Annotated in this window: 59 protein-coding genes (1 of these 59 cut by a window edge); 15 read left to right on the top strand and 44 right to left on the bottom strand. The window is 71.0% G+C overall.

All coding sequences use genetic code 11. The features are described 5' to 3' along the window. The 3 genes in view from rplT to infC are tightly spaced (at most 47 nt apart) and all read right to left on the bottom strand, a layout consistent with a single transcriptional unit that may run on beyond the window. Positions 1-154 carry the 5' end (the start) of a 50S ribosomal protein L20 gene (gene rplT, locus Q9S36_RS37185; protein ID WP_064003211.1) on the bottom strand. Its footprint begins 227 nt before the window's first position, so 154 of the gene's 381 nt are visible here — the first part of the coding sequence; it begins with the start codon at positions 152-154; its stop codon lies off the left edge, out of view. 32 nt (positions 155-186) lie between these two features. Beyond that, positions 187-381 (bottom strand): 50S ribosomal protein L35, encoded by a 195-nt coding sequence (rpmI, locus tag Q9S36_RS37180; protein ID WP_064003210.1) that lies wholly within the window; start codon positions 379-381, stop codon positions 187-189. A 47-nt stretch (positions 382-428) separates the two neighbouring features. Then, positions 429-1091, bottom strand: coding sequence for a translation initiation factor IF-3 (infC, locus tag Q9S36_RS37175; protein ID WP_082886179.1), 663 nt, complete (start codon positions 1089-1091; stop codon positions 429-431). A 210-nt stretch (positions 1092-1301) separates the two neighbouring features. Between infC and Q9S36_RS37170 the strand changes: the two genes are divergently transcribed. Then, complete coding sequence (locus Q9S36_RS37170) at positions 1302-1700, top strand: DUF1844 domain-containing protein (protein WP_064003209.1); 399 nt, start codon at positions 1302-1304, stop codon at positions 1698-1700. Positions 1701-1703: 3 nt separating this feature from the next. Here the strand turns inward: Q9S36_RS37170 and Q9S36_RS37165 are convergent, their stop codons facing one another. The 6 genes from Q9S36_RS37165 to Q9S36_RS37140 are packed head-to-tail and all read right to left on the bottom strand — an operon-like array spanning position 1704 to position 6079. Further along, the gene (locus Q9S36_RS37165; protein WP_311289791.1) at positions 1704-2480 is read right to left on the bottom strand and encodes an SseB family protein; all 777 of its coding nucleotides are present in this window, start codon (positions 2478-2480) and stop codon (positions 1704-1706) included. Beyond that, positions 2464-3210 carry a bifunctional 1-(5-phosphoribosyl)-5-((5-phosphoribosylamino)methylideneamino)imidazole-4-carboxamide isomerase/phosphoribosylanthranilate isomerase PriA gene (gene priA / locus Q9S36_RS37160; protein WP_311289790.1) on the bottom strand — a complete coding sequence of 249 codons (747 nt, stop codon included), beginning with the start codon at positions 3208-3210 and terminating at the stop codon, positions 2464-2466. Before priA ends, Q9S36_RS37165 begins: the two co-directional genes overlap by 17 nt. Positions 3211-3263: 53 nt before the next feature. After that, positions 3264-3908, bottom strand: coding sequence for an imidazole glycerol phosphate synthase subunit HisH (hisH, locus tag Q9S36_RS37155; RefSeq protein ID WP_311289789.1), 645 nt, complete (start codon positions 3906-3908; stop codon positions 3264-3266). Next, on the bottom strand, positions 3905-4516 hold the full coding sequence (hisB, locus tag Q9S36_RS37150) for an imidazoleglycerol-phosphate dehydratase HisB (RefSeq protein ID WP_064003205.1): 612 nt from the start codon (positions 4514-4516) through the stop codon (positions 3905-3907). Before hisB ends, hisH begins: the two co-directional genes overlap by 4 nt. A 54-nt stretch (positions 4517-4570) precedes the next feature. Then, on the bottom strand, positions 4571-5644 hold the full coding sequence (locus Q9S36_RS37145) for a histidinol-phosphate transaminase (protein ID WP_311289788.1): 1074 nt from the start codon (positions 5642-5644) through the stop codon (positions 4571-4573). 27 nt (positions 5645-5671) lie between these two features. Further along, entirely contained in the window at positions 5672-6079 is a 408-nt protein-coding gene (locus tag Q9S36_RS37140; RefSeq protein WP_396653916.1) for a LysM peptidoglycan-binding domain-containing protein, read from the bottom strand. 277 nt (positions 6080-6356) lie between these two features. Here Q9S36_RS37140 and lexA point away from each other — a divergent pair, with 277 nt between their 5' ends. Beyond that, a complete protein-coding gene (gene lexA, locus Q9S36_RS37135; protein WP_064003202.1) occupies positions 6357-7022 on the top strand; it encodes a transcriptional repressor LexA in 666 nt (221 codons plus the stop codon). A gap of 57 nt (positions 7023-7079) precedes the next feature. On the opposite strand, the gene metE is transcribed toward lexA, so the two are convergent. Both metE and Q9S36_RS37125 read right to left on the bottom strand, forming a co-directional pair. Then, on the bottom strand, positions 7080-9404 hold the full coding sequence (metE, locus tag Q9S36_RS37130; RefSeq protein WP_311289787.1) for a 5-methyltetrahydropteroyltriglutamate--homocysteine S-methyltransferase: 2325 nt from the start codon (positions 9402-9404) through the stop codon (positions 7080-7082). Continuing rightward, positions 9401-10357, bottom strand: coding sequence for a methylenetetrahydrofolate reductase (locus Q9S36_RS37125; protein WP_311289786.1), 957 nt, complete (start codon positions 10355-10357; stop codon positions 9401-9403). The genes metE and Q9S36_RS37125 overlap by 4 nt, the downstream gene beginning before the upstream one ends. A gap of 210 nt (positions 10358-10567) precedes the next feature. Between Q9S36_RS37125 and Q9S36_RS37120 the strand changes: the two genes are divergently transcribed. Further along, positions 10568-12466: a prolyl oligopeptidase family serine peptidase gene (locus Q9S36_RS37120; RefSeq protein WP_311289785.1), complete on the top strand. Its 1899-nt coding sequence runs from the start codon at positions 10568-10570 to the stop codon at positions 12464-12466. A 12-nt stretch (positions 12467-12478) separates the two neighbouring features. Here the strand turns inward: Q9S36_RS37120 and hflX are convergent, their stop codons facing one another. Continuing rightward, positions 12479-13993 (bottom strand): GTPase HflX, encoded by a 1515-nt coding sequence (gene hflX / locus Q9S36_RS37115; protein ID WP_311289784.1) that lies wholly within the window; start codon positions 13991-13993, stop codon positions 12479-12481. 78 nt (positions 13994-14071) lie between these two features. Here hflX and Q9S36_RS37110 point away from each other — a divergent pair, with 78 nt between their 5' ends. Continuing rightward, positions 14072-14713 (top strand): methyltransferase, encoded by a 642-nt coding sequence (locus Q9S36_RS37110; protein WP_311289783.1) that lies wholly within the window; start codon positions 14072-14074, stop codon positions 14711-14713. Positions 14714-14727: 14 nt separating this feature from the next. Here the strand turns inward: Q9S36_RS37110 and dapF are convergent, their stop codons facing one another. From dapF to thyX, 20 genes are all read right to left on the bottom strand, one after another. Continuing rightward, complete coding sequence (gene dapF / locus Q9S36_RS37105) at positions 14728-15594, bottom strand: diaminopimelate epimerase (RefSeq protein ID WP_311289782.1); 867 nt, start codon at positions 15592-15594, stop codon at positions 14728-14730. A gap of 38 nt (positions 15595-15632) precedes the next feature. Next, positions 15633-16211: a WHG domain-containing protein gene (locus Q9S36_RS37100; protein WP_311289781.1), complete on the bottom strand. Its 579-nt coding sequence runs from the start codon at positions 16209-16211 to the stop codon at positions 15633-15635. Next, complete coding sequence (locus Q9S36_RS37095) at positions 16204-17055, bottom strand: alpha/beta hydrolase (protein WP_311289780.1); 852 nt, start codon at positions 17053-17055, stop codon at positions 16204-16206. Before Q9S36_RS37095 ends, Q9S36_RS37100 begins: the two co-directional genes overlap by 8 nt. Positions 17056-17106: 51 nt before the next feature. Continuing rightward, on the bottom strand, positions 17107-18027 hold the full coding sequence (gene miaA, locus Q9S36_RS37090; RefSeq protein WP_311289779.1) for a tRNA (adenosine(37)-N6)-dimethylallyltransferase MiaA: 921 nt from the start codon (positions 18025-18027) through the stop codon (positions 17107-17109). A gap of 4 nt (positions 18028-18031) precedes the next feature. Continuing rightward, complete coding sequence (miaB, locus tag Q9S36_RS37085; protein ID WP_311289778.1) at positions 18032-19588, bottom strand: tRNA (N6-isopentenyl adenosine(37)-C2)-methylthiotransferase MiaB; 1557 nt, start codon at positions 19586-19588, stop codon at positions 18032-18034. Positions 19589-19636: 48 nt separating this feature from the next. Continuing rightward, positions 19637-20515: an ABC transporter permease gene (locus Q9S36_RS37080; protein WP_311289777.1), complete on the bottom strand. Its 879-nt coding sequence runs from the start codon at positions 20513-20515 to the stop codon at positions 19637-19639. Further along, complete coding sequence (locus Q9S36_RS37075; protein ID WP_311289776.1) at positions 20512-21432, bottom strand: ABC transporter ATP-binding protein; 921 nt, start codon at positions 21430-21432, stop codon at positions 20512-20514. Before Q9S36_RS37075 ends, Q9S36_RS37080 begins: the two co-directional genes overlap by 4 nt. A gap of 83 nt (positions 21433-21515) precedes the next feature. After that, a complete protein-coding gene (locus Q9S36_RS37070; protein ID WP_311289775.1) occupies positions 21516-22223 on the bottom strand; it encodes a regulatory protein RecX in 708 nt (235 codons plus the stop codon). Positions 22224-22225: 2 nt separating this feature from the next. Then, entirely contained in the window at positions 22226-23284 is a 1059-nt protein-coding gene (gene recA / locus Q9S36_RS37065) for a recombinase RecA (RefSeq protein WP_253034316.1), read from the bottom strand. A 226-nt stretch (positions 23285-23510) separates the two neighbouring features. After that, entirely contained in the window at positions 23511-23732 is a 222-nt protein-coding gene (locus tag Q9S36_RS37060; protein ID WP_311289774.1) for a DUF3046 domain-containing protein, read from the bottom strand. A gap of 7 nt (positions 23733-23739) precedes the next feature. Continuing rightward, positions 23740-24060, bottom strand: coding sequence for a helix-turn-helix domain-containing protein (locus Q9S36_RS37055; protein ID WP_064003188.1), 321 nt, complete (start codon positions 24058-24060; stop codon positions 23740-23742). Positions 24061-24209: 149 nt separating this feature from the next. After that, positions 24210-24746, bottom strand: a complete 537-nt coding sequence (locus Q9S36_RS37050) for a CinA family protein (RefSeq protein WP_311289773.1) — start codon at positions 24744-24746, stop codon at positions 24210-24212. After that, entirely contained in the window at positions 24746-25312 is a 567-nt protein-coding gene (gene pgsA / locus Q9S36_RS37045; protein ID WP_217531379.1) for a CDP-diacylglycerol--glycerol-3-phosphate 3-phosphatidyltransferase, read from the bottom strand. Before pgsA ends, Q9S36_RS37050 begins: the two co-directional genes overlap by 1 nt. Before the next feature lie 33 nt (positions 25313-25345). Beyond that, on the bottom strand, positions 25346-28042 hold the full coding sequence (locus tag Q9S36_RS37040; protein WP_311289771.1) for a DNA translocase FtsK: 2697 nt from the start codon (positions 28040-28042) through the stop codon (positions 25346-25348). A 68-nt stretch (positions 28043-28110) separates the two neighbouring features. After that, on the bottom strand, positions 28111-28602 hold the full coding sequence (locus Q9S36_RS37035; protein ID WP_311289770.1) for a GNAT family N-acetyltransferase: 492 nt from the start codon (positions 28600-28602) through the stop codon (positions 28111-28113). 21 nt (positions 28603-28623) lie between these two features. Next, a complete protein-coding gene (locus Q9S36_RS37030; RefSeq protein WP_311289769.1) occupies positions 28624-30300 on the bottom strand; it encodes a ribonuclease J in 1677 nt (558 codons plus the stop codon). Further along, a complete protein-coding gene (dapA, locus tag Q9S36_RS37025) occupies positions 30297-31274 on the bottom strand; it encodes a 4-hydroxy-tetrahydrodipicolinate synthase (protein ID WP_311289767.1) in 978 nt (325 codons plus the stop codon). The genes Q9S36_RS37030 and dapA overlap by 4 nt, the downstream gene beginning before the upstream one ends. Positions 31275-31380: 106 nt before the next feature. After that, on the bottom strand, positions 31381-31869 hold the full coding sequence (locus Q9S36_RS37020; RefSeq protein ID WP_311289814.1) for a DUF559 domain-containing protein: 489 nt from the start codon (positions 31867-31869) through the stop codon (positions 31381-31383). Between the two features lie 567 nt (positions 31870-32436). Then, positions 32437-33186 (bottom strand): SDR family NAD(P)-dependent oxidoreductase, encoded by a 750-nt coding sequence (locus Q9S36_RS37010; protein WP_311289766.1) that lies wholly within the window; start codon positions 33184-33186, stop codon positions 32437-32439. A gap of 21 nt (positions 33187-33207) precedes the next feature. Next, positions 33208-33951, bottom strand: a complete 744-nt coding sequence (gene thyX / locus Q9S36_RS37005) for an FAD-dependent thymidylate synthase (RefSeq protein ID WP_217531385.1) — start codon at positions 33949-33951, stop codon at positions 33208-33210. A gap of 83 nt (positions 33952-34034) precedes the next feature. Here thyX and Q9S36_RS37000 point away from each other — a divergent pair, with 83 nt between their 5' ends. From Q9S36_RS37000 to Q9S36_RS36985, 4 genes are all read left to right on the top strand, one after another. Further along, on the top strand, positions 34035-34472 hold the full coding sequence (locus Q9S36_RS37000) for a thioredoxin family protein (protein WP_064003179.1): 438 nt from the start codon (positions 34035-34037) through the stop codon (positions 34470-34472). Then, a complete protein-coding gene (locus Q9S36_RS36995; RefSeq protein ID WP_311289765.1) occupies positions 34465-35031 on the top strand; it encodes a DUF4395 domain-containing protein in 567 nt (188 codons plus the stop codon). The genes Q9S36_RS37000 and Q9S36_RS36995 overlap by 8 nt, the downstream gene beginning before the upstream one ends. A 94-nt stretch (positions 35032-35125) precedes the next feature. Continuing rightward, positions 35126-35551: an OsmC family peroxiredoxin gene (locus tag Q9S36_RS36990; protein WP_311289764.1), complete on the top strand. Its 426-nt coding sequence runs from the start codon at positions 35126-35128 to the stop codon at positions 35549-35551. Continuing rightward, entirely contained in the window at positions 35544-36434 is an 891-nt protein-coding gene (locus Q9S36_RS36985) for a TIGR01777 family oxidoreductase (RefSeq protein WP_311289763.1), read from the top strand. The genes Q9S36_RS36990 and Q9S36_RS36985 overlap by 8 nt, the downstream gene beginning before the upstream one ends. A 4-nt stretch (positions 36435-36438) precedes the next feature. Here the strand turns inward: Q9S36_RS36985 and Q9S36_RS36980 are convergent, their stop codons facing one another. From Q9S36_RS36980 to Q9S36_RS36955, 6 genes are all read right to left on the bottom strand, one after another. Further along, on the bottom strand, positions 36439-36888 hold the full coding sequence (locus Q9S36_RS36980) for a tetratricopeptide repeat protein (RefSeq protein WP_311289762.1): 450 nt from the start codon (positions 36886-36888) through the stop codon (positions 36439-36441). Next, positions 36885-37697, bottom strand: coding sequence for a 4-hydroxy-tetrahydrodipicolinate reductase (gene dapB / locus Q9S36_RS36975; RefSeq protein ID WP_253034303.1), 813 nt, complete (start codon positions 37695-37697; stop codon positions 36885-36887). The genes Q9S36_RS36980 and dapB overlap by 4 nt, the downstream gene beginning before the upstream one ends. Before the next feature lie 9 nt (positions 37698-37706). Further along, entirely contained in the window at positions 37707-38528 is an 822-nt protein-coding gene (locus Q9S36_RS36970) for a TSUP family transporter (RefSeq protein ID WP_311289761.1), read from the bottom strand. Position 38529: 1 nt separating this feature from the next. Then, the gene (locus Q9S36_RS36965; RefSeq protein WP_308210378.1) at positions 38530-39129 is read right to left on the bottom strand and encodes a histidine phosphatase family protein; all 600 of its coding nucleotides are present in this window, start codon (positions 39127-39129) and stop codon (positions 38530-38532) included. A gap of 65 nt (positions 39130-39194) precedes the next feature. Continuing rightward, positions 39195-40214: an aldo/keto reductase gene (locus tag Q9S36_RS36960; protein ID WP_311289760.1), complete on the bottom strand. Its 1020-nt coding sequence runs from the start codon at positions 40212-40214 to the stop codon at positions 39195-39197. 203 nt (positions 40215-40417) lie between these two features. Beyond that, positions 40418-42682 carry a polyribonucleotide nucleotidyltransferase gene (locus Q9S36_RS36955; RefSeq protein ID WP_064003170.1) on the bottom strand — a complete coding sequence of 755 codons (2265 nt, stop codon included), beginning with the start codon at positions 42680-42682 and terminating at the stop codon, positions 40418-40420. A gap of 293 nt (positions 42683-42975) precedes the next feature. On the opposite strand from Q9S36_RS36955, the gene Q9S36_RS36950 reads away from it, so the two are divergent. Beyond that, the gene (locus tag Q9S36_RS36950; protein ID WP_064003169.1) at positions 42976-43158 is read left to right on the top strand and encodes a DUF5302 domain-containing protein; all 183 of its coding nucleotides are present in this window, start codon (positions 42976-42978) and stop codon (positions 43156-43158) included. 72 nt (positions 43159-43230) lie between these two features. On the opposite strand, the gene Q9S36_RS36945 is transcribed toward Q9S36_RS36950, so the two are convergent. Beyond that, entirely contained in the window at positions 43231-44670 is a 1440-nt protein-coding gene (locus tag Q9S36_RS36945; protein ID WP_311289759.1) for a cation:dicarboxylate symporter family transporter, read from the bottom strand. Positions 44671-44797: 127 nt separating this feature from the next. Here Q9S36_RS36945 and Q9S36_RS36940 point away from each other — a divergent pair, with 127 nt between their 5' ends. Together Q9S36_RS36940 and Q9S36_RS36935 are read left to right on the top strand one after the other, a co-directional pair. Beyond that, entirely contained in the window at positions 44798-46063 is a 1266-nt protein-coding gene (locus Q9S36_RS36940) for an ATP-binding protein (protein WP_311289758.1), read from the top strand. Next, positions 46060-46740, top strand: coding sequence for a response regulator (locus Q9S36_RS36935; protein ID WP_311289757.1), 681 nt, complete (start codon positions 46060-46062; stop codon positions 46738-46740). Before Q9S36_RS36940 ends, Q9S36_RS36935 begins: the two co-directional genes overlap by 4 nt. Positions 46741-46750: 10 nt before the next feature. Here the strand turns inward: Q9S36_RS36935 and Q9S36_RS36930 are convergent, their stop codons facing one another. Continuing rightward, the gene (locus Q9S36_RS36930; RefSeq protein WP_311289756.1) at positions 46751-48706 is read right to left on the bottom strand and encodes a glycosyltransferase; all 1956 of its coding nucleotides are present in this window, start codon (positions 48704-48706) and stop codon (positions 46751-46753) included. A gap of 150 nt (positions 48707-48856) precedes the next feature. Here Q9S36_RS36930 and Q9S36_RS36925 point away from each other — a divergent pair, with 150 nt between their 5' ends. Then, positions 48857-49453, top strand: coding sequence for a VTT domain-containing protein (locus tag Q9S36_RS36925; RefSeq protein WP_311289755.1), 597 nt, complete (start codon positions 48857-48859; stop codon positions 49451-49453). Between the two features lie 5 nt (positions 49454-49458). Here Q9S36_RS36925 and Q9S36_RS36920 read toward each other — a convergent pair whose 3' ends face one another. Both Q9S36_RS36920 and Q9S36_RS36915 read right to left on the bottom strand, forming a co-directional pair. Next, a complete protein-coding gene (locus Q9S36_RS36920; RefSeq protein ID WP_064003163.1) occupies positions 49459-50103 on the bottom strand; it encodes an FMN reductase in 645 nt (214 codons plus the stop codon). Next, positions 50100-51296, bottom strand: a complete 1197-nt coding sequence (locus Q9S36_RS36915; protein ID WP_359920866.1) for an LLM class flavin-dependent oxidoreductase — start codon at positions 51294-51296, stop codon at positions 50100-50102. Before Q9S36_RS36915 ends, Q9S36_RS36920 begins: the two co-directional genes overlap by 4 nt. Before the next feature lie 104 nt (positions 51297-51400). Between Q9S36_RS36915 and Q9S36_RS36910 the strand changes: the two genes are divergently transcribed. Next, positions 51401-52480, top strand: a complete 1080-nt coding sequence (locus Q9S36_RS36910; RefSeq protein WP_311289753.1) for an acyltransferase family protein — start codon at positions 51401-51403, stop codon at positions 52478-52480. A 6-nt stretch (positions 52481-52486) separates the two neighbouring features. Here the strand turns inward: Q9S36_RS36910 and ald are convergent, their stop codons facing one another. Further along, positions 52487-53584, bottom strand: coding sequence for an alanine dehydrogenase (gene ald, locus Q9S36_RS36905; protein ID WP_311289752.1), 1098 nt, complete (start codon positions 53582-53584; stop codon positions 52487-52489). Between the two features lie 119 nt (positions 53585-53703). Between ald and Q9S36_RS36900 the strand changes: the two genes are divergently transcribed. Beyond that, positions 53704-54213 carry an Lrp/AsnC family transcriptional regulator gene (locus tag Q9S36_RS36900; protein WP_311289751.1) on the top strand — a complete coding sequence of 170 codons (510 nt, stop codon included), beginning with the start codon at positions 53704-53706 and terminating at the stop codon, positions 54211-54213. Positions 54214-54272: 59 nt separating this feature from the next. Beyond that, positions 54273-55283 (top strand): isopenicillin N synthase family oxygenase, encoded by a 1011-nt coding sequence (locus Q9S36_RS36895; RefSeq protein ID WP_217531399.1) that lies wholly within the window; start codon positions 54273-54275, stop codon positions 55281-55283. An 82-nt stretch (positions 55284-55365) separates the two neighbouring features. Here the strand turns inward: Q9S36_RS36895 and Q9S36_RS36890 are convergent. Further along, on the bottom strand, positions 55366-55471 hold a 106-nt coding region (locus tag Q9S36_RS36890), incomplete at its 5' end, for a 30S ribosomal protein S15 (RefSeq protein ID WP_311289813.1).

The raw sequence follows: 55471 nt of genomic DNA, 5'->3' as shown, positions 1-55471 counted from the left end.
TGCGACGGTCGCGGTACGCGTAGACGAGCGAGTGGGTGACCTGCTCCTTCGCCTTGCGGTACAGACGCGAACGCTGTCCGCGGTAACCGGAGGCGCGCTCGAGGATGACGCGACGCTTCTTGTGGGCGTTGACAGCCCGCTTGACTCTAGCCATTTCTTCTACTTCCTAGGGTGTTGCGTCGGCGCTCAGAGGCCGAGGAGCTTCTTGGCGACCTTGGCGTCGCCGGGAGCCAGGATCTTGTCGGCGGACAGGCGGCGGGTGCGCTTCGTGGGCTTGCCCTCGAAGTTGTGACGGAGGTTCGCCTGCTGCTTCTTGATCTTTCCGCTGCCGGTGACCTTGAAGCGCTTCTTGGCGCCCGAGTGGGTCTTCTGCTTGGGCATATCTCTTCCTTCGTTGTGGTTCCCGCCGGGCGGGGGTCTGGGGCCGCTTACTCCGCCGGAGCGGAGGCGGGGGTCTCGTCGGCCTGACCGGTGCGCGCCTCGCGGGCGGCCTGCTTCGTCGCGGCGCGGGCCGCGTTCTGCTCGGTCTTGACCTCGGACTTGTTCTTGTGGGGAGCCACCACCATCACCATGTTGCGGCCGTCGATCGTGGGGTTGGACTCCACGGTGCCGAACTCGGCGACGTCCTCCGCGAACTTGCGGAGCAGACGCACACCCTGCTCGGGACGCGACTGCTCGCGACCGCGGAACAGGATCATCGCCTTCACCTTGTCACCGGCCTGGAGGAAGCCCTCCGCGCGCTTGAGCTTGGTGATGTAGTCGTGCGCCTCGATCTTCAGACGGAACCGGACCTCCTTGAGGACGGTGTTCGCCTGATTGCGCCGCGCTTCCTTGGCCTTCTGCGCAGCCTCGTACTTGAACTTGCCGTAATCCATGATCTTGACCACGGGGGGCTTCGAGTTCGGGGCTACCTCGACGAGATCGAGGTCGGCCTCCTGGGCCAGGCGCATGGCCACCTCGATGCGGACGACGCCGACCTGCTCACCCGCGGGTCCGACGAGGCGGACCTCGGGGACGCGGATGCGGTCATTGGTGCGGGGATCGCTGATGCGGAACTCCTCTTTCGTGCGGTGGACGGCCTCCGGTGACACGGAAATGTGTCGCCGGGCGGAAGATCGTCACGTCCACCCCGCACGATGCACGCATCGGCGTTCTGTGTTCTGCACCCTGGACAACCTCGCGGAACGAGGCGGAGTGCGGGACCCGGTAGCCTGGAGCGGCAAGCGCGGGTGGGATGTGATCCTCTTTCGACACGGAGCAGAACACTCCGGTGCCCGCAGAAGTCTAGCAGAGAGCAGCACGTGAGCACTATTCCGGCCGACCACAGCGACCACGACCCCGAGCGCCTCTCGCGCTGGGACGAGCAGGAGCGGGTCGCACAGTCCGCCACGCGGGACATCGCGGACGTCCCCGCCGTCGAGGTGATCACGACCACCTCGGTGCACCTCATGAGCGCCGCGGCCGTGAAGCTCGGCCTCGCCGACGACCCCGACACCCAGAAGGACCTCGACGAGGCGCGCAAGCTCATCAACGCCCTCGCCGGCCTCATCACCGCCGCCGCCCCCGAGGTGAGCGACATGCACGCCCGATCCCTCCGCGACGGGCTGCGCACACTGCAGCTCGCCTTCCGCGAGGCATCCAGCATCCCCGACCCGATCGGCAAGGGGCCCGGCGAGAAGTGGACCGGCCCCGTCACCTGACGATCAGGCGCGCACGAGTTTGACCGTCAGCGAGTCCACCAGGACCGCGACGCGGTCATCCGCGGCCCATCGCGAAGCCAGACGCTGCAGGATCGCGTCGAGCGCCGCCTGATCCAGGCCTTCCACGAGGTGGAGACTGACGATCAGTTCCGGCCCGCGCAGCCGCGAGTGCGGGTCGCCCGTCGCGACGGACAGGTCGAGCACACCGAGCTCGGTGCCGATCGACTCCTGCAGGCCGGCGAACACCTCGGGCGAGGTGTGCGGCGGCTCCCAGCCCTGCCCCTGACCGATCGCCCAGACCGCCGGACGACGCAGGACGAACTCGGTCTCACTGCCGGGGTCGATCACGATGAGGTCGGTGTCGTCCGCGGCGGCCGACAGCGCCGTGCGGACGCCGTCGGCGGGGACCGGACGGGCCGCGGCATCCCACCGCGACATCGCCTGCACGGAGGAGAACACCGGCAGGACGCGGCGCCCGTCGGGCGCGGCGACGGTGACGATCGAGAGCTCCTGCGTCTTGTCGACGGTGAGGCCCGTCGGGCCGACACCCTCCTCGCCCTTCTCGGCGACGAGGGGGATCAGCAGGCGTGCCGTGCGATACGCGTCGACGACCGCCGCGGCATCCCCCTCCCCCGCGTGGAACGCGGTGAGCGCGGCCAGCAGCGCGGGGTCGGCGCTGCCGTCGTCGCCGCTGTGGGGGTTGGGCTGAAAGCTCCGCCCCTCCCAGGGCACGCCGGCGGAATCCGCCGAGTGCGCGTGCGGGTCAGTGTCCGGCGACATCCAGCGCCTCGGCCAGCGTGAACGCGCCGGCGTACAGGGCCTTGCCGACGATGGCGCCCTCGACGCCGAGGGGGACGAGTTCGCGCAGCGCCGCGATGTCGTCGAGGCTCGAGATGCCACCGGAGGCGACGACGGGCTTGTCGGTGCGGACGGCGACCTCGCGCAGCAGCTCGATGTTCGGGCCCTGCAGCGTGCCGTCCTTCGTCACGTCGGTGAGGACGTAGCGGCTGCACCCGGCATCCTCGAGGCGGTCCAGCACCTGCCACAGGTCGCCGCCGTCGCGGGTCCATCCGCGCGCCGCGAGCGTGGTGCCCCGGACGTCGAGACCGACGGCGATCGCCTCGCCATAGCGGCGGATGACGTCGGCGGCCCACTCCGGGTTCTCGAGCGCGGCGGTGCCGAGATTGATGCGCGTGGCGCCGGAGTCGAGCGCCGCGTCGAGCGATTCGTCGTCGCGGATGCCGCCCGAGAGCTCGACCTTCACCCCGCGGAGCGACTTGATGACCTTGCGCAGCAGGGCCGCGTTCGACCCGCGACCGAACGCGGCGTCGAGGTCGACGAGGTGGATCCACTCGGCCCCCTGGCGCGCCCACTCCTGGGCTGCGTCGACGGGGTCGCCATAGCTCGTCTCGGTGCCGGCCTCACCCTGCGTCAGTCGGACGGCCTTGCCGTGGGCGACGTCCACAGCGGGCAGCAGGATCAGTTCGGGCGTGGATGCGAATTCGTTCATGGCTCCGGGTGGGACGATGTGCGCACCGGGCGCGCGCACAGAGGGACACGTTACTAGGACGCGGGAAGCGACCCGATCCAGTTCGACAGCAGACGGATGCCGGCAGCGCCCGACTTCTCGGGGTGGAACTGCGTCGCCGACAGCGGGCCGTTCTCGACGGCGGCGAGGAACGGCGCCCCGTAATCGCACCAGGTGAGCACCGGCTCGCGGAACGGCTTGATGACGTCGAGGGTCCAGTCCTGCGCGCCGTAGGAGTGCACGAAGTAGAAGCGTTCGTCCTCGAGTCCGGCGAAGAGGGTCGACCCCTCGCCGGCGCGGACGGTGTTCCAGCCCATGTGGGGCAGCACCGGTGCCTGCAGCTCGGTGACCGCGCCCGGCCACTCCCCGAGCCCCTCGGTGTCGACACCGCGTTCGACGCCCAGCTCGAACATCACCTGCATCCCGACGCAGATGCCGAGGACCGGCGTCCCCCCGGCGAGACGGCGACCGATGAGCTCGTCTCCGCGACTCGCGCGCAGGGCCGACATGACGGCGGAGAAGGCCCCGACGCCCGGGACGAGGAGTCCGGCGGCGTCGGCGATCAGGCCGCGATCCTTCGTCAGCCGCGCATCGGCGCCCGCTTCGCTGAGCGCCTTGACCGCCGAGTGGACGTTGCCGGAGCCGTAGTCGAGGACCGCGACGAGCGGTGAACCCGTCACAGGGCGCCCTTGGTGCTCGGGATGCCGGCGACGAGGGGATCGAGCGCCTTCGCCTGCCGGAACGCGCGGGCGAAGGCCTTGTACTCCGCCTCGGCGATGTGGTGCGGGTCGCGGCCGGCGACGAGGGTCACGTGCATGGTCAGGCCGGCGTGGAAGGCGATCGCCTCGAAGGTGTGGCGCACGAGCGAGCCGGTGAAGTGGCCGCCGATGAGGTGGAACTCGTAACCCGCCGGCTCACCCGAGTGGACGAGGTAGGGGCGGCCGCTGATGTCGACGACCGCCTGCGCCAGCGCCTCGTCGAGCGGGACGAGCGCATCGCCGTACCGCGAGATGCCGGACTTGTCGCCGAGTGCCTGGCGGATCGCCTGGCCGAGCACGATGGCCGTGTCCTCGACGGTGTGGTGCGCGTCGATGTGGGTGTCGCCCGTCGCACGGACCGTCAAGTCTGTGAGCGAGTGCTTCGCGAACGCCGTGAGCAGGTGGTCGAAGAACGGCACGGTGGTGTCGATCGTGCTTCGACCGGTGCCGTCGAGGTCGAGCTCGAGCTCGATGGTCGACTCGCTGGTCGCCCGCCGGACGGAGGCGGTGCGGGGCGCAGGGGTGCTCATGCCCCGAGTCTACCGAGGCATGATGAGCCGACCGCGCCCGTGACGGACGTCGGCTCAGAGGGAGGCGAGCGCCTCGAGGAACGCCGTCGACTCCTCTTCGCTGCCCGCCGTGACGCGGAGGGTGTGCGGCAGGCCGACGTCGCGGATGAGGACGCCGCGGTCGTAGAGACCCTGCCAGGTCGCCGCCGGGTCGTCCACGCCCCCGAAGAGGACGAAATTGGACCAGCTCTCGTACGGCGAGTACCCGAGCGCCGACAGGGTCGCCGAGATGCGGTCGCGCTGCGCGACGATGTCGTCGACCATGCGGAGCATCGTCGGGGCGTGGCGGAGGGCGGCCGTGGCCGCGGCCTGGGTGAGTGCGCTGAGGTGATACGGCAGGCGCACCAGGCGGAGCGCGTCGATGAGCGCGGGATCGGCGGCGAGGTAGCCCACGCGCGCCCCGGCGAACGCGAAGGCCTTGCTCATCGTGCGCGACACGACGAGACGCTCGCGGTCGTGAAGCAGCGTGAGCGCGGACGGCTCGTCGCGCGCGGCGAACTCCTGGTACGCCTCGTCGACGATCACGATGCCCCGGGAGGCCTCGTAGACGGCCTCGATGACCTCGAGCGACAGCGGCGTGCCGGTGGGGTTGTTCGGTGTGCAGAGAAAGACCACGTCCGGCTGAGCGCGTTCGATCTGCTCGGCGGCATCCGCTGCGGACAGGGTGAAGTCGTCGCCGCGCGTACCGCTCACGTAGGTGGCGCCCGTGGCGCCCGTGAGCAGCGGGTACATGGAGTACGTCGGCGCGAACCCGAAGGCCGTGCGCCCCGGCCCACCGAAGGCCTGCAGGATGTGCTGGAGGACCTCGTTCGACCCGTTGGCCGCCCAGATCTGATCCGGTTCGAGACCGTGGCCCAGGTAATCCGCGAACCCCTCGCGCAGAGCCGTGAACTCACGGTCGGGGTAGCGGTTGATGTCCCGCAGCGCCTGCGCGATGCCGTCGAGGATGTCGTCCGCGACCTCTTCGGGAACCGGGTGGGTGTTCTCGTTGACGTTGAGCGTCACGGGCAGCGACGCCTGCGGGGCGCCGTAGGGGATCTTGCCGCGCAGGTCGTCGCGGAGGGGGAGGTCGTCGAGACTGGCACTCACCCCGCCATCGTAGGACGTGCCGCGGCCTTACTCGCCCGCCTGCGCCGAGTAGGTGGCCGGGATCGCGATCGACTGCCCGGGGTCCACCGCCGAGGACGACAGCGCGTTGAGGCGGACGATCTCGTCGATGACGTCGCGCGGGTCGCTGTCGGGCGCGATGTCCTGCGCGATGCTCCACAGCGATTCACCGGGCATCACGGTCACGGTGTCGAAAGACCCCGCGGACGCCCCCGCGTCGCCGCTCGCGAGAGCACCCCCGCTGGAGAGGATGCCGACGCCCAGAGCGACGACCACGGGCAGTGCGGCGAGCGTGGCGAGGACACGGCGGCCCCGCGTGGTCATCCGGAGGCGCGTGCGCACGACAGGCGCAGTCGCGGTGCTGGTGGTCGCGGTGCTGGTTGTCGCGGTGCTGGTTGTCGCGGTGATCGAGTTCATGGTGTCCTCCTCGGGGTGACCCCGGTCAGATGAGATCTTCGCCCCCGCCCGTCGGCCGGGACGGACGGGTGCGAAGTTCTCTTCCGAATCTATCTTCGAAGTTCGTCGACTGTCAAGGGTGCGGTTGTCCGCAGATCGATCGAAGACGACACGCGGTCGGCTACGGGACGATCCGATCGACACCGGATACGGTTTCGATGACCAGAGCCCATCACCAACCTCCGACATTCGAAGGCGAGTGCTCCCGGAGGGACCCCGGGGTGACGAAAGGAACGACATGAGCGACAAGCCGCAGACGCGTCGGCGCAAGAGCCTGAGCGACAAGCAGCTCGCCATCCTCGAGGTGATCCAGCGCTCCATCGCCCGTCACGGATACCCGCCGAGCATGCGCGAGATCGGCGACGCCGTCGGCCTCAAGTCGCTCTCGAGCGTCACCCATCAGCTCAACCAGCTCGAGCTGAGCGGCTACCTCCGTCGCGACCCCGGCAAGACGCGCGCCATGGAGGTCCTCATCGATCTGCCGGGCTCGGCGGGCGAGAACCCTGCGGACGTCGCCCCGAGCGTCGGCGACGCGGCGATGGTGCCGCTGGTCGGCCGGATCGCCGCCGGCGTCCCCATCACCGCCGACCAGCAGGTCGAGGAGATCTTCCCCCTCCCCCGTCAGCTCGTCGGCAAGGGCGAACTGTTCATGCTGAAGGTCTCGGGCGACTCGATGATCGACGCCGCGATCTGCGACGGCGACTGGGTCGTCGTCCGCTCGCAGGCCACCGCCGACAACGGCGAGATCGTCGCCGCCATGCTCGACGGCGAGGCGACGGTGAAGACCTTCCGCCAGCGCGACGGTCACACGTGGCTGCTCCCCCGCAACTCGGCCTTCGAGCCGATCCTCGGCGACGACGCGGTCGTCCTGGGCAAGGTCGTCGCGGTCTTGCGCGCCGTGTGACGGCGCGCACGCGAAGAGAGGGGATGCCGGGCGGCATCCCCTCTCTTCGTTGCGGCGTCAGACCCCGGCGCCCACCTCGGCGCGGACCGCGCGAGCCGCCGCGACGATGTGGCGGAGGGAGGCGACCGTCTCGTCGTACCCGCGCGTCTTCAGACCGCAGTCCGGGTTCACCCACAGGCGACGGACGTCGAGCTCCGCGACGGCGCGCTCGAGCAGCGACGACACCTCGTCGACGGACGGCACGCGCGGAGAGTGGATGTCGTAGACGCCCGGTCCGATGCCGTGGGCGAATCCGGATGCCGCCACCTCCGAGATGACCTCACCCCGACTGCGAGCGGCCTCGATCGACGTGACGTCGGCATCGAGCGCCGCGATCGCGTCGATCACGACCCCGAACTCGGAGTAGCAGAGGTGCGTGTGGATCTGGGTCTCGTCGGCGGCGCCCGCGGTGGCGAGCCGGAAGGACCCGACCGACCAGTCGAGGTACGCCGGCTGATCGGCGGTCCGCAGCGGCAGGAGCTCCCGGAGCGCCGGCTCGTCGACCTGCACGATCGCGATGCCCGCCCGCTCGAGGTCGGCGATCTCGTCGCGGAGCGCGAGGGCGACCTGGTCGGCCGTCTCGCCGAGCGGCTGGTCGTCGCGGACGAAGGACCAGGCGAGGATCGTGACGGGTCCGGTCAGCATGCCCTTGACGGGCGCGGCGGACAGCGACTGCGCGTAGGCCGCCCACGGCACCGTGATGGGTGCGGGGCGCGAGACGTCCCCCCACAGGATCGACGGGCGCGTCGCGCGGGAGCCGTAGGACTGCACCCACCCGTTGCGGGTGACGGCGAACCCGTCGAGGTTCTCGGCGAAGTACTGCACCATGTCGTTGCGCTCGGGCTCGCCGTGCACGAGGACGTCGAGCCCGATGTCCTCCTGCAGAGCGATGACGCGCGCGATCTCGTCGCGGAGGAACCCTTCGTAGGTCGCCTCGTCGATCTCGCCGCGCGTCGCGCGGGCGCGCGCCCGGCGGATCTCGGCGGTCTGCGGGAAGGATCCGATCGTGGTCGTCGGGAGCGCCGGCAGACCCAGCACCGCGTCCTGTGCGGCGGCACGCACCTCGAACGGGGTGCGGGATCGGTCTGCCGGGGTGAGCCCGCCGGCACGGGCGCGGACGGCGCCGTCGCGGACCCCGGGCGCCGAGCGGCGGTCGGCGAGGGCGGCCGTCGCGGCATCCAACTCCCCGGCGATCGCGTCGCGACCATCGGCGAGCCCGCGTGCCAGGGTCGTCACCTGGGAGACCTTCTGATCGGCGAAGGCGAGCCAGGACACGAGGCGGGGATCGAGGTCGGGCTCGTCGGCGAGGTCGTGCGGCACGTGCTGCAGCGACGTCGAGGTGCCGACCGCGACGGCCGCGGCGCCGAGGCCGCCGACCGCGTCGAGCACGTCCGCCGCGCCGGCGAGGTCGCCCCGCCAGACGTTCCGGCCGTCGACGACGCCCGCGACGATCACCTTGTCGTCGAGTCCCGCGACGGGCGACGGCACGCCGCCGCGGGTGAGGTCGATCGCGAGGCCCTCGGCGGCGGAGGCGGCGATCGCGCGCCAGGCGGGCTCGGAGAGCGCGCCGTATCCGGCGGCGACCAGGATCTCGGGACGGTCGCCGGAGGCGGTGAGGACGTCGAGTGAGCGGGCGGCGGCGGTCGCGAGCTCGTCGTCCGAGTACCCGAGCGACTGGCTCACGAGGGCCGGCTCGTCGATCTGCACCCATTGCGCCCCTGCGTCGCGGAGAGCGGCGAGCAGCTCGACGTACACGGGTAGCAGGTCGTCGAGCCGGTCCAGCGGGCGCGTGCCGGGGGCCGCGGCATCCGTCCCTTTCGCGAGGGCGAGGAAGGTGACCGGGCCGACGAGCACCGGACGGGTGACGTATCCGTCCGCGACGGCCTCCGCCACCTGCCGCGCGAACCGATCGCTCGAGAGGGCGAACCGCGTCTCGGGGCCGATCTCGGGCACGAGGTAGTGGTAGTTCGTGTCGAACCACTTCGTCATCTCCAGCGGCGCGGCCTCGCCCACGCCGCGGGCGGCGGCGAACAGGGCCGACAGCGGCACCGACCCGTCCTCCGCACGCAGGTGCGCGAACCGCTCGGGAAGGGCGCCGACGGCCGCGGCGACGTCGAGGACCTGGTCGTAGAAGGAGAACGTCTCGGGGATCGACGAGTCACCGCGACCCAGCCCGAGCTCGGCGAGGCGGGCGCGGGTGGTCCGGCGCAGGTCGGCGGCGACGGACTCGAGTCCCGCCTCGTCGAGCGCGCCGCTCCAGTGGGCCTCGACGGCGCGCTTGAGTTCGCGGCGACGGCCGATGCGGGGGTAGCCGAGGATCGTTCCGGCGGGGAAGGCGGTCATGAGGTCTCCTCTGTCGCGGGGATGATGCCCGCCTCGCGCAGGGTGGCGAGGACGGTGTCGTGATTGTTGAAGGCGTAGAGATGGATGCCGGGGGCACCGCCCGCGAGGACGGCCCGGCAGAGATCGGCGGCGTATCGGACGCCGATCTCGCGGCGACCGTCGGCGGTGGGCTCGACGTCGAGGTCGACGGCGAGGGTGCCGGGGACCTGCTCGCCCGTCAGCTCGATGACGCGGCGCAGCCGGGAGGGCGAGGTGATCGGCATGATGCCCGGCAGGATCGGGATCTCGACCCCGGCACTGCGGGCGCGGGCGACGAAGGCAAGGTAGTCGTCGGCGTGGAAGAACAACTGGGTGATCGCGAGGGTCGCCCCCGCGGCCTGCTTCGCGAGGAGGGCGTCGATGTGCTCGGCGGGGTACCGCGAGCGCGGGTGGCCGTTGGGGAAGGCGGCGACGGCGATGTCGACGCTCGGCCGCCGCTCGACGCGGGCGGCACCGGGGACGCCGGGGATGGGCTCCTCGGTGTACGGGGACGTCTCGGCCTGCACGCGGTCGATGAGCTGCACCAGCTGGGCCGCGCTCTCGAGGTCGCCGAGCGCCGCCGCATCCTCTCCGGCTCCCGCCGGCGGATCCCCCCGCAGCGCCAGGAAGGAGCGGATGCCGGCGTCGAGGAACTCGCGGATGAGGGCCGTCGCCTCGGCGTACGAGCTTCCGATGCAGGTCAGGTGCGCCAACGGCTCGACGCGCGTCTCGCGCAGGATGTGCGTGAGCACCTCGAGGGAGCGACCGCCGCCGGAGCCGCCGGCGCCGTAGGTGACGGAGATGAAGGCGGGGTCGACGGCGGCGAGCCGGTCGATCGTCTCGTAGAGGGCGGCGTAGGACGCGTCGCTGCGCGGCGGGTAGACCTCGAACGAGACCGGCACCGTCGTGACCGACGGGGGCTGGATGATCGACATGGCGGTGCTCCGGAGACGGGACGGAAAGGCCTGGCGGCCGCGGACCGCACACACGGGTGCGGGGACATCGCGGGCGGGTGCCGGGCTCGGCTGTCGCTCCGGGCCCGGGGTTCCGGGCCACTGTTGATGCCCTCATGCTGCCACGCGGGTCGGCGCCGTGACGGGCATGTGACGCCCGGTTTCGAGCCGGCCGCCGCGTACCGTGGAGCCATGACGACGATCTCCCCCTACGGTTCCTGGATCTCGCCGCTGTCCGCCGCCGAGGCCTCCGCCGCGGCCGCGCGGTTCGACGGCGCACGGTACGTCGGCGACGAGATCTGGTGGGGCGAGTCCCTGCCCGACGAGGGCGGCCGGACGACGGTGCGCCGCGCGGCCGACGACGGCACCGCGATCGACGTGCTGCCCGCGCCCTGGAGCGCCCGGTCCCGCGTGCACGAGTACGGCGGTGGGTCGTGGACGACCTCCGACGACGGCCGTCTGTTCTTCGTCGAGAAGACAGACCAGCGCGTCTGGATGCTGCGCCCCGGCGGCGAGCCTGTGGCCCTCACCCCGGTCGACGACCGCGCCCGCCACGGCGGCCTGCGCTGGCAGGCGGGCACCCTGCTGGCCGTCCGCGAGGTCCACGACGACTCCCCCGTCCCCCGCCGGTCGATCGTTGCGATCCCGCTCGCGGGCGGCGAGGTGCGTGAGCTCGTCACCGGGAGCGACTTCCTCGCTCAGCCCGCCCTGTCGCCCGACGGCCGGCGGCTCGCCTGGGTCGCGTGGGACCACCCGGACATGCCGTGGGACCGCACGCAGGTCCGCGTCGCGGAGCTCGACGACGGCCTCGTGTCGACCTGGCGGACGGTGACGTCGGGCGCGACCGCCGCGCTGCAGCCGGAGTGGGATGCCGCGTGCCGCCTCGTCTTCGTCGACGACCCGACGGGGCGGTGGAACCTCCGCCGCGAGGACGCGGCATCGCCCGAGGGATCCGTGCCGGTCGCACCCGCGGACGCGGACACCGGCGGCGGCCTGTGGGTGCTCGGCGTGCGGTGGTACGCCCCGCTCGCCGACGGGGGATTCGTCGCCGTCCGCACGAACGGTGCCGACGAGGTCGTGCGGATCGGGGCGGACGGCGTCGTCGCCGCGACGGACGTTCCGGCACGATCCCGCGTCGTCGTCGAGGACGTGGCGGGCTCGCGCGCGCTCGTCTCGGGGGCGGGCCCTGGGATCACCGGCATCTGGGAGATCGCCCCGGACGGACGCGCGCGCCTCGTCCGCGGCACACCCTCGGGTCTGGGCGCGGAGTGGATCCCGCCGGTGCGCCCGCTGACCGTCCCCGGACCGCACGGCGGCGTCCACGCCTACGACCACCCGCCGACGAGCCCGGACTTCGCCGCCCCCGAGGGCGAACTGCCGCCGTACCTCGTCCTCGTGCACGGCGGCCCGACGGCGCACGTCGGCGGCGTCGCCGACAGCCGAATCACCTTCTTCACGAGCCGCGGCATCGGCGTCCTCGAGGTCAACTACGGCGGCTCGACGGGGTACGGACGCGCCTACCGCGAACGACTGCGGGGGCAGTGGGGCGTCGTCGACCGCGACGACGTGGCAGCCGCGGCATCCGGTCTCGCGGCGGAGGGACGAGCGGATGCCGCCCGCATCGCGATCGCCGGTGGTTCTGCCGGCGGGTGGACCGTCCTCGCCGCCCTCGTCGGGACGGACGTGTTCAGCGCGGGCATCTCCCGCTACGGGGTGGGGGATGCGCGGCTGCTGGCGACCGACACCCACGACTTCGAGGCGCGCTACCTCGACGGGCTCATCGGGCCCCTGCCCGAGGCCGAGGCGCTCTACCTCGAACGCTCACCCCTCGGCCACACGGAGGGCTTCCGCGTGCCGGTGCTCCTGCTGCAGGGCGCCGACGACGCGGTGGTGCCGCCGTCGCAGGCCGAAGCGATCCGGGACGCGCTGGCGGCGAAGGGCGTGCCCCACGCCTACGTCCTGTACGACGGCGAGGGGCACGGCTTCCGACGGGCGGAGAACGTCATCCACGCGCTCGAGTCCGAACTCGCCTTCCTGGGCGAGGTGTTCGGTTTCGAGACGCCCGGCGTCCCCGCGATCACGCTCAGCTGACCGCGGGCGCGCTCAGCGGGTGAAGGGCGCGAGCTCCGCGGCGAGTCGCTCCGACACGTGCGCGTGGACGGCGGTGCCGCCCTCCTCGTGGCGCGTCGACAGGATGTGACCGGACTCGTGGACCGCGTTGACGAGGTCGCCGCGGTCGTACGGCACGAGCGCCCGGACCTCGACGGCCGGCAACGGCAGGGCGTCCTCGATCGTCGCGCGCAGCTCGGCGACGCCTTCGCCCGTCCGGGACGAGACGAAGTGGGCCTTCGGCTCGAGCCCGCGCAGCACGAGCCGCGTGTCGGGGTCGATGAGGTCGGCTTTGTTGAAGACGACGATCTCGTTCGTCGAGCGAGCGCCCACGTCGCCCATCACGTCGCGCACGGTCGCCAGCTGCGCCGCCGGATCGGGGTGCGACCCGTCGACGACGTGCACGATGACGTCGGCATCGCCGACCTCCTCGAGCGTCGAGCGGAACGCCTCGACCAGCTGGTGCGGCAGGTTGCGGACGAACCCGACGGTGTCGGTGAGCGTGTAGACGCGTCCGTCGGCGGCCTGGGCCCGGCGCACCGTGGCATCCAGGGTCGCGAACAGGGCGTTCTCGACGAGGACACCCGCGCTCGTGAGCTTGTTCAGCAGGCTCGACTTGCCGGCGTTCGTGTACCCCGCGATCGCGACCGAGGGGATCGTGTTGCGCTTGCGCTCGGCGCGCTTGGCGTCGCGGGCGGGCGCGAAGTCGCGGATCTGCCGGCGCAGCATCGCCATGCGGGTGCGGATGCGGCGACGGTCGAGCTCGATCTTCGTCTCACCGGGACCACGCGAGCCCATACCGGCACCCCCGGCACCGACCTGACCACCCGCCTGACGGCTCATCGAGTCACCCCACCCGCGCAGGCGCGGGAGGAGGTACTCGAGTTGGGCGAGCTCGACCTGCGCCTTGCCCTCGCGGCTCTTGGCGTGCTGGCTGAAGATGTCGAGGATGACGGTCGTGCGGTCGATGACCTTGACCTTGACGACGTCCTCGAGCGCACGCCGCTGGCTGGGGGCGAGCTCGGTGTCGGCGATGACGGTGTCGGCGCCGACGGCGACGACGAGGTCGCGCAGCTCCGCGGCCTTCCCGCGGCCGATGTAGGTCGCCGGGTCGGGGTGCGGACGCCGCTGCAGCACGCCGTCGAGGACGACGGCACCGGCGGTCTCGGCGAGCGCCGCGAGCTCGCGCAGCGAGTTCTCAGCATCCTGCGTCGATCCCTGCGGGTAGACGCCCACGAGGACGACGTTCTCGAGGCGCAGCTGCCGGTACTCGACCTCGGTGACGTCCTCGAGTTCGGTCGACAGGCCGGGGACGCGGCGCAGCGCAGCGCGCTCCTCGCGGTCCCATTGCTCGCCGTCGGTGTCGCCGTAAGCGACGGTGCTCTCGTCCTGCAACGCCTGTGCGGCACCGAACACGCGCACCCCCGAACGCGCTTCGGCGCGCGCGAGCACGCGGTCGACCCGGTCCACCGGTTCGTCCGTCGCGGCAGGGGTGGTGGTGTCTGTCATGTGATCCTTTCGCGGCCTCGCGGCCATCCGTGAACTCTAGCTTCCCGCGCCCGGGACCGCCTCCGCTACGCTCGTCGCATGGGGAGCGACCATTACTTCAGCGCGTCCCCGTCCAGCTCTGAGAACCTCCGCCGCATCCGTGTGTCCCTCGCCGGTCGCGATGTCGAGGTGACGACGGCGGGCGGGGTGTTCAGTCCCGACCACATCGACGGCGGGACGGCGGTGCTCCTGGCGAACACTCCCCCGCCACCGGCCGGCGGTCATCTGCTCGACCTCGGATGCGGCTGGGGTCCGATCGCGCTGTCCCTCGCCCTCGACGCCCCGCGCGCCACGGTCTGGGCCGTGGACGTCAACGAGCGGGCTCTGGACCTCGTCCGCCGCAACGCGGAGGAACTCGGCCTCGACAACATCAACGCCGTGCAGCCCGAAGATGTTCCGGAGGGCGTCGCCTTCCGCACGATCCGTTCGAACCCTCCGATCCGGGTGGGCAAGGACGTCCTGCACGGGATGCTCGAGACCTGGATCCCCCGGCTCGCCGAACGCAGCGACGCGTGGCTCGTCGTCCAGCGCAACCTCGGCTCCGATTCGCTGCAGCGCTGGCTCGCCGCCTCGCTGGACCGCGGCTACTCGGTCAGCCGCGCGGCGACTGGACGCGGCTTTCGCGTGTTGAAGGTGCGCCGCCACGGCACACCCGCGACGGGCACGATCCCGCTCCCCTGACGTCGCCGTCCGGCTCAGGCGAGGGTGATCTCGCCGGAGAAGACGAGGGATGCCGGTCCCGAGAGGAGCACCCGCTCCCCCGCATCCGTCCGGACCACCCGGACGCCCAGGCGACCGCCCGGCACGTCGACGGTCCAACGGTCCGGCGCACCGGTGCCGGCCCAGTGACGGACGGCGAGCGCGGATGCCGCGACCCCCGTCCCGCACGAAAGGGTCTCGCCCACGCCGCGCTCGAACACGCGCATGCGGATGGCGCCGACGCCGTCGGTGACGAGGGGCTCCTCGGGGACGACGAACTCGACGTTCGCGCCGGCGGCGGGCTCCGGGTCGAGGAGCGGCTGCACGGAGAGGTCCAGCCCGGCGAGCTCGTCCTCGCTGGAGAGCGCGACGACGACGTGCGGGTTGCCGACGTCGATGCCGAGACCGGGTCGGGCGACCTTGAGCCCGCGGGCGCGGACGAGGACCTCGTTCGCCGTCGGTCGCCACAGGCCCAGGTCGACCTCGAAGCCGTTGTCGGCGAGGGTGACGGTCTTGGTGCCGGCGCGGGTGCCGATGCGGAGGGTCTCGCCCGGCGCGAGCGTCGCGAGCCCGGCGCTGAGCAGGTACTTCACGAAGACGCGGACCCCGTTGCCGCACATCTCGGCGACGGATCCGTCGGCGTTGCGGTAGTCCATGAACCATTCGGCGTCGGGCGTCTGCGCGCCGGCGTCGATGGCCGAGGAGCGCACGACCCGCAACAGCCCGTCACCGCCGATGCCGAAGCGACGATCGGTGAGGGCGGCGATCTGCTCGCCGGTCAGGTGCAGGTCGCCGTCGGGGTCGGCGACCACGACGAAGTCGTTGCCCGTCCCGTGGCCCTTCGTGAATGCGATCGTCGACACCCGACCAGTCTAGGCGCGGGCCGCGGCGCGGACGCCGGTCACCGCGAGGGGCGCGCGACCCGGAGGCCGGCGTCCATCAGTTCGAGCGACCAGGCGACGCTCGCCTCGACATCGACGTCGATCCGGAAGCCGTGCGCGGCGTCCAGGACGGCGAAGCCGTGGAGGATGCTGCGCAGCATGCGGATGGCGTGGACGTGCTCCGTCCGCGGCAGACCGTACCGGTCGAGTACTCCGCCGAGCGCGTCGAGGCTGTCGCTGAGCGCGTGGGCGAGCGGGTCGTCATCGCCTTTCGGTTCGGCTGCGGTGGCCGCCGCGTACCGACCGGGATGGTCCGAGACGTAGCGCCGGAACGCCGCGGCGACATCGGCGAGCGACGGCTCCCCGCCCTGTGCGGACCGAGCGTCGCGGAACAGCGCCGCGAGCTCCTGCGCCGCCAGGGTCGCCACGCGATGGCCGAGCTCGGGGAGCCCGCCGGAGACGTGCTTGTAGAGCGACGGCGGCCGGACACCGACACGCTCGGCCAACGCCGTCATCGTCAAGGCCGGGAGCCCCTGCTCGTCGATCAGCTCGGCCGCGGCGCGGGTGACGGCGTCGACGTCGAGGCCCGCCCTAGGCATCCGCCGCCTCCCCGGCCGGAAGGAGCGAGCGGAGGAACGGCAGTACCAGCTCGATCACCTCGTCGGGACGTTCGACGTGCGGATAGTGCCCGGCCCCGTCGATGACCGAGAGACGACCGACACCGGGCGGGAGCGCGGCGACGATGCCCTCGCCCTCGACACGCGGGTCCGCCCAGTCCGGGTCGGCGGACCCCATCACCACGAGAACGGGCACCGTCACGCGGGGAAGCTGCTCCCCCGCGTCCGCCGGGCTGGTCCGCCCCATCGCCCGGAGCGCGGCCATGCGCTCCCGATCGGCGAGGTGGCGAGCGATGTGCGCTCGTTCGTCCGCCCAGTCGACGGGCTTGTCCGGGACGGCGAGGTCGAGGTAGCGGAGCCAGGCGGGCACGCTGCCGCGGAGCATCATGCTCGCGAGATGCGTCATCCCCCGCCGATGGCGCGGACTCCGGATCATGCCCCGCAGATCGAATCGCTGCGCACGCGTGAAGGGGGCGAGCTCGATGACACCGGCGACGTCCTGCGGGGCGCGCGCGGCGGCGATCGTCGCCGCTCCCCCGCTGATCGACTGGCCGATGATGACCGCGGGGCCGCCGAGGTGACGGATGACCGTGAGGAGGTCCTCGGCGATGTCGCCGCGACCGTATGCCGTCCACGTGGGGCTCGATTCCCCGCAGCCGCGGATGTCGACGTTCGCCACGCGGAACCCCGCCTCGACGAGCCTCGGCACGACGAAACGGTAGGAGCGCCGCGAGTCGCCCATCCCGTGCGCGAGGACGACCAACGGACCTCGCCCGACCACGTCGACGGCGAGCTCTCCGCCGTCGATCTCCAGCTTCTCCTGCATCGTCGTCCTTTCCGCATCGGCTGCGATGCGTTCAGGCTACGGCTATTAGCTTTAGCTTGTCAACTCGTCGACCAGTCGGGCGCCGGGGGTCCCGGCATCCACCCACCGGATCCCGGGGTACCGGCGGAACCACGACACCTGACGGCGGGCGTACCGCCGCGTCAGCGCTTGGGTTTCGGCGATCGCCTCGCCCTCGGTCATCTGACCCGCGAGCTGCGCGAGGGCCTGCGCGTAGCCGATTGCGCGGGGCGCGGTCGGGCCCGACTCGAGCCGCTGCGCCCGCAACGTCTCGACCTCGGCGATCAGGCCGTCCCGCCACATCCCGCGCACCCGCTCGTCGAGTCGCTGCACGAGCTCCTCGCGCTCGAGGTTTACGCCCACGATCGTCGTGTCGGGATGCCACAGCACGGGCGCGTCCGGCAGCGCGGCGCCGTGCGTGTCGGCGCCCTGCAGGAGCACCTCGAGGGCGCGGACGACGCGCCTGCCGTTGCGCGGATCGAGACGGCCGGCGGCATCCGGATCCACCTCCCGGATGCGGGCGAGGAGCGCCTCGGCGCCGTGCGCGTCGAGGTCCGCCTCGAGACGGGCACGCAGGGCGGGATCGCGCGGCGGGAACCGGAAGTCGAAGACGACACTCGAGACGTAGAGGCCAGACCCGCCGACGAGGATCGCGTCGCCGCCGCGGTCGAAGATCCCGCGGATCGCCGCCCGCGCGCGCTCCTGGTAGACCGCGACGGCGACATCCTCGGTCACGTCGAACTCGTCGAAGAGGTGATGCGGGATGCCGCGACGCTCCGCCTCGGGCAGTTTGGCCGTCCCGATGTCCATGCCGCGGTAGAGCTGCATGGCGTCGGCGTTCACGATCTCGGCCGGCCGACCGCGACGGATCAGCTCCTCGGCGATCTCCAGCGACAGCGCGGTCTTGCCGGTGCCGGTCGCGCCGACGATCGCCCACAGGCGCGCCGCGCCCACGGGATCAGAGCCCGGGCGTCGCGGTGCGCAGCGCCGGCAGACCGAGCGACACGGCGCGGGGCCCTGCCTCCCCCGCCGGGACGGGCACGCCGCAGGAGTCCGCCTGCGCGCGGTCCCACGCGTCGCCGGCCCGCGTGCGGCGGATGCGCAGCGGCGCGCCGTCCGGGCTGTCGGCGAGCAGGTGGAACGGAGCGGCGTGGGTGATCACCGTCGTGACGACGTCGCCGGGGCGCGGCGTCGGCGATCCGTCGGGAACCTCGAAGTGCACGAGGCGGTTGTCCTCGGCGCGACCGGTCAGGCGGCGGGTCGCGGCATCCTTCTTCCCCTCCCCGGTGGACACGAGCACCTCGACCGTGCGACCGAGCTGGGCCTGGTTCTCCTCGAGCGAGATCCGCTCCTGCAGGGCGACGAGGCGGTTGTAACGCTCCTGCACGACCTCCTTCGGCACCTGGTCGGGCATGGTCGCCGCGGGCGTGCCCTCGCGGATCGAGTACTGGAAGGTGAACGCGCCGGCGAACCGCGCCTGCTCGACGACACGCATCGTGTCCTCGAAGTCCTCGTCGGTCTCGCCGGGGAACCCGACGATGATGTCCGTCGAGATCGCGGCGTGCGGCATCTTCTCGCGCACACGGTCGAGGATGCCGAGGAACCGCTCGCTGCGGTACGAACGACGCATCGCCTTGAGGATGCGGTCCGATCCCGACTGCAGAGGCATGTGCAGCTGCGGCATGACCGCGGGGGTCTCTGCCATCGCGTCGATCACGTCGTCGGTGAAGGCGGCCGGGTGCGGGCTCGTGAAGCGCACCCGCTCGAGACCGGGGATCTCGCCGGCGGCGCGGAGGAGCTTGCTGAAGGCCTGCCGGTCGCCGAACTCGACGCCGTAGCTGTTGACGTTCTGACCGAGCAGGGTGACCTCGATCGCGCCGTCCTCGACGAGCAGCCGGATCTCGTTCAGGATGTCGCCGGGGCGACGATCCTTCTCCTTGCCGCGCAGGCTCGGGACGATGCAGAACGTGCACGTGTTGTTGCAGCCGACCGAGATGGAGACCCAGCCGCTGTGCGCGGAGTCGCGCTTGGTGGGGAGGGTCGAGGGGAACACCTCGAGAGACTCCAGGATCTCGAGCTCCGCCTCGCCGTTGTGGCGGGCACGCTCGAGGAGGCTCGGAAGCGACCCCATGTTGTGGGTACCGAAGACCACGTCGACCCACGGGGCCTTCTGCTGGACGGCATCCTTGTCCATCTGGGCCAGGCACCCGCCGACGGCGATCTGCATGCCGTCGTGCTTGTCCTTGCGGCTCTTGAGGTGACCGAGCGTGCCGTACAGCTTGCCCGCCGCGTTGTCGCGCACCGCGCACGTGTTGATCACGACGACATCGGCCTCGGTCCCCGCATCGGCGCGCACGTACCCGGCCGACTCGAGCGAACCCGAAAGCCGCTCGGAGTCGTGGACGTTCATCTGGCACCCGAACGTCCGCACCTCGTAGGTGCGCGGCCGGCCGTCGGCGGCGAGCGCGGCGGCGGACGGGGCGATAAGGGTGGGGGCAGCGGAAGGGCTGGTCATGATCAGGCCATTCTACGAGCCGCGTCGCGGTACCGGAGGCGGCGCCGCTCAGCGCAGGAGCGAACGGATGCGGCCCGCCGAGATGGCGCTGAAGACGACCGCCACAGCCAGCAGGATCGTGACGGCCGCCCACGCGGGCACCGTCGCGGCCCCGACGGCGATGTCGATGCCGTAGAACTCCGACAAGTCGGCGACGGCCTTCGTGTCGCCACCCGTCACCGCCTGGAGCGTGCCCTCGGTGAAGGGGCGCCGCAGCAGCATCGCCCCCTGCGCGAACGGCAGCGCGTTGATGACGTCGGCCACGGTCTCGGGCAGCGAGCCGACCGGGATGTACGAGCCCGCGACGAACCCCAGCACGGTGCCCACGACGGTGGAGAACGCGGAGTAGGCCCCGGTCGTCGTGAGGAACGACGCTCCGAAGCACCCGAGAGTCGTGAACGCCGCGCAGCACAGGAGCATCGCCCCGAGGGCAGCGGCGATCTGCTCCGGCGGCAGCCACGCGCCGCGGACGAGACCGAGGTGCAAGACGGTGAGGACGAAGATGATCCCCGACATGAGCACGGCGACGGTGACCGAGGAGATGAGGTAGCCGAGCACGAGGTGCGTTCGCCGGATCGGGGCGACCAGGAAATCGCCGAACCGCCCCGTCGCCCGATCGTCCACGAACACCGAGACGGCGCCGATGCCCGAGGTGACCGTCGTGAGCAGGACGATGCCCGACAGCATCCAACTGTCGACGAACGCCTCGATCTCGCCGCGGCTCGCGCGAGGCAGGGACTGCTCGAGCCCGTCGACCTGCAGGCGCGCGAGGAAGAGCGTGTACAGGAGGAAGAGGATGAGACCGCTCAGCAGCGAGAAGAAGACGTTGAGGCGGTCGCGGAAGAAGAGGGTGAGGTTGCGGCGCACGATGGCCGCGACGATCCTCACGCCGCCTCCTCCGCTTCGTCCCGTCGGCCCGTGAGCGCGAGGAACACGTCGTCCATGCGCCCGTGCCGGAACTCGAAGTCGCGCACGCCGTCGCCCAGGACGGCGAGGATGCGGCGCGCCTGGTCCGCGCCCGCCACGGGGACGACCAGCACCTCGCCGTCACGTTCGACCGTCGCGGGATCGACATCGGGATGGGCGAGCACGGCCGCGGGGTCGTCGGCCGTCACAGTGAGGATGCTGCGGCTGAACCGGGCGCGCAACTCGGTCGGCGTCCCCTCGGCCACGATGCGGCCCGCGTCGATGATGCTGACCTGATCGGCTTCCTCGGTCTCCTCCATGTAATGGGTCGTGAGGAACACGGTGAGTCCCCGCTCGCGGCGGAGTCTGCCGATCGCGGCCCAGACAGCGACGCGGCTGGCGGGGTCGAGGCCCGCCGTCGGTTCGTCGAGGAAGAGGATCGCCGGCTCATGAAGGAGGGCGCGCGCGATGTCCGCGCGGCGGCGCTGACCGCCGGACAGCCGTCCGTACGGGCGCCCGAGGACGTCCTCGAGCTCGATCAGCTCGGACAGTTCGGACAGACGCACACCGAAGCGCCGCCGGGACACGCCCGACAGGGTCGCTCGCAGGGCGAGGTTCTCCCGCACCGTGAGGCCGTCGTCGAGGAGCGAGCGTTGGAAGACGACGCCGATCTCGGAGCGCACCGCCTCACCGTCGGCCGCCAGGTCCCGGCCGGCCACCCGCACGCGACCCGCGTCGGCCCGGAGCAGCGTCGTGAGGCATCCGATCGTCGTCGACTTGCCCGCGCCGTTGGCGCCGAGGAAGGCGAAGAGCTGCCCGTCGGGGACGGTCAGCGAGATCCCGTCCACCGCCCGCACCGCCCGGTACGACTTGACGAGTCCCTCGACCTCGATCGCCACTGCACGCCCTCTCCGTCGTGCGATGCGCACGTGGGGCCGAGTCTGTCAGACGAGGCCGCACAACGACACCGTCGACACGGGAGTCACGGCTCGAAACGAACCCCGCTCCGTGGAGGCGCGCTGAGCTCGTCGAGCGCCTGACGCGCCACCGACAGCGCGACGGCGCCGTACCCCCGTCGGGCGAGCTGACCCGCCAACCGCCGCAGCGCGGCATCCCGCTCCACACCCACCAGTCCGCGCGCCTTGGCGCGGGCGAACTCGAGCGCGCGCTCCGCCTCATCGTCGGGAAGCTGCGCAAGCGCCTCGTCGACGACCTCTCGCGGGATTCCTCGCTGCGAGAGCGTCTGCGCGATGGCCTGACGACCCTGCGCCTTGCGGGAGGTCGCCTTGTCGATCAGCTGCTCCGCCAGGGCGGCGTCGTCGAGGTACCCCAACGAGAGGAACCTGTCGATGATGCCCTCGGATGCAGCCTCGTCGAGGTCGTGCTCTCCGAGAGCCGATCGCGCCTCCCGGACGGACAGCGACCGCGTGCGGAGTTTCCGCAGCAGCGTCCGCTCCGCCGCCGCAGCGGCCTCATCCTCCTCGGCGGGGACGACCACGGGAAGAGTCCCCGTCGCGGGATGGGCGGCACGCGCGGCCCGCTCCGATTCCGATCGCTCGCCGATCCATGTCGCATGCCACGGCTGGGCCTCGGTATCGCCGGAGGATACGGATGAGCGCTCGACCCGCTGTCCGAAGAGGGGGATGACGGGGGCGAGCGAGTCGCGCTCGCCCCCGTTCCGGTCCGTCATGATCAGGCCGGGCGGCGAGCCGCCAGCTCGTCGGGCGTCGCGGCATCCGCTTCAGCTTGCTTGGGCTGACCGATGCCGAGCTTCTGCTTGATCTTGGTCTCGATCTCGGCTGCCACATCGGTGTTCTTCAGCAGGAAGTTGCGGGAGTTCTCCTTGCCCTGACCGAGCTGCTCGCCCTCGTACGTGTACCACGCACCCGACTTCTTGACGATGCCGTGCTCGACGCCGAAGTCGATGAGGCTGCCCTCGCGGGAGATCCCGACACCGTAGAGGATGTCGAACTCCGCCTGCTTGAAGGGAGGCGCCATCTTGTTCTTGACGACCTTCACACGTGTGCGGTTGCCCACGGCCTCAGAGCCGTCCTTCAGCGTCTCGATGCGACGGATGTCGAGGCGGACGGACGCGTAGAACTTGAGCGCCTTACCGCCGGCGGTGGTCTCGGGCGAACCGAAGAACACACCGATCTTCTCGCGGAGCTGGTTGATGAAGATCGCGGTCGTCTTCGTCTGGTTCAGACCACCCGTGATCTTGCGGAGGGCCTGCGACATGAGGCGCGCCTGGAGACCCACGTGGGAGTCACCCATCTCACCCTTGATCTCGGCCTCGGGGACGAGCGCGGCGACGGAGTCGATGACGACGAGGTCGATGGCGCCGGAGCGGATCAGCATGTCGGCGATCTCGAGCGCCTGCTCGCCCGTGTCGGGCTGCGAGACGAGCAGGGCGTCGATGTCGACGCCCAGCTTCTCGGCGTAGGCGGGGTCGAGGGCGTGCTCGGCATCGATGAAGGCGGCGATGCCACCGGCGCGCTGCGTGTTCGCGATCGCGTGCAGCGTCAGCGTCGTCTTACCCGAGGACTCCGGACCGTAGATCTCCACGACACGGCCGCGGGGGATGCCGCCGATGCCGAGCGCGACGTCGAGCGCGATGGAACCGGTCGGGATGACCTCGACGGGAGCGCGCTCGTCGCTGCCCAGTCGCATGATCGATCCTTTGCCGAACTGGCGATCGATCTGGGCGAGGGCCGATTCGAGGGCCTTCTCGCGGTCGGCAGGTGATGGCATGTCGTGCTCCTTCGTGCTCGCGGTTCCGTCGCCCGTAGGCTGTCGCGATCGTCACCGACGGTTCGGATTCTGCGACAGGGCGGGGGTGTCATCTGACGTCGTTCACGTTAGGAGGACCCTCCGACATCCATCTGCCGGCGCCTGCTTCCGTGGATGACGTCTCTACGACACCCGCTGTGAAGGAGACTACGCCCGTATCGAACGCATCTTCGATACGACACGCCGGTCAGCGGCGGGGATCGAGCCGTCCTGCCCCGTGTCGGCGGGCGACGGGGACGTCGGTCTCCGCGCAGAGCGCGTACCAGACCTCGCGAGGCGAGACGCCGGCGTCCAGCGCTTCGCGCGCGGTCTTGTTACCCACGGCGGAGAGCACCAGATCCGAGACGAGGGCGGACCCCCCGGCACCGAACTCGTCCGAGACGGCGCGATCGAACTCGCTGTGACGCATCGAGCGGTCAGCGCAGCGACAGCTCGGGAGCGGGGACGTCCTCTCCCAGCGACGCGAGGTCGTCCGGGACGACGTCGCTCAGCGAGTGCAGGCCCTCCAGCACGGAGATGCGCTCGCCCACCTCGCGCATGATGGCGGAGATCGGCACATCCAGTGCCTCGGCGACGGCGGCGAGGATCTCGCTCGACGCCTCCTTCTGCCCGCGCTCGACTTCGCTCAGGTAGCCGAGGGCCACACTGGCCTTGCCGGACACCTGGCGGAGGGTGTGACCCTTCTGCAGACGGAAGTCGCGGAGGACGTCACCGATCTCTTGACGAACCAGGATCATGCGTGGGCCCTCCCTCTGCTGCGATCCACCGAATCCCTTGCGGGGGAACCACGGTACAACACGTTCGATGTCACCCTAGACCCCGAGCGCTGGGGAATGGATGGGAATCACCGAGACGTAACGTGCACGGAACAAGCGCTATTCCCGCCTCACAGAGCGTCGACGGCGAGCGCGATCGCACGGGCTGCCGCAGCCGTGCGGATCTCGTCCCGGTCGCCCTCCAACAGGAGCGACTCGACCCGCGATCCGAGGGGCGTGGAGACGGCGATGTGCACCGTTCCCACCGGCTGCCCGTCCGACGACACCGGGCCGGCGATCCCCGTCGTGGCGATGCCGACGTCGGCGGGCTCGGCGCCGCCGACGGCGCGGCGGACGCCGTCCGCCATCTGGCGCGCCACCCGCGGATGCACGGGACCGTGGGCCTCGAGGAGGGTCGCGTCGACCCCGAGGAGCCGCTCCTTCAGATCGGTGGCGTAGGCGACGACGCCGCCGCGGAAGACGGCCGACGCACCCGACACCGAGACGACGGATGCCGCGACGAGGCCGCCCGTGAGCGACTCCGCGACACCGAGGGTCCACCCCAGTTCCTTCAGTCGCTCGACGAGCCGCTCGGACTCGGAGCGGGGTCCGCTGGCGACCGCGGTCTGCTCGAGCTCCTCGGGGAGTTCGCTGGGCGTCCGGCGCATCATGGCTTCCTCGAGGTGCGGGAGCGGAGCGCGGTGACGACGTAGTCGATCCCGCTGGCGACGGTCAGGACGACGGCCACGCTCATCGTGATCGTGTTGACGACGTGGATCCACTCCCCCACGACCGTCCAGAGCGGTAGGAGGGCGAGCGAGAGGGCGACGGCCTGCGCGACCGTCTTCAGCTTGCCCATCCAGGCGGCCGCCACCACGTGGTCGGTGGCCACGACGAGGCGGTGCACCGTGATCCCGAGTTCGCGCACGAGGACGAGGACGACGACCCAGACGGGCAGTTCCCCGAGGATGGACAGCGACACGAAGGCGGCGCCGGTCAGCACCTTGTCGGCGATCGGATCGAGCAGCTTGCCGAGGTCCGTCACGATGTCGTGCTTGCGGGCGAGATACCCGTCGATGCCGTCCGTCGCGATCGCGACGATGAACAGCACCGCCGCCCACCACCGGAGCGGGCCGTCCGAGCCGCCGTCGGCGAGGAGCATCCAGACGAAAACCGGCGCGCACAGGATGCGCAGGATCGTGATGGCGTTCGGGAGCTGCCGCGGGATCGTCACGGTCCGAGCCTATCGAGCCGCGGACACCCGACCTCAGTCGCGGCCCGTGAGACCCCAGGCATCCTCATCGCCCTCGGACTCGACGACCTCGTAGCCCTCGAACTGCTGCGTCACCGCGTCGGGCCCGTACGGGTCGGCCGCAGGAGTCGACACGGGCGTCGCGTCCGCCGGAGGCTCCTCGCCGCGGAGGCGGGCGAGGACGGCGGGCAGCTCGTCGGGGGTGACGAGCACGTCGCGGGCCTTGGAACCCTCGGAGGGACCGACGATCTCGCGCGCCTCGAGGAGGTCCATGAGGCGACCCGCCTTCGCGAAGCCGACCCGGAGCTTGCGCTGCAGCATCGACGTCGACCCGAACTGGGTCGTGATGATCTGCTCGGCGGCGGCGAGGAGCAGCTCGAGGTCGTCACCGATGTCGGCGTCGATCTCCTTCTTCTCGACGATCGCCTCGACGTCCTTGCGGTACTCGGGACGCGCCTGGTTCTTGACGTGCGCGACGACCTTCTCGATCTCCTTCTCGGCGACCCACGCGCCCTGGACGCGCACGGCCTTCGAGGCCCCCATCGGGAGGAAGAGGCCGTCGCCCTGTCCGATGAGGCGGTCGGCGCCGGGCTGGTCGAGGATGACGCGCGAGTCGGTGACGCTCGTCACGGCGAAGGCGAGTCGGGACGGAACGTTCGCCTTGATCAGACCCGTCACGACGTCGACCGACGGCCGCTGCGTCGCAAGGACGAGATGGATGCCGGAGGCACGGGCCAACTGCGTGATGCGGACGATCGAGTCCTCGACGTCGCGGGGGGCGACCATCATGAGGTCCGCGAGCTCGTCGACCACGACCAGCAGGTAGGGATAGGGCTTCAGGACGCGCTCGCTGCCGGCGGGGAGCTGGATCTCGCCGGCCACGACGGCACGGTTGAAGTCGTCGATGTGGCGGAATCCGAACGACGCGAGGTCGTCGTACCGCATGTCCATCTCCTTCACGACCCACTGCAGCGCTTCGGCCGCTTTCTTGGGGTTCGTGATGATGGGCGTGATGAGGTGCGGCACGCCGGCGTACGAGGTGAGCTCCACCCGCTTGGGGTCGATGAGCACCATGCGGACGTCCGACGGCTTCGCGCGCATCAGCAGGCTCGTGATCATCGAGTTCACGAAGCTCGACTTGCCCGAACCGGTCGAGCCCGCGACCAGGAGGTGGGGCATCTTGGCGAGGTTGGCGACCACGTAGCCGCCGCCGACGTCCTTCCCGATGCCGATCGTCATGGGATGCGTCGCCTGCTGCGCGTTGGGCGAGCGCAGGACGTCGCCGAGCGTGACGATCTCGCGGTCGGTGTTGGGGATCTCGACACCGATCGCGCTCTTGCCCGGGATCGGGGCGAGGATGCGGACCTCGTTGGAGGCGACGGCGTAGGCGATGTTGTTGGTGAGCGCGGTGATGCGCTCGACCTTGACCCCGGACCCCAGAGCGATTTCGTACTGGGTCACGGTCGGTCCGCGCGAGAAGCCGGTCACCTTCGCGTCGATGGAGAACTGCTCGAAGACGCCCATGATGGCGCGGACCATCTCGTCGTTCGCCTCGGAGCGCGCCTTGTGCGGCGTGCCGGCGGCGAGCGCGTCGGCGGACGGCAGCCGGTAGTCCGCGGCATCCGGGTCGACGGAGTCGAGGTTCGCGGCCACGAAGTCTGGCAGCGGCGGGACGGGCGGCACGTCCCCGGCCGCGGCCTCGCGTTTGCGGCCCGGCGTGCGAGGCGCGGCGGGCGCGATGATCTCCGTCACGGCATCCGGCATCACCTCGGGCGTCGGCGTCGTCACCGGGTTGTCGAAGCTGCCGTCGCCGCTGGCCTCGAGGAGCGCCGTCAGGTCGTCGGCGCCCAGTCCGCCGTCGGCGTCCTCTTCGCGGCCGGACTTGTTGCGCCGCCACCAGGGCAGCGACTCGCCCTCGTCCTCGGGTGCGTCGAAGACGACCGTCGGTCCGGTCCGACCCTGGGACGGCGCGTCGTCGGCCTCGGAGCGCTCGGCGCCGAACATCCAGGCGTACAGGTCGCCGAGGCGCCGCCCGATGCGGTTCGGCGGTGTCTTGGTGAGGATGAGGACGCTGAGGAACGCGAGCAGGCCCAGCACGATGCCGGCCCCGATCTCGGAGAGCACCGTCAACGGCTCGCCGATGGCCCACCCGAAGAGGCCGCCCGCGGCGCTCAGTGCGGCGAGGCCCTCGCTCGGCTGCGGTCGGTCCGCGACGACGTGGCAGAATCCGGCGACCGCGAGGATGAACAGGCCCGCACCGATGCCGATCCGGCCATTGTCGTGGACGGAGGGCGGATGCCGGAAGAGCCACCCCGCGAGCAGGAGCAGGATGACGGGGAAGACGAACGCCTCGCGCCCGATGAGCGCACCCACGGTGTAGGCGCTGATGTTGGTGCCGACCTCGGTGCCGATGAGGAACCACTCGACGACGGCGCCGGCGATCGCCATGAGGACGAGGAGGAACGGGAACCCGTCGCGCCGCTGGTCCTTCTCGAGCGATTCGGAGCCGAAGGCGCGGAACATGCCGCCCGCCACGTGCGCGAGCCCCAGCCAGGCGCGGACCAGGACCGGGGGACGCTCGACGTCGTCGACGTACCGCTTCGGGGCCGGTTCGGCCTTTCGACGAGGCGCGGGCTCGGCTTTCTTCGCGCGCGCCGAGGAGCCCGACGCGGAGGCGCGGGGTTTGCTGGCCGGACTGCTGCTCCTGGGCATACCTTCCACGGTAGGCGCGAGGACCGACATGTGCCCGGATTGACGCGACCCCTCGCCGGTATCCGCGGTCAGCCGAGGCGCATGACCATCGTGTCGCGGCCGAACCCGCTGCGCGTGACCGCGAACCCCTCGCCCCGGTAGAGGACCTGGGCGAAGTTCCCCCGCTCGACGGACAGGCAGATGCGCGCGCGGCCCTCGGCACGGGCCTCGTCGCACAGTCGCCGCAGGAGCGCACGCCCGACGCCGTGCAAACGCCACAGCGGTTTCACCCCGATGATGAGCTCGGGCACCCCCGTGCCGACGTACCCGAAGCCGGGATCGTTCGGCGGCATCGTCCGGTACCACGCGGCCCCGATCTGTTCCGCGCCGGCGACGGCGACGAACCCGACGTCACCGGGCCGCATCCACCCCGACAGGTACCTGCTGTAGTCGGGATGCGACAGGATCTCGTGTCGCGGGCGCGCCGCACCGGGCCGCCAGTTGGCGGCCTCGACGACCATGTCGCCGAGGAACACCCCGTCCGCCTGAACGGCCGGGCGCAGCGACCACGACTCGGGCATGCCCGAATGGTAGCGGCCTCGTCAGGCTTCGATCACCATGGGGACGATCATCGGCCGGCGACGCAGCGACTGGTTGACCCAGCGCCCGATCGTGCGGCGCACGACCTGCTGCAGGGCGTGCTGGTCGCGGACACCCGACTGGGCGGCGTCGGTGAGCGCCTGGGCGATCTTCGGCTTCACGGAGTCGAACACCGCATCGTCCTCCGCGACACCGCGCGCGTGGATCTCGGGACCCGTGACGATACGGCCGGTCGCGGCATCCACCACGACGATGACGGAGATGAACCCCTCCTCGCCCAGGATGCGACGATCCTTCAGGTCGGCGTCCGTGATCTCGCCGACGGACGACCCGTCGACGTACACGAAGCCGAGGTCGAGCTGACCCACGACACGAGCCACCCCGTCCTTCAGGTCGATGACGGTGCCGTTCTCGGCGAGGATCGTGTTCTCGGCGGGGATGCCGCTGTCCTGCGCGAGCTTGGCGTTGGCCATCAGGTGGCGGTACTCGCCGTGCACGGGCAGGACGTTCTTCGGCTTCAGGATGTTGTAGCAGTAGAGGAGCTCACCGGCGGCGGCGTGACCCGAGACGTGGACCTTCGCGTTCGCCTTGTGCACGACGTTCGCGCCGAGCTTGGTCAACCCGTCGATCACGCGGTACACGGCGTTCTCGTTGCCGGGGATGAGACTCGAGGCGAGGATGACCGTGTCGCCCTCGCCCGGCTCGATCGCGTGGTCGAGGTTCGCCATCCGCGACAGCACGGCCATCGGCTCGCCCTGCGAACCCGTCGACATGTAGACGATGCGGTCGTCGGGGAGGTCCTTGGCCTTCTTGTAGTCGATCAGCACGCCGTCGGGGACGTGGAGGTAGCCGAGCTGCTCGGCGATCGTCATGTTGCGGACCATCGACCGGCCGAGGAACGCGACCCGCCGGCCGTGCGCGGCGGCGGCGTCGATGACCTGCTGGACGCGGTGGACGTGGCTCGAGAAGCTCGCGACGATGACGCGGCGCGGCGCCTTGCCGATCACCTGATCGAGCACCGGCCCGATGGCGCGCTCGAGCGGGGTGAAGCCGGGGACGTCGGCGTTCGTGGAGTCGACGAGGAAGAGGTCGACCCCCTCCTCGCCGAGACGGGCGAACGCGCGGAGGTCCGTGAGGCGACCGTCGAGCGGCAGCTGGTCCATCTTGAAGTCGCCCGTCGCGAGGACGAGACCCGCGGGGGTGCGGATGCCGACTGCCAGCGCATCCGGGATGGAGTGGTTGACCGCGACGAACTCGAGGTCGAAGGGCCCCACCTGCTCGCGCTGCCCCTCCTTCACCGTGAGCGTGTACGGCTTGATCCGGTGCTCCTTGAGCTTCGCCTCGACGAGCGCGAGGGTCAGCTGCGACCCGATGAGGGGGATGTCGCCCTTGCGCCTGAGGAGGTAGGGCACCGCACCGATGTGATCCTCGTGACCGTGCGTGAGGACGACGCCGACGATGTCGTCGAGCCTGCCGCGGATCGCCTCGAAGTCGGGCAGGATCAGGTCGACGCCGGGCTGGTGCTCCTCGGGGAAGAGCACGCCGCAGTCGACGATGAGCAGCTTGCCGTCGAACTCGAAGACCGTCATGTTGCGGCCGACCTCACCGAGTCCGCCGACGGGGGTCACCCGCAGCGTGCCGGGCGCGAGTGCTTCAGGGGCGGAGACGGGAGTGGTCATCGAGTTGTTCCATGCACCTTCGGGAGGGCGCCGCCGGCGGCGGCATTGCGGTCAGGTCGGAAGTTGGAGAAGTCGGCACCGTCGACATCCGCGACGAGGGCGAGCTCGTCCTCGATGAGGGCGGCTTCCCACTCCTCCGGCCCGACGAGCGGCAGACGCACGCGCGGGCTGGAGATGCGGCCGAGTCCGTGGAGGATGTACTTCGCACTCACGGTGCCCGGGACGTGGGTCATCACGGCGCGGACGAGGGGTTCGAGCTTCTGGTGCGCGGCGGTCGCGGTCTTCAGGTCGCCCCGGTTCACGGCATCCACGATCACCCGGTAGGGAGCGGACGTGATGTTCGCCGTGACGCCGATGAGGCCGGCGGCGCCGATCGAGAGGTGCGGCAGGACGTTGGCGTCGTCGCCGGAGAAGTAGAGCAGGTCCGTCTGGTTGAGGACACGGCTGACCTCGCTGAAGTCGCCCTTGGCGTCCTTCACCGCGAGGATGTTCGGGTGCTTGGCGAGGCGCAGGATCGTCTCGTAGGTGATCGGCACACCCGTGCGCCCGGGGATGTCGTAGAGGATGACGGGCAGGTCCGTCGCGTCGGCGACGAGGCGGAAATGCGTCAGGATGCCGGCCTGGGTGGGCTTGTTGTAGTACGGCGTGACGATCATGATGCCGTCCGCGCCGGCCTTCTCGCTCGCCTTGTAGAGCTCGATCGCGTGAGCGGTCTCGTTGGAGCCGCCGCCCGTGATGATCTTGGCGCGACCCGAGGAGACGGACTTGCCGACCTCGACGAGCTTCAGCTTCTCGGCATCCGTCAGCGTGCTGGTCTCACCGGTCGTGCCGGTCACGACGATGCCGTCGGCGCCGCCGGTGATGACGTCGTCGATGTGCTTCTCGACCGCGGGCCAATCGACCTCGCCGTCGGCCGTCATCGGAGTGACGAGCGCGACGAGCACCTGACCGAACGGATTGGCGGAGTGCGTCATGGTTCCCAGGGTACCGGTCGGGGTCCGTCGGTCGTGCGGGGTGGTGGTGACAGATGGACGATCCGCGGGATGGGTGTCTACTCGATCTCTCGGGCCTTTGTCTCCGTCACCGCTGCTCGTGCATCCGTCGCCGACTGCGAGCGAGGGTGCCGAGGATCGCGCGCTCGACTCGGGGCCAGTCGTGGACGATGAGGGCGTAGTCGAACCGCAGCGTCTCGTACCCCGCAGCGGCGGCTTCGGCATCCCGCACGAGGTCGCGGTGCCGCTGAGCGGGGCCGTCGTGGTTCAGCCGCCCATCGACTTCCAGGATGATCCGACCCGCGAGGACGAAGTCCACCCTGCCGACACCCGCGACGATGACCTGGGACTCCAGACGGATGCCGAGACGCGACAGCCGCAAGCGGAGGAGAGATTCGATCCCACTCTCGGCGTCCGGGCGGGCGATGTCGACGAGGTGTCGGAACCGCGCAGGGATGCCCTGCCGCACGAGCGCCCGGTCGGACCCGGTCAGGAGACCGAGGTGCCAGGCGGACTCGAATGCCGCGAAGAATCCCTCGGCTCCGAGGCAGCGGACGGACTGGATGAGGGCGTGCACGACCGAGACCACACCGAAAGCGGCTCGGCCCTCGTCCCGGTGGGTCGTGCATCGGCATCCGTCGTGAGGATGGACACGCGCGTCCGGCCCCACCCAGACGTGCAGGCCGACCGGATGCTCGAGTACCCAGACACCATGGTGGCGCAGCGCGGAGGCGCAGCACAGCTCGCCCCCGTGCGCGGCCGCGAGCCGGGTCGACGCATCTACCTCGGGCACCGCGTACACGCCGTTCCGGACGCGGACCAGGGCGCCGCGATCCGCTGCACGGGTGAGTTGTGCCCGCGTCGCCCCTCGGCGACACAGCTGCGCAGACCTCGCGATACCGCCGAGGACGCGGACGTGATGGGCGACTGTCGCGGCATCCATCCGTCGAGCCTCGTCGCCTACGGCACTGCAGGGTCCCCGCAGCCGCGGCTTCGCGGAGAGCGAGTTCGTGCGGCGTTCTGTGGAGAGTGCGACGGATGCGCGATCGGTGGGGACCTCGTCGCCCAAATCGGCCGTCTCGGCGCATTCCGCACCAACGGTCGTGCAAGCGTGAGCCGACGCGCGCGAACGCGGTGTTCCGGGTCAGCGGCCGCGGGAGGCGGCGGGCACCACCACGCGGTCGGGCAGCAGGCGCGAGAGGGCGACCAGCGCCTTGTACCGGAACGAGGGGATGCTGACGGCACGGCCGCGGGCGGCGTCGCGCAGCGAGGTGCGCACAACGTGAGGGGCTTCCAGCCACATCCAGCCGGGGACGCCCTCCTGTCCGGGCGGCAGGCCGAGTCGCTCGTGGAAGTTCGTGTGGACGAAGCCGGGACACACGGCTGTGACCGTCACCCCGCGCGGCGCGTAGACCGCGTTGGCCCAGCGGCTGAAGCTCACGACCCACGCCTTGGCGGCTCCGTAGGTGCCTCGCGGGACCAGCCCCGCCACCGAGGCGACGTTCAGGATGCGGCCACTGCCGCGCTCGAGCATGGCGGGCAGCGCGGCACGGGTGAGACGCATCGTCACCTCGGCGTGGAGCTCGAGGTGGCGGGCCTCCTCGTCGATGTCGCTCTCCTCGAACGCGCGGCGCAGGCCGTAGCCGGCGCAGTTGACGAGCACGTCGACACCCGCCGCGCGCTCCTCGACGCGCCACCGCTCGGCGGGATCGAGCAGGTCGGCCACGAGGAGCTCGGCCCGTCCTCCGGCCCCCGCGATCTCGTCGACGAGAGCGCGCAGCGCGTCGGCGTCGCGGCCGACGAGGACGACCTCGGCGCCGCGGGACGACAACTGACGGGCGTACTCTGCGCCGATCCCGGAGCTGGCTCCGGTGACAAGGGCGGTGCGACTCATGCGCGCAAGCCTAGGAGCGGGTCAGGGGGCGACGCGACCGTTCGCGTTGAAGGCGGCGTACGTGAGCGGCATGAGCTCGCGCCACACGTTCTCCATCTTCTCGGCGCACATCTCGATCTCGCGCTGCGGGAATGACGGGAAGTGCGTCCCCTCGCGGGTGGTGCGCAGCGACAGGAAATTCATCAGCGACCGGGCGTTCACCGTCACGTACATCGAGGACATGATGTTCAGCGGCAGGACGATGCGGGCGACCTCGCGGGCGATGCCGGCGTCCAGCATCCGCTGATAGCTCTCGAAAGCGGCGACGGATGCCGCGCGCGTCTCGCGGGCGACGAGCTCGACCTGCTCCTCGGACCCGGGGAGGAACTGGTAGGCGCCGGGCTTGCCGACCTGGACGAGATTGCGCTCGGGGGCCGGGACGTAGAAGACGGGACGCAGCTCGCGGTAGCGGCCCGACTCCTCGTTGTAGGACGCCATGCGGTGCCGCATGAATTCGCGGAACACGAAGATCGGCGCCTGGACGTAGAAGGTCATCGAGTTGTGCTCGAACGGCGAACCGTGGCGGTCGCGCATGAGGTAGTTGATGAGGCCTCGGTCGCGCCCCGTCGCCTCGGTGCCCTCGGCGGCGGCCTCGAGGGTCTGCTCGCCCTGGGTCGAGACCCGGGCCGCGAAGAGCACGTCACTGTCGGATGCCGACGAGCGCACCAGCTCGACGGTGACATCGCTGCGGAACTCGATCTCGGGGCTGTCGGCGCGCTCACTCACGGCTCACACACTACCCGTCGGGGTGACGCCGGATGACGCCGCGGCGCCCCGACACCCGCGGCCGGCATTACTGTGGAGCGGTCATGGAACTCCTCCCCGCCATCGTCGTGCTGACCGCGCTGCTCGCGGTCACCGTCGGCATCGGTCTCACGCTGCGGTGGCGGCAGAACCGGCCGCGTCCCTTCGACCCGCAGGAGGTCGTCGAGCCGACCCGCCTGGGCGCGGAGCGGCTCGGCGACGAGGCGACCCTGCTGCAGTTCAGCACCGAGATGTGCGGCCGGTGCCCGGGCGTTCACCGCACGCTCCGCGAGATCGCGGACGAGCGGGACGGGGTCATCCACCTCGACGTCGACCTCACCCACCGCGTCGACATCGCGCAGCACTTCCGGGTCCTGCAGACCCCGACCACCCTCATCCTCGACAAGCACGGCGTCGTGCGCTCCCGGTTCGGCGGCACACCCGGACGCCAGGTCGTCGAGATGGAGCTCGACCGGGTGACCACGGGAGCCGGCCGTGGCTGAGGTGCGCGGGATCGATCCGCGCGGGCCGCGGTTCGCGGCATCCGTCACGTCGGTGCTGCTGCTCGTTGCGACGCTTCTGGCATTGGTCGGTATCTCGACGCAGAGGCCTGCATCCTTCGGGTGGTTCGCTTATCAGCCGATCGGCGACTTCGCTTTCGTCTCCGGGAGCCCCTGGGCGATCTCGCTCGCGCCGGTCAGCGCGCGCCTCCTCGACCTCGGCTTCCTCGCCGTCCTCGTCATCGCCCTGTTGTTCCTGTGGGGCGTCGTCTCGCCCCGCACGGCGCCGTGGGGTGTGCTCTACCGCCGCCTCATCCAGCCCCGCCTCGCTCCCCCGACCGACCTCGAGGACCCCCGTCCGCCCCGTTTCGCCCAGGGCGTCGGACTCTTCGTCACCACCGTCGGTCTGCTGCTCCACGTGATGGGCGTCCCGGTGGCGCTCCCGATCGCCGCGGGCCTCGCCTTCATGGCCGCGTTCCTCAACGCCGTGTTCGGGCTGTGCCTCGGATGCCAGTTGTGGCTGGTCCTGCAGCGCATCGGCCTCGTGGGCCGTACCGCCTGACGCTCCGCTGCGGCCGCGTCAAGTCATATCGCACGCTCATGGACGAGGTTTAGGCTCGGCAGCGATCCGTCACGACCACGACCGAGGAGACACCATGAGCGTCACGAGCGAAGCCACCACCAGCTGGAAGGGCACCCTGTTCGAAGGGGCGGGCGAGGTCGCCCTCGAGAGCTCCAACCAGGGACCGTTCGCCGTGAACTGGAAGGCGCGCAGCGAGGGATCCACCTCGGTGACGACGCCCGAGGAACTCATCGCCGCCGCGCACTCGTCGTGCTTCAGCATGGCCCTCTCCAACGCCCTCGCCGAGAACGGCACCCCGCCCGAGAGCGTCGAAACCACGGCATCCGTCACCTTCATCCCCGGCACCGGGATCACCGGCTCGCACCTGAACGTCAACGCGTCGGTGCCCGGCCTCTCGGCGGAGGACTTCGACCGCATCGCCAACGAGGCGAAGGCGGGATGCCCCGTCTCGGCAGCCCTCTCCGGCATCGAGATCACGCTCGAGGCGACGCTTGCCTGATCGCCGCGTCGTCGTCTCGGGTGCGTCGGGTCTGATCGGGCGGGCGCTCGTCGATTCGCTGCGGACCGACGGGTACACCGTCACGCGACTCGTCCGCCACGAGGCGCAGGCCCCCGACGAGGTGACCTGGGCGCCGGGCAAATCGCCGCTCGACCCCCAGGTGCTCGCGGGGGCTGCGGCCGTCGTGAACTTCAACGGCGCGACGATCGGGCGCTTCCCGTGGACGCCGTCCTACAAGAGGACGCTGGTGTGGTCGCGCATCCATCCGACGCAGACACTCGCCCGCGCCCTCCGCGAGCTCGCGGACGAGGCGCCGTTGTTCGTGAGCTCCTCGGCGACCGGGTACTACCCGCCCGACGCGCACGGCCGGACCTTCGACGAGTCGGGTCCGCGCGGCGACGCGTTCCTGTCCGACCTCTGCGGCGAGTGGGAGTCCGCGGCGACCGCATCGGGCGTCCGCACCGCGCTGCTGCGCACCGCCCCCGTCGTCCACCGGGACGGCGTGCTGAAGCCGCTGCTGCTGCTCACCAAGCTCGGCCTGTCGGGGCCGCTCGGCCGCGGCACGCAGGTGTGGCCGTGGATCTCGCTCGAGGACGAGGTGCGTGCGATCCGCCACGTCATCGACCGCGGGATCACGGGGCCGGTCAACCTGACGGGGCCCGAACGCGCCACCGCGAACGACCTCGGGTTCGCCCTGGCACGCCGCCTGAACCGCCCGTACGTGCTGCGCGCGCCCCTGTGGGCGGTCCGGCTCGTGCTCGGCAAGGACGCGGTCGAGGCGCTGCTCGCCAACGACACGCACGTCGTCCCGGCGGTGCTGCTCGAGACGGGCTTCACGTTCCGGCATCCGACCGTCGAGGACGCCGTCGCGGCGGCCGTCTGACCGGTCAGCCGCGACGGTCGGCGCGCTCGCGCGAGATCGCGGTGCGGATGGCGCTGCGCGCACGCCGACGGTCGCCCGCGCCGTCGTAGAGGAGCCCCATCCGGTACCAGGCGCGCCAGTCGTCGGGATCGCGCTCGACGGCGTCGCGGTACGCCGGGAAGAGCGCGTCGGCCTCGGCCTGCACGGGGCGTCCGCTCGGGCGCAGCGAGAGTTCCTCCTCGGGCAGGCCGCCCTCGGCCTCGAGTCGTCGGCCGAGCCGCTGCGCTCCCAGGCCGAAGCTCAGCTCGCGCCACAGCGCCCACACCGCCACGACGGGCAGGAGCACGAGGGCGATCCCCATCGCGATGCCCACCGGATCGCCGCTCGCCACGAGCAGCACGGCGCGCTGCGCGACGAGGACGATGTAGAGGACGACGACGGCGGCGACGATCCCGACGCCGATGCGGGTCCTCATCGGGCGGTCGTCGCGGCGACCTGGCCCGAGACGTCCCCGTCGGCGACCGGCACGGTGCGCGACGTGTGCGGCATCCGGATCCCGATGTCGATCATCGCGTCGAGACCGACGACGATCCCCGACGCGTCGCGGGCGGCATCGAGTGCCACACGGATGCCGGGGGCATAGGCCGCGGCAGGGTCCACGGTGTCGTGGACGATCGTGAGCGACTCCCCCGGCCCCGACAGGATCGTCTCCTGGCGGGCGATGACGCCCGGACGGCGGAGCGAGTGGACGGGGACGCTGGCGATCTGCTGACCCCGCGCGCGCTGGTCGACGTGCGGCGCCTCGACGGGTCCGACCTCCGACCGCGCCGCGGCGATGAGCTCCGCGGTGCGGACGGCCGTGCCGCTGGGCGAATCGACCTTCGTCTCGCGGTGGGTCTCGACGATCTCGATCGAGGGGAAGAAGGGAGCGGATGCCGCAGCCAGCGCGGACCCGATCACCGAACCCAGCGAGAAGTTTGGGATGAAGACGGCGCCCGTGCCGGCGGCATCCACCAGCGGGCGGACGAGGGCGATGCGCTCGGCGGACCATCCGGAGGTGCCGACGAGGACGTTCTTGCCGCGTTCGATCGCGGCGCGGACGACGTCGATCGACACCGCCGGGGTCGAGGCGTCGACGACGAGATCGGCCCCGTCGAGCTCGGCGAGGTCGCTCGAGGATCCGAGGACGGCGACCGTCTCGTATCCGTCGGTCGCTGCGATCACCTGGGCGATGATCCCGCCGAGTTTGCCGGTCCCGCCCACGAGGGCCACGCGCGTCGTCATGCCACCAGCCTAGGCGGGCGGGAACGACGCGATCGTGTCCCACGCGAGCTTGACGACCAGCAGGCCGAGGACGACGAGGAACACGACGCGGACGAAGCCGTTGCCGCCGCGGGTGGCCATTCGCGCGCCGAGGAGACCACCGGCGATGTTGGCGCACGCCATCAGCAGGCCCAGGGCGAGGATGATCTCGCCGTGCACACCGTAGACGATGAGCGCGGCCAGGTTCGTCGTGAGATTCGCGATCTTGGCGTTCACGCTCGCCTGCAGGAACCCGAAGCCGAGGACGCCGACGAGGAGGATGACGAAGAACGACCCGGTGCCCGGCCCGAGGATCCCGTCGTAGAAGCCGACCCCGAGCCCGATGGCGCCCGAGCGCCACACCACGGCCCGGCGATCCGTGTGTCGCGGCTCGTGATGCAGCCCCATGCGGGGCCGCAGCAGCGTGTAGACGCCGACGGCGACGACGGCGACGAGCACGACGGGGGTCAGGAGTTCGCGCGGCACGTACCGCGAGAGGGCCGCACCGACGGCGGAACCGGCGAACGCCCCGGCGACGAGCGGGATCAGGAGGGTGAGGTGGACCCGGATACGACGCAGATAGACCCAGCTGGCCGAGAGCGTCCCGAAGAAGGACGAGAGCTTGTTCGTCCCGAGGATGAACGGCGTCGCGACGTCCTTCGGCACCCCGATCACGAGGGCGGGGAGCTGGATCAGGCCGCCTCCTCCGACGACCGCGTCCACCCAGCCGGCGAGCCCGGCGGCGACGACGAGGAACAACAGGGCGCTCGCGGAGACGGGGAGCCACTCGGCGAGGAGAGGGCCGGTCAGCACCTCACACCGAGAGGATGTCGGGGAGGCCCGTCCGCAGCTCCACGGGCAGGTGCGCGAGGTCGTTGTGGGAGACGAGCGTCCACGGACGCCCCGGGCGCTGCGCCAGCACCGTCAGGCCGCAGTGCGCCTGGTTGATCGTCAGCCACCGCCATTCCGGCGCCTGCAGCACCTCGCGTACGAACCACGCGATGACGAAGTTGTGGGTGATCAGCAGCTCGTGCGCGTGGGGACGGTGCGCGAGGAATTCCACCCCGGCATCCGCCATCTGCGCGGCTCCCGCGTCGGCCTCGGCCTCGGTCACTCCCCCGAAGAACGGCTCGTAGACGTGCGGGGTGTCCGGCGTCATGCCACTCGGCACGCAGTCGAACAGCAGGGCGGTGGGCTCGGGGTCCACCGCGGGCAGGCGCTCGGCGACAGCGCGAGCGGTCTCGGCCGCACGCAGCAGCGGTGAGTGCCACACAGCGGTGAGCGGGACGCCCGAGAGACGATCGGCGAGAAGCTCTGCCTGCCGACGACCGCGCGGCGAAAGCGGTCCGTCGGCGAGCCCGTGCTCGGCGTCGAGATGCTCGCCGTGCCGCACCAGATACAGATAGTGCGTCACGTGTCTGCTCGCTTCGTCGAAAGTGCGCCGGGCGTTGCCCCGGCTCCTTCCACCCTAAACCAGCCTCAGTCGGTGGCCCGCGCGATCTCGGCGAGGTGCGCTCGACTGAGGTGCACGCCGACACCCTGCACGAGTTCGTCGACGTGGGCGACGGCGTAGGCGTTGACGATCGGCGCCGCGACGATCCGTTGCGCGAGCAGCCAGGCGATGGCGACAGCGGCGGGCGGCACCGCGAGCTCGCCGGCGATCCGGTCCATCGCCCGCAAGGTCCGCGCGCCGCGACGGTTCATACTCGCCGCCAACTGGCGACCGCGCACCGTGCCCCCGACGTGGTCGCGGTCGCGATGCATCCCCGACAGGTACCCGTGCTCGAGGGCCTGCGACGGCGTGACGGCGATGCCCTGCGCTCCGGCGACCAGTCGCAGATCGCCGTCGAACTCGTCGCGCCGGAGCACGTTGTACGGCACGTCGAGCACAGTGAAGCGGGGGTATCCGGCCGCCGACAGGATGCGGGCCTCCACCAGCTGCGCGGCGCGGTAGCCCGCGGCGCCGACAGCACGCACCTTGCCCGACTCGACGAGCCACTCCGCCGTGGCGAGGGTGTCCTCGAGCATGGTGGTGCGGTCGGAGGTGCCGTCGAGGGACAGCACGTCGATCCGGTCGGTGCCGAGTCGGATGAGGGATGCCTCGACGGCCCGCACGAGGTTGACCGGGCCGAGACCGGGGTTGTCGGCACCTCGGCCGACACGCACCGTGAGAACCACGTCGTCGCGGTTGCGGCGCGCGGCCATCCACCGGCCGATGGCGTGCTCGCTGCGACCGGCGGCGTAGCTGTCGGAGGTGTGGAGCGCGTTGCCGCCGCGTTCGACATAGCGGTCCAGGATGGCGTGGGCCGCCGCGATGTCGATGTGCCACCCGAACTCGCCGCCGCCGAGGATGAGCGGGAACACCGAGAACCCGGTCTCGCCCAGGGGGACGCGCACGGTGCGGCCCACGGGAGCGCCGTGGACGGGCAGCGGACCGGAGGGGTGCAGGGTGGGCGCGGCGCTCGGCGACGTCGGATCCGCCGTTTCGAACGCTGCCATGCCCGTCTCCTTGCAGAGCGCTCGGGGAGACATGCGTCCATGCGCCGCCGGGTGCGCTCACTCCGAGGGTAGAACAGCCCTCGGACGCTGCGTGCACAGCCGCCCCGTGGACGATGACGTTTCGATAACGGTTGCGCAACGGGGCGGCCGGCGAACGGCGAACGCCCGCCCTCCGAAGAGGACGGGCGTTCGTCAGAGGAGGATCAGGCCTCGGCCGGCGCCTCAGCGGCCGCGTCGCCGGCCGGAGCCGACTCCTCGACCACGGGCTCGAGCGACAGCTTGCCGCGGTCGTCGATCTTGGTGATGCGCACCAGGATCTTCTGACCGACACCGAGGACGTCCTCGACGTTCTCGACGCGCTTGCCGCCCGCGAGCTTGCGGACCTCGCTGACGTGCAGCAGCCCGTCCTTGCCCGGCAGGAGCGAGACGAACGCACCGAAGGTCGCGATCTTGACGACCGTGCCCAGGAACTGCTCGCCGACCTCGGGGTTGGTCGGGTTAGCGATGGCGTTCACCTGCGCCCGAGCGGCCTCGGCCGAGGGACCGTCGACGGCGCCGATGTACACCGTGCCGTCGTCCTCGATCGAGATCTGCGCGCCGGTCTCGTCCTGGATCGCGTTGATCGTCTTGCCCTTGGGGCCGATCAGCTCACCGATCTTGTCGACCGGGATCTGGACGCTGATGACGCGCGGCGCGGTCGGCGCCATCTCGTCGGGCGCGTCGATCGCCGAGTTCAGGACGTTCAGGATCGTGAGGCGGGCATCCTTCGCCTGCGTCAGCGCGGCGGCGAGCACCGACGACGGGATGCCGTCGAGCTTCGTGTCGAGCTGGATCGCGGTGATGAACTCGCTCGTGCCCGCGACCTTGAAGTCCATGTCACCGAGGGCGTCCTCGGCGCCGAGGATGTCGGTCAGCGCGGCGTAGCGCGTCTGGCCGTCGACCTCGTCGGTCACGAGACCCATCGCGATACCGGCGACGGGGGCGCGCAGCGGCACACCCGCGTTCAGCAGCGACAGGGTCGAGGCGCACACCGAGCCCATCGACGTCGAGCCGTTGGAGCCGAGAGCCTCGGACACCTGACGGATCGCGTACGGGAACTCCTCACGGCTGGGCAGCACGGGCACGAGGGCGCGCTCGGCGAGGAAGCCGTGCCCGATCTCGCGACGCTTCGGGCTGCCGACACGGCCGGTCTCACCGGTCGAGTAGGGCGGGAAGTTGTAGTGGTGCATGTAGCGCTTGCTCGTCGTGGGCGACAGCGAGTCGATCTGCTGCTCCATCTTGAGCATGTTCAGGGTGGTGACACCCAGGATCTGGGTCTCGCCGCGCTGGAAGATCGCCGAGCCGTGGACGCGCGGGATGACCTGCACCTCGGCGTCGAGCGGACGGATGTCGGCGAGCCCACGACCGTCCATGCGGACACCCTCGGAGAGGATGCGACCGCGGACGACGACCTTCGTCACGGACTTGTAGGCGGCGGAGAACTCGATCGGCGCGCCGGCGGGCAGCTGCTCCGCCTCGACGGCGGCGATGAGCTCGGCCTTGACGCGGTCCTTGACGGCGTCATCGGCCGCCTGGCGCTCCTGCTTGTCGGCGATCTGGTACACGTTCACCAGGTCGTCGTAGGCGCGGCCGGCCACGAAGTCGTAAACCTCGGAGCTGTACGGCGGGAAGACGGGGTAGACGCCCGGCTCACGCGAGGACTCGGCGGCCATCTGCGCCTGCGCCTCGACGAGCTGCTTGAGGAACGGCTTGGCGGCCTCGAGGCCACCGGCGACGATGTCCTCGCTCGGCTTGACGGCGCCGCCCTTGATGAGGTTCCACGAGTTCTCGGTGGCCTCGGCCTCGACCATCATGATCGCGACGTCGCCGTCGGGCAGGACGCGACCGGCGACCATGAGGTCGAACACGGCCTCCTCGACCTGCTTCTGGTTCGGGAACGCGACCCACTGGTCGGCGTGCTCGCCGTGACCGGGGATGAGCGCGAGGCGCACACCGGCGATCGGGCCCGAGAACGGCAGACCCGAGATCTGCGTCGACGCGGAGGCCGCGTTGATCGCGAGGGCGTCGTAGTACTCGCCGGGCGCGATAGACAGCACCGTCACGACGATCTGGACCTCGTTGCGGAGGCCGTCGACGAACGACGGACGCAGCGGCCGGTCGATGAGGCGGCAGACGAGGATCGCCTCCGTCGAGGGACGACCCTCGCGACGGAAGAACGAGCCGGGGATCTTGCCCGCCGCGTACGAACGCTCTTCGACGTCGACGGTCAGCGGGAAGAAGTCGAAGCCCTCACGGGGGTGTTTGCCGGCGCTGGTGGCCGACAGGAGCATCGTCTCCTCGTCGAGGTAGGCGGCGACGGCGCCCTGCGCCTGCTGGGCGAGGCGTCCGGTCTCGAACCGGACGGTGCGGGTGCCGAAGCGTCCGTTGTCGAGGACGGCTTCGGCGGCGGTGATTTCAGGACCTTCCAAGAGGTCTCTCCTTCTTTGTTTAGACTCGCACGCGCGTTTCGCGAGCGAGATCGTGCGAAGGAGCAGGAACAGGCAGATATGGGCGCGCGGAGAATCCGCGAGGACCGCCTGCGCTGGCCACCAGTCGAAGACCACCATCCGCGGGAACGGGATGGGAATCCACCACAGGGGACCAGCTTCCTGCCGGGCCTGCTCCATGAGCTCACTGTGAAGTTGAGCGGATGCCGCGATGAGGACCGCGGGCAACCCGACCCATCCTATCAGCGGACCTTCGGAGTGCGTATCGTGGCGGCATGAGCGACGACGAGAAGACCGCGGACGCGGCATCCGAAGACATGAAGCGGAAGTTCCGCGAGGCGCTCGAGAAGAAGAACGCGCAGAGCCGGAAGGGTGAAGCCCACCTGGACGGGGACTCCGCCGTGCACGGGACGCACGGCGCCGTCACCAAGCGCGAGTTCCGACGCAAGAGCGGCTGAGCCCGAACGGCCCGACATGACGGCGGGCCCGGATGCCTTCTGGCTGTCCGGGCCCGCCGCGTTCGTGTCGCGTCAGCGCGACGCCACCTCCGCGCGCCGGCGAGCGCGCTCCTCCTTGGCCGCTGCCTCGTCGAGGGCGGCGTCACCGAGGCCCGTCGTGTCGACGGCGCCGGTGTCGTCCGAGACGCCGTGACCCGTGAGCGTCGACTCGTCGAAGGGACGCTTCCCCGCGAGGACCGCGGCGACCTGCTCGCGGTCGATCTGCTTCGTCCACGTGCCGATGAGGAGCGTCGCGACCGCGTTGCCGGTGAAGTTCGTGAGCGCACGGCCCTCGGACATGAACCGGTCGATGCCGACGATGACGCCGACGCCGTTGACGAGGTCGGGGCGGTAGGCCTGCAGACCGCCCGCGAGGGTCGCCAGCCCCGCACCGGTGACACCGGCAGCACCCTTGGAGGCGATGATCATGAAGACCAGGAGACCGATCTGCTCGGGGATCGACATCGGCGCCCCCATGCCGGCGGCGATGAACAGCGACGCCATCGTCAGGTAGATCGCGGTGCCGTCGAGGTTGAAGGAGTACCCGGTGGGGACCGTGATGCCCACGACGGGCTTGGAGACGCCGAGGTGCTCCATCTTGGCGATCAGGCGCGGCAGGGCCGACTCGCTCGAGGAGGTGCCCACGATGAGCAGGTACTCGCGGCCGAGGTACTTCATCACCTGGAAGATGTTGATGCGGGCGACGGCGTACAGGAGCGTTCCGAGGACGCCGACGATGAACACGATGCACGTGATGTAGAAGGCGATCATCAGAAGGCCGAGGCTCAGGATCGCCGCGACACCGGTCTTGCCGACGACGGCGGCGATGGCACCGAACGCACCGATCGGGGCGAGCCAGAGGATCATGCCGAGGATGCGGAAGACGAGGGCCTGAAGGTTCTTGACCGCGTTCATGACGGGCTCGCCCTTGGCGCCCATCTTCTGCAGGGCGAAGCCGACGAGCAGGGCGATGAACAGGACCTGGAGGACGCTCTCGCCGGTGAAGGCCGAGAAGAAGGTGGTCGGGATGATGCCGAGGATGAACTCCGTCGTCGTCTTCGCCTCGGGCAGCGAACCGGTGTCGTAGGTGGCGCTCTGCATGTTGAGGCCCTCACCCGGGTGGATGATGTTGCCGACCACGAGACCGATCCCCAGGGCGAACGTCGACATCGCCATGAAGTAGAGGAGCGCAAGACCGCCGATGCGACCGACGGTGGCGGCCTTGGCGATGGAGCCGACCCCGACGACGATCGTGCAGAAGATGATCGGCGCGATCATCATCTTGATGAGGTTGACGAACGCTTTGCCGACCGGTTCCAACTCGACGGCGAAGGTCGGCCAGAGGAGACCGACGACGCAGCCGAGGACCACCGCGATGATCACCGAGACGTACAGCCAGGTGTGCTTGTCCCAGGCCTGCTTGCCGCGGCGGGGGTTGTATCCGGGGAGCCGGAACGAGGTTGTGAGGGCCATGATCTCTCCTGCGTGACAGTCTTTGTCGTGAGCCGACGGCAGTGTCGACGAGGATCAGCGTGCGCCTCGCGGACCGGCATCCGCCGTTGTGGTCGTATTGTTCGCAGAACGGCGAGAGGAGTGCAGGGTGGCGCGACCCCGACCGACGAGCGCGGCATCCCGCGTCTTCGTCGCCGTCTCGGCCGCCGTCGTCGTCCTCTCCCTCGCGATGGCGGGAATCCTGCTCTGGGAGGGCCAGCGCGCCGTCCGCGCGGAGGCCGAGCGGGTGACGCGGGCGGTGGCCGAGACGATCGCCGACAGCGCCGGCGTCGTCGACGCCCTCGCGCAGGGGGACCGCGCCGCGGCGTCGCGCGTCCTGCAGCCCGAGATCGAGGCGATCATCGCCGACGCCGGCGTCGACTTCGTGACCGTGATGGACCCCTCCGGCATCCGGATCACCCATCCTGACCCGGCTCGGATCGGCGAGCGCTACCTCGGGACCATCCCCGAGGGCACCGTGACCCTCACGGAGGAGTTCACCGGGACCCTGGGGCCGTCCGTCCGGACGATCGTGCCGGTCGTCTCGGACGGCGAGGTCGTGGGGCGCGTGTCGGTGGGCGTCACGATCGGATCGATCGCCGAGACGCTCGGCCCGCGCGTCCTGGTGGCGGTCGGCATCGCGGTGGTCCTCGCCGCGGCGGGGCTCGCCGGAGCCATCTTCGCCCGGCGGGCGACCCGGCGGGTCACCGGAGACCTCCCCGCCGGCGCCGTGCGCGACGCCGTCTCGTCGTATGAGTCCATGCGCACCCTCGGGGAGGCGCTCCGGGCGCAGACGCACGAGCACGGCAACAGGCTGCACACGGCCATCGCCCTGCTCGAACTGGGCCGCACGAGCGAGGCGATCGAGATCCTCTCGGAGGACGCCCGGCAGAGCCAGTTGCTCGTCGATCAGGTCGCGGCCCGCCGCGAGGGCGACCCGACGGTGGGCGCCCTGCTGCTCGGCAAGGCGTCGCAGGCCGCCGAGCGCGGTGTCGAGTGGCGCGCGCGCATCGACGCCGACGCGCCGCGATCGGTGCTCTCCCCCGTTGACGCGGTGTCGGTCGTCGGAAACCTCATCGACAATGCGCTGGATGCCGCGGCGTCCGGCGCCGCGCCGCGGTGGGTGGACGTGCGCATGACCCCCACCGCGGAGGACGAGCTCGCCGTCGAGGTCGCCGACAGCGGGGACGGCATCCCGGCTGAGATCACGGACCGCATCTTCGCGCACGGCTTCTCGACGAAACCCGCGGGCGAGCTCGGTCGCGGCGTGGGCCTCGCCCTCGTGCGCTCGATCGTGGAGGAGGCCGAGGGCACGATCTCGGTGACGTCCGATCCGACGACGTTCCGCGTCATCCTCCCCCGGAGCAACGGATGATCGGCGTGCTGGTCGTCGACGACGACGCCCTCACCCTCGAACTCCACCGGCACTACGTCGAGCGGCTGGACGGCTTCGAGGTCGTCGCCGAGTGCACCGGCGCACGCGCCGCCGTCGCCGCCCTACTCGACAGTCCCCGCGCCGCCGACATCGACCTCGTCCTGCTCGACATGACGATGCCCGACGGCTCGGGGCTCGATGTCCTCCGCCACCTTCGCGCCCGAGCCGGGACGGTCGACGTCATCGCGATCACGTCGGTCCGCGATGCGGAGGTGGTGCGGCAGGCGATCACGCTCGGTGCGGTGCAGTACCTCGTCAAACCCTTCACGTTCGGCGATTTCCAGGACCGGATGCAGCAGTACCGCCGCTTCCGCGACCAGGTGTCGCAGACGGCGGGCGCGGCGACGCAGGCCGAGATCGACGCGATGCTGGGGACCCTGCGCACCGCGCCCGCGCCGACACTGCCGAAGGGGCTGTCGCCCGAGACCCTCGGCCGCGTGAGCGCGCTGCTGCGGACAGGGCCGGCGTCGGCACGAGAGGCGGCGGACCGGCTCGGGATGTCGCGGGTCGCCGCGCGGCGATACCTGGAGCACCTCGCCGAGGCGGGCCGGGTCGAGCGGGTGCAACGGTACGGGACCCCGGGTCGCCCCGAGACGGAGTACCGCTGGAAGCAGTGAGCGGCGCCGCTCAGCGCTGCACGCCGGCCCGCCCGCCGGGACGGCCGACCAGGACGTAGTCCGGGACCTTCGCCGTCAGCCCGTCCCCGGCCGTCCGGCCCCGCAGCCGGCGCCACACCCACGGCAGCGCATCGCGGCGCAGCCACGAGCCGGTCGGGGGCTCCTCGTCGACGTGGAACGCCTCGTCGAGACCGGCGAGCGCCTCGGCGTCGGGCATGCCGAGCGCCTCGGCGGCGCGATAGGCGACGTAGCGATGCCCCCGCGAGCGCAGGTGCACCTTGTCGTCGGCCCAGAGCTCGACGCGCGACAGCTCGGGGAGGGCCGCGAGGTCGAGGAGGATCGTGCCGGTGCGTGCGGCCGCCCGGCGCAGGTGCGCGTTGTAGACGGCGAAGCGTCGGGTGAACACGCCCGCCGCCCACCTGTCCGGGAGGAAGACCGTCGCGAGCAGCACGTCGCACCCCGCGTCGCGGAGGCGGGTCACGGCATCCTCCACCTGCGCGGCTAGCGCGACCGGGTCGCACCGCACCTGCGCGAGGTCGTTGGCGCCGATCAGCACCGACACCAGGTCGGGGCGCATCTCGAGACAGCGGGGCAGCTGCTCCTCGACGAGGTGCGCGACGCGGCGACTGCGGACGGCCAGGTTCGCGTAACGGAAGGCACGATGCTCCCCGCCGCTCAGCGCCAGCAGGTGCGCGAGCCGGTCGGCCCATCCGCGGAACGCTCCCCGCGGCATGCGGGACGCATCGCACAGGCCCTCGGTGATCGAGTCCCCCAGCGCGACGTATCGGGACCAGGAGCGCCCGTCCGCGGCGCCGGGGGCGGCGACGTCCGGGCGGGGCCACGCGAGGGCCCGGCGCCCGGCATCCGTCCGGTGCAGCATCGCGGCACGGTCGTAATGCTCGACGAGGCGGTCCGCGAGCGCCTCCCAGGTGCGTCCCGACACCGCGTCGCGGGCGGCGCGGGCGAAGGCGCGGCGCTTCGCGTCGTCACCGGCGAGGTCGGCGACCCGCGCGCGCAGGTCGTCCGCGTCGCCCGGGCGGTAGAGCCACCCGTCGACGCTGCTGCGGACGAGGTCGACGGGACCGCCGGTCCCCGTCGCCACGACCGGGACGCCGCTGGCCTGCGCCTCCTGGATCGTCTGGCCGAAAGTCTCGCTCTCGCCGGGGTGGACGAAGACGTCGAACGACGCGAGCGCGGTCGCCAGCGCGTCGCCATCGAGGTGGCCGAGGAAGACCGCGTTCGGCAGGAGCTGCTCGAGGACCGGTCGCGCAGGCCCGTCCCCGACGATGACGAGACGGATGCCGGGGATCCCCCGCAGCGCCGCGAGGTCCTCCACCTGCTTCTCGGGAGCCAGCCTCCCCACGTACCCGACGATCACCTCGCCGGGGGCGACGCTCCGCCGCCACCGCTCGTCGCGCCGGCTCGGCGTGAACCGCGCGCCGTCCACGCCGCGCCCCCACAGCGCGACGCGGTCGACGCCGAACCCCTCGAGCTGCGCGCGCGCCGACGCGGAGGGGGCGAGGGTGAGGGTCGCGCGGCGGTGCAGCCGGCGGACGTGCGCCTCGGCCAGGGCGGCCCCCTGCGGGAGCCCGTACCTCCCCGCGTACGAGACGACGTCGGTCTGGTACACGGCGACGCTCGGCAGCCGGCGTGCCTCGGCGGCGAGGAGCCCCTGCCACCCGAGCAGGAACGGCGAGGCGAGGTGGACCACGTCCGCGTCGAAGCGGGCGAGGTCGCGGGCGAGCGAGGCGACCGGTGGCACAGCGAGACGGACGGCGGGGTACCGCGGCAGCGGGACGGACGGCACGGCGCGGCCCGGCATCCCGAGCTCCCGGCGTCCGGCGGCGGGCGCGATGACGAACACGTCGTGCCCGCGTCGCTCGAGATGGTCCCGGATCTGCAGGACGGATCCGGTGACCCCGTTCATGTGCGGGAGGAAGGACTCGGTGACGACCGCGACTCTCACAGCACCAGGGTGACGGGCGGCGGAGCCCTGACACAGCGCGGAAGGCCCGGATCGCGGAGTGTTCATCCCCCCCTCCCCGCGCGTCCACCGACCGGTTCCGCGCCGTCCCCCGTTCGCGCGTCGTTCACCCCCGCCTGCTACACAGGCGCCGTGTTCGCCGATCTGCTGACGAGCGTCGCGGCGGGCCCGTGGGCGCTGCCGGCGCTCTTCGCCCTCGTCCTCGCCGACGCCGTCCTCGTCGTCGTCCCGGGCGAGGTGGCCGTCACCGCGGCGGGGGCGCTCGCGGCCGCCACCGGAACGCCGCCGCTCGCCGCCGTCGTCGCGGTGGCCGCCCTCGCCGCCTTCTGCGGCGACGCGCTCTGCTACGGCGTGGGGCGGTTCGCCGGCGTGGAGCGGTGGGGATGGATGCGGCACCGCCGCATCCGTGCCGCGTTCGAGTGGGCGGGAGCCCGCCTGTCGCGCGGGACGGCGACGGTGGTGTTCACGGCACGGTTCATCCCCTTCGCCCGGCTCGCGGTCAACCTCACCGCGGGAGCGACGAGGGTGCCCGCGGCCCGGTACCTGGGCACGGTCGCGGTCGCGGCGACCGTCTGGGCGCTCTACCAGGCGGTCGTGGGTGCCGCTGTCGGCGGTCTCCTGCCGGGGAGCCCCGCGCTGGCCGTCGTCGTCTCCATCGCCGTTGCGATCATCCTGGGCGTGACGATCGACGCGGCGGCGGCCCGCTGGACGGGCCGCCGCTCACGCTGAGGGGATCACTCCCCCGTGAGACCACCGAGCAGGTGACCGAACGAGCCGCCCTTGCCGAGGTAGGACTCGGGGTCGAACGGGTCGAGCGTCTCGCCGGCCGGGCGCCGCGTCACGGCATCCGCCAGTTCCCGTGCGCCGCGCTCGATGCGAGCCGACAGCGGCGAGACGTCGTCGGCGCGGGCACCCCAGTCCGAGGACGCGGCGAACACACCGGTCGAGACCGCCTCGGCGTGCAGGTAGGCGAACAGCGGACGGATCGCGTAGTCGATCGCGAGCGAGTGCCGCGCCGTGCCCGCGTTCGCCCCGATGAGGACGGGCTTGCCCTGCAGCGCGTCGGGATCGAGCACGTCGATGAACGACTTGAACAGGCCCGAGTAGCTCGTCGAGAAGATCGGCGTGACGACGATGAGCGCGTCGGCCGACACGACCGTGTTGATCATCGTCTCGAGGGCGGGCGGGGCGAACCCGGTGAGCAGGTTGTTCGTGATGTCGTGCGCGTACTCGCGGAGCTCGAAGGTGTCGACGGATGCCTCCACCCCCCGCTCCCGCAGGTCCGCGAGCACGGCGGTCGCCAGCTTGTCGGCGAGCATCCGCGTCGACGACGGGTTCGAGAGCCCCGCCGAGACGACCGCGATGCGACGGGCGGTCATCGAGCACCGCCCAGACCGAACGCGGCGCCGACGGGAGCCGGGGTGTCCTGGTACGGGCTCGGGCCGGAGAGGTTGTCGCCGCGGTTCGCGCGCGGGCGGGCCTCACGGACCGGACCGTCACCGTACGTGGCGGCCACCCGCGCCGCGTGGGTGGGGGCATCGGGGACGATGGCCGGCCGATCCTTCGCCAGCTCCTTGCGGAGCACCGGCACGACCTCGCCGCCGAGGAAGTCGAGCTGCTCGAGCACGGTCTTCAACGGAAGCCCCGCGTGATCGACGAGGAAGAGCTGACGCTGGAAGTCGCCGAACAGGTCGCGCATGCCTGCGTACCGGTCGATCACCTGCTGCGGCGAACCGACGGTGAGCGGCGTCATCTCGGTGAAGTCCTCCATCGACGGGCCGTGGCCGTAGACGGGGGCGTTGTCGAAGTACGGGCGGAACTGCGCGACGGCATCCTGCGAGTTCTTCGCCATGAACGCCTGACCGCCGATGCCGACGATCGCCGTCTCGGGAGCCCCGTGGCCGTAGTGCTCCCAGCGCTGACGGTAGAGGCCGATCAGGCGCTGGTAGTGCTCGGCGGGCCAGAAGATGTTGTTCGCGAAGAAGCCGTCGCCGTAGTACGCGGCCTGCTCGGCGATCTCGGGCGTGCGGATCGAGCCGTGCCACACGAAGGGCGGCACACCGTCGAGCGGCCGCGGCGTCGAGGTGAAGCCCTGCAGCGGCGTGCGGAACGTGCCCTCGAAGTCGACGACGTCCTCACGCCACAGCTTGTGGAGCAGGGCGTAGTTCTCGATCGCGAGCGGCACGCCCTGACGGATGTCCTTGCCGAACCAGGGGTAGACGGGACCGGTGTTGCCGCGCCCGAGCATGAGGTCCATGCGACCGCCCGACAGGTGCTGCAACATCGCGTAGTCCTCAGCGATCTTCACGGGATCGTTCGTCGTGATGAGCGTCGTCGAGGTCGAGAGGATGAGGCGCTCGGTCTGCGCCGCGATGTACGCGAGCGTCGTCGTCGGCGAGGACGACCAGAACGGCGGGTTGTGGTGCTCGCCGATGGCGAAGACGTCGAGGCCGACCTCTTCGGCGTGCTTGGCGATCTCGACGGTCGCCGCAATGCGCTCTCGCTCGCTCGGCGTGTGACCCGTGGTGGGGTCCTGCGTGATGTCGGTGACGGTGAAGATGCCGAACTGCACCCCGGGCCAGGTGGTGGTGCTGCTGGTGTCGCTCACGGTGTCCCTCTCGATTCCCGGACGGATCGCGCCCGATTCATGCAAGTGAATATACCGGTGTCAACGCCGTGGTGTCCACGTTATTCCCGCGGGTACTGCTCGTCGTCCTCGGGCACGCCATCCAGCGGCTGACGTACGACTCGGACATCGCGCAGAGCCTCTACTTCCTGATCTACGCGTTCCACATGCCGGCGTTCGCGCTCATCTCGGGCTACTTCTCGCGCTCCGACCCGCCGAGCAGACGACGGATGACCCGTCTCCTCACCGACATCGTCGTGCCGTACGTGATCTTCGAGGGCCTGTGGACGCTGACGAAGTTCCTCGTCGAGGGCCAGGCGAACCCGAACCTCACCCAGCCGTCGTGGACCCTCTGGTTCCTGCTCGCCCTCGCCATCTTCCGGCTCGTGCTGCCGTACCTCGCACTGCTCCGGATGCCGCTGCTCTGGACGCTCGTCATCTCGATCACGGCGGGCTACTTCCCCAACGTGGACGCGACGCTGTCGCTCTCGCGCACGCTCGGGCTGCTGCCGTTCTTCACCCTGGGATGGTGGCTCAGCCATCACCGCATCCTCGAACGCCACGGGCTGCTGCAGCGACGGAGACTGTCGTTGCGTCTGGCCGCCGCGGCGATCCTCGCCGCCGCCGGCGTCTGCGCGTGGGTGTTCGTCGGCCCGCTGAAGGAGATGAACCTCAGCCAGTGGCTCTTCTACGAGGAGAACTACGTCGATCTCGTCGGATGGCAGTGGTGGGCGGGCGGCGTGCGGCTGCTGCTCATGGCCCTCGCGCTCGTGCTCAGCGTCTCGTTCTTCGCACTCATCCCCCGCGGCCAGTACCGCTGGACCTCGATCGGACGGTACACGATGTACGTCTACCTCCTGCACTCCTTCGTGCTCTACCCGTTCCGGGAATCGGGGGTGCTGCGCGGACTCGATCCGACGTGGCTGTGGCTGCCGCTCGTCGCCCTCCTGTCGGTGGCGATCACGGTGCTCCTGGCGTCCCGACCGGTCCGCCGCGTCTTCCGCCCGCTGATCGAACCGCGCCCCGGATGGCTCTTCGCCGACCCCGACCTCACGCGGAGCGACGGACGGCGCAACGACCCGACGGGGTCGCGGCGGCCGGGCGCGCCGAGCGGGACGCCCAGTACCTGAGAGGAGTCAGGCGGGGGCGAACGACAGGCCGAACGCCGCGGCGACGCCCTCGTTGACGACCCGCCCCGCTCGCACGTTCAGTCCCTTGGCTAGCGCGGGATCGGCCGCCGATGCGGCATCCCACCCCTTGTCGGCGAGCGCCGTGACGTAGGGCAGCGTTGCGTTCGTGAGGGCGCGCGTGGAGGTCTCGGGCACCGCGCCGGGCATGTTCGCGACGCAGTAGTACACGGCGTCGTGGACGGCGAACGTGGGGTCGTCGTGCGTGGTCGGACGCGAACCCTCGAAGCAGCCGCCCTGGTCGATCGCGATGTCGACGAGGACCGCGCCCGCCTTCATGCCCGCCACCATGTCGAGCGTGACGAGCTTCGGCGCCGCCGCACCCGGGATGAGGACCGATCCGATGACGAGATCAGCGGATGCCACCTGCTCCGCGATCTCGTACCGGCTGGAGGCGCGGGTGTGCAGGCCGGCATACCGTTTCTCGAGCTCACGCAGCCGCGGCAGCGAGACATCGATGACGGTGACGTTCGCACCCATCCCGAGGGCGTTCGCCGCCGCGTGCTCGCCGGCCACCCCGCCGCCGATGACGACGACCTTGGCCTTCGGCGTCCCGGCGACCCCGCCCAGGAGGGTGCCGCGGCCGCCTGCGGCACTCATGAGCGTGTGCGCGCCGACGGTGATGGAGATCCGGCCGGCGACCTCGCTCATGGGCGACAGGAGGGGCAGCGACCGATCCGCGGCCTGCACGGTCTCGTACGCCACGGCGGTGGTTCCCGCCGCAATGAGGGCGTCGGTGAGCGGTCGGTCCGCGGCCAGGTGGAGGTAGGCGAAGAGGGTGAGGTCGCCCCGGAGGTGACCGTACTCGGCGGCGATGGGCTCCTTGACCTTCACCACGAGCTCGGCGTCGCCCCAGGTCGATTCGGCGTCCGGCGTGATCGTCGCACCGGCCGCCGCGAAGGCGTCGTCGGAGAGGCGGGAGCCCGCGCCGGCCCCGGACTGCACGAGGACCTCATGACCGCGGGAGACGAGGGCGTCCACACCGGCGGGGGTGATCGCCACCCGGTTCTCGTTGTTCTTGATCTCAGTGGGGACCCCGATGCGCATGGCGGCACGCTCCTCGTCGGCGAGTGATGTGGATTCATCCTGCAGATGATTCGTGACGAACGTGTGACAACGGAACATCCTTCGGTGAAGATGGCCTGGGGACGGAAGAAGGAGACGGAATGACGGCTATTTCGCACGACCGGGCGAAGGATCTTCGACCCGCCGTCGACCTCGACGAGGTCGATCGTTCGATCGTCGACGCCCTCGCCGCCGATGCGCGGCTCACGAACGCGGAACTCGCCGCCCGCATCGGGGTGGCACCGTCGACCGCGCACGCCCGCACCCGCGCGCTGGTGGAGCGCGGGGTCCTCACCGGCTTCCACGCGAGCGTGGACCAGCGGGTCGTCGGTGCGGGACTCCAGGCGATGGTGCACGTGACGCTGCGACCCGGCTCGCGCCACGAGAGCATCACGGAGTTCGCCCACGAGGTGCGCGGGCTCCCCCAGGTCATCCAGATGTTCTTCCTCGGCGGGTCGGACGACTTCCTCATCCACATCGCCGTCGCGGACTCCAGCGAGGTGCGGGCCTTCGTCGTCGAGCACCTCTCCGCGCAGCGCAGCGTCGCGAACACCCGGACGAGCATCATCTTCGACTACCACCGCAATCGCGTCGCCGCCCCGTTCCACTGAGCCGGTAACGACCCGCAACATTGGGCGGCACGCCGGGGCGGCCTGCTTATCCTCGGACCATGTCCGCTCAGAGCCTCCCCGTCCTCGACCTCTCACTGCTCGATCAGGGGCCCGAGGCCGCCGACGCGTTCCGTGCCGAACTGCGCCGGGTCACCCACGAGGTCGGGTTCTTCTACCTCACCGGCACGGGCGTCTCCCCCGAACTCGAGGCCCGCCTCCACCGCGCCGCGCGCACCTTCTTCGCGCTGCCCGACGAGGCGAAGCTCGAGATCGAGAACGTGAAGAGCCCGCACTTCCGCGGGTACACGCGTATCGGCGGCGAGCGCACGCAGGGCCTCGTGGACTGGCGCGAGCAGATCGACATCGGACCGGAGCGCCCGGCGGTGACCGACCCGGACGCCCCCGCCTACGCCGCGCTCGTCGGACCCAACCTGTGGCCGAGCGCCCAGCCCGAACTCCGCGGGATCGCCGAGGAGTGGACGACGATCCTGTCGGACGTGGCCCGGACGCTCCTGCGCGCGTGGGCCGAGGCCCTCGGCGCACCCGCGACCTACTTCGACGACCACTTCGGCGAGGCGCAGACCCTGCTCAAGATCGTCCGCTACCCGGGGTCCGCTGCGCCCGAGCCCCAGCAGGGCGTCGGTGCGCACAAGGATGCGGGTGTCGTCACGCTGCTGTGGGTCGAGCCCGGCAAGGGCGGCCTGCAGGTCGAGCGCGACGGCGAATGGATCGACGCACCCGCCGTTCCGGGATCCTTCGTCGTCAACATCGGCGAACTGCTCGAACACGCCACCGGCGGGTACCTCACCGCGACCAACCATCGCGTCGTCTCGCCCCGGGCACCCGAGGACCGCATCTCGGTCCCGTTCTTCTTCAACCCGTCACTCGACGCCGAGCTGCCCGCGATCGACCTCCCGGCCGACCTGGCCGCGCAGGCGCGCGGGGTGTCGCAGGACCCGCGCAACCCCATCCACGGGCTCCACGGCGAGAACGCGCTCAAGTCGCGGCTGCGGGCGCACCCGGACGTCGCCGCGATCTGGCACCCCGACCTCGTCGCCGCGCGGGCCTGATCCGGAACGACGAAGGCCGCCCCACACCGTGGGGCGGCCTTCTCAAGAATGTTTTGCGCGATTGAACGCTGGGTGCGGTGCCTTATCGACGGAGGCCGAGGCGCTCGATGAGCGAGCGGTAACGGTTGATGTCGACGTCCTGGAGGTAGCCCAGGAGACGGCGGCGCTGACCGACGAGCAGGAACAGC

It is taken from the genome of Microbacterium sp. ARD31, assembly GCF_031844425.1.
The sequence above is the reverse complement of the archived record's forward strand: the minus strand, read 5'-3'. Positions and strand labels throughout refer to the sequence as shown.

Coding starts and splice junctions, on each gene's coding strand:
- Q9S36_RS37055 (WP_064003188.1), bottom strand. CDS start 24,060: ATGATCCTGGTTCGTCAAGAGATCGGTGACGTCCTCCGCGACTTCCGT.
- Q9S36_RS37110 (WP_311289783.1), top strand. CDS start 14,072: ATGGGGAGCGACCATTACTTCAGCGCGTCCCCGTCCAGCTCTGAGAAC.
- dapA (WP_311289767.1), bottom strand. CDS start 31,274: ATGACGCACTCCGCCAATCCGTTCGGTCAGGTGCTCGTCGCGCTCGTC.
- Q9S36_RS36980 (WP_311289762.1), bottom strand. CDS start 36,888: ATGAGGACCCGCATCGGCGTCGGGATCGTCGCCGCCGTCGTCGTCCTC.
- Q9S36_RS36920 (WP_064003163.1), bottom strand. CDS start 50,103: ATGACCGCCCGTCGCATCGCGGTCGTCTCGGCGGGGCTCTCGAACCCG.
- hisB (WP_064003205.1), bottom strand. CDS start 4,516: ATGAGCACCCCTGCGCCCCGCACCGCCTCCGTCCGGCGGGCGACCAGC.
- Q9S36_RS37030 (WP_311289769.1), bottom strand. CDS start 30,300: ATGACCACTCCCGTCTCCGCCCCTGAAGCACTCGCGCCCGGCACGCTG.
- metE (WP_311289787.1), bottom strand. CDS start 9,404: ATGACCGCCTTCCCCGCCGGAACGATCCTCGGCTACCCCCGCATCGGC.
- Q9S36_RS37120 (WP_311289785.1), top strand. CDS start 10,568: ATGACGACGATCTCCCCCTACGGTTCCTGGATCTCGCCGCTGTCCGCC.
- Q9S36_RS37095 (WP_311289780.1), bottom strand. CDS start 17,055: ATGCAGGAGAAGCTGGAGATCGACGGCGGAGAGCTCGCCGTCGACGTG.
- priA (WP_311289790.1), bottom strand. CDS start 3,210: ATGAACGAATTCGCATCCACGCCCGAACTGATCCTGCTGCCCGCTGTG.
- Q9S36_RS36990 (WP_311289764.1), top strand. CDS start 35,126: ATGAGCGTCACGAGCGAAGCCACCACCAGCTGGAAGGGCACCCTGTTC.
- Q9S36_RS36945 (WP_311289759.1), bottom strand. CDS start 44,670: ATGGCCCTCACAACCTCGTTCCGGCTCCCCGGATACAACCCCCGCCGC.
- hflX (WP_311289784.1), bottom strand. CDS start 13,993: ATGACAGACACCACCACCCCTGCCGCGACGGACGAACCGGTGGACCGG.
- Q9S36_RS37000 (WP_064003179.1), top strand. CDS start 34,035: ATGGAACTCCTCCCCGCCATCGTCGTGCTGACCGCGCTGCTCGCGGTC.
- dapB (WP_253034303.1), bottom strand. CDS start 37,697: ATGACGACGCGCGTGGCCCTCGTGGGCGGGACCGGCAAACTCGGCGGG.
- Q9S36_RS37070 (WP_311289775.1), bottom strand. CDS start 22,223: ATGACGGACCGGAACGGGGGCGAGCGCGACTCGCTCGCCCCCGTCATC.
- Q9S36_RS37010 (WP_311289766.1), bottom strand. CDS start 33,186: ATGAGTCGCACCGCCCTTGTCACCGGAGCCAGCTCCGGGATCGGCGCA.
- lexA (WP_064003202.1), top strand. CDS start 6,357: ATGAGCGACAAGCCGCAGACGCGTCGGCGCAAGAGCCTGAGCGACAAG.
- Q9S36_RS37060 (WP_311289774.1), bottom strand. CDS start 23,732: ATGCGTCACAGCGAGTTCGATCGCGCCGTCTCGGACGAGTTCGGTGCC.
- Q9S36_RS37165 (WP_311289791.1), bottom strand. CDS start 2,480: ATGTCGCCGGACACTGACCCGCACGCGCACTCGGCGGATTCCGCCGGC.
- rpmI (WP_064003210.1), bottom strand. CDS start 381: ATGCCCAAGCAGAAGACCCACTCGGGCGCCAAGAAGCGCTTCAAGGTC.
- ald (WP_311289752.1), bottom strand. CDS start 53,584: ATGCGCATCGGGGTCCCCACTGAGATCAAGAACAACGAGAACCGGGTG.
- miaB (WP_311289778.1), bottom strand. CDS start 19,588: ATGACCAGCCCTTCCGCTGCCCCCACCCTTATCGCCCCGTCCGCCGCC.
- Q9S36_RS37050 (WP_311289773.1), bottom strand. CDS start 24,746: ATGCGCCGGACGCCCAGCGAACTCCCCGAGGAGCTCGAGCAGACCGCG.
- Q9S36_RS36960 (WP_311289760.1), bottom strand. CDS start 40,214: ATGGCAGCGTTCGAAACGGCGGATCCGACGTCGCCGAGCGCCGCGCCC.
- Q9S36_RS37100 (WP_311289781.1), bottom strand. CDS start 16,211: ATGCCTAGGGCGGGCCTCGACGTCGACGCCGTCACCCGCGCCGCGGCC.
- Q9S36_RS37035 (WP_311289770.1), bottom strand. CDS start 28,602: ATGCCCGAGTCGTGGTCGCTGCGCCCGGCCGTTCAGGCGGACGGGGTG.
- Q9S36_RS36935 (WP_311289757.1), top strand. CDS start 46,060: ATGATCGGCGTGCTGGTCGTCGACGACGACGCCCTCACCCTCGAACTC.
- Q9S36_RS37125 (WP_311289786.1), bottom strand. CDS start 10,357: ATGTCGATCATCCAGCCCCCGTCGGTCACGACGGTGCCGGTCTCGTTC.
- Q9S36_RS36895 (WP_217531399.1), top strand. CDS start 54,273: ATGTCCGCTCAGAGCCTCCCCGTCCTCGACCTCTCACTGCTCGATCAG.
- Q9S36_RS37140 (WP_396653916.1), bottom strand. CDS start 6,079: ATGAACTCGATCACCGCGACAACCAGCACCGCGACAACCAGCACCGCG.
- Q9S36_RS36950 (WP_064003169.1), top strand. CDS start 42,976: ATGAGCGACGACGAGAAGACCGCGGACGCGGCATCCGAAGACATGAAG.
- Q9S36_RS36900 (WP_311289751.1), top strand. CDS start 53,704: ATGACGGCTATTTCGCACGACCGGGCGAAGGATCTTCGACCCGCCGTC.
- Q9S36_RS37040 (WP_311289771.1), bottom strand. CDS start 28,042: ATGCCCAGGAGCAGCAGTCCGGCCAGCAAACCCCGCGCCTCCGCGTCG.
- recA (WP_253034316.1), bottom strand. CDS start 23,284: ATGCCATCACCTGCCGACCGCGAGAAGGCCCTCGAATCGGCCCTCGCC.